Here is a 57,173-nt window from a genome sequence, read left to right on the forward strand (position 1 = left end):
TAAGTTATTAAGTTATTAAGTTATTAAGTTATTAAGTTATTAAGTTATTAAGTTACATAGCTTAGTGGTGCATCCTAGTGGTGTCGTTTAGTTTTAAGTCTATCTAGTACCGAGAGGTATTTTGATTTTACGGTATTATTGACAGTATTATTGTTGCACTCGCTTTGTAGTATTAGTTTTATGTCGTTGATTATATTTACATTAAAATATAGTTTTCTTTATCTCTTTATTTCAACCGTTTTTAGGCATTGCCATAAAGGTTATTAACATTAATGAATAAGTACCTAAGCATTATTATTTTTATATTCACTGGTTTAGTCAGCCTCCAAAGTCATGCTGCTTTAAACGTTGCAGTCGCTAGCAACTTTAAATTATTAGCATTAGATATTGGAAAACAATTTTCTGATAAATACGCTATCGACGTTAATATCTCTAGCGCTTCAACAGGCACGTTGTACCAACAAATATTACGTGGCGCTCCTTTTGATCTATTTTTATCGGCGGATCAAAAGCATGTCGATCTATTAAAAGCAGAAAACAAAACAACACAACCAGACTTTATCTATGCACAGGGGCACTTAGTATTTTGGCAACCCAATGCTTTAAGTAATCCTACAATAGATGATTTTATGGCTTACACAGGCCGGCTCGCCATCGCAAATCCTAAGTTTGCTCCTTATGGTATTGCCGCACAACAATCGCTTGAATTCACCAATAAGTGGCAATCCCTTGAATATATCCAAGGTAATAACATCAACCAAGCCTATCAATTTGTAGAGTCTAAAAATGTTACAGCAGGGTTAGTATCGTATGCCGCGGTACTGCAAAAAAATCAGCCGCATTATTTATTAATACCCACTGCATGGCACCAACCATTAATACAATCAGGTATTGTGCTTAATGATAAAAAGTTAAAAGAAGCAAATTTGTTTCGTGATTTTTTACTGTCAACTGAAGTACAACAACAGATTAAATCTCAAGGTTATAATTAATGCTAAGCGCTGGAGATTACCAGGCAATTTGGTTAACCCTTAAGTTAGCGAGTTTGACTACGTTATTGCTGATGATCATTGCACCTCCATTGGCATGGTGGTTAGCGCGTAGCCAAACAAAAATACGTCCGCTAATAGAATCGCTTGTCGCCTTACCTTTAGTACTACCTCCCACTGTTTTAGGCTTTTATTTATTAATCGCTTTTTCTCCAGAACATTTTTTAGGCGAATGGTGGTTGAGTTTTAACGACACTTCATTGGCATTTTCATTTACTGGTTTAGTGATTGCTTCAGTGATCTACTCATTACCCTTTGTTGTCCAACCTTTGCAAAGTGCTTTTGTGCATTTAGACAAAAGCTATTTAGAAGTCAGTGCGACACTTGGTTATGGAAAGTATGAACGGTTATACAAAATAATATTTCCAATGTTATTACCTAGTTTTATTATTGCTGGTGCATTAGGTTTTGCACATACCATTGGCGAGTTTGGCGTGGTGTTAATGATTGGTGGTAACATTCCTGGGGAGACGCAAGTGTTATCTATCCTCTTGTTTGATCATGTTGAATCTTTACAATACAGCGCTGCACATCAACTCTCTTTCATCTTATTAGCTTTTTCGACCTCTTTGCTAGTGGTGATATATGGGTTCCTACAAAAGCGTCAACAGAGAGTGTTAAATGCTTAAATTTAATATTCAAAAATCCTTTAAAGGGCAAGACAAGCACAGTAAAGATTTACACTTTAAAGGTGAAGTTGACTTATCCGGTGTGTGTACCATTTTTGGCGATTCTGGCGCAGGTAAAACCACGTTATTACGTTGTTTAATAGGGTTAGAAAGCTGTACGGGTAATATTACCTTTCAAGGACAACAGTGGTTGGGATCTAATGGTAACAACAAGATCCATAAGTTAGCAGTGGAAGATCGGAACATCGGCGTTGTCTTTCAAGAACCCAGATTATTCCCGCATTTGAATGTACAACAAAACTTGGAATTGGCAGTACGAAAAGCAAAAAACAGCACGTTTACCATTCACCATTTAGCAGAAAAATTAGGTTTTTCAGATCTTTTATCACACCAAACAACTCAGTTGTCTGGTGGGCAAAAGCAACGAATTGCCATTGCTCGCGCGTTATTAACTAATCCTGCATTATTAGTAATGGATGAACCTCTTTCGTCATTAGATGTGACCAGTAAACGACTACTATTACCTTTTTTAAAGCAGGTAAGTGAACAAATTCCCATTCTTTATATTACTCATTCAGAGCATGAGCTGTTTTATCTTAGTAAACAGATGTTATTGGTTAATGATGGGCAAGTTGAAGCGATTGGTGAGCCACAGAAGCTATTTTTAGATAGTCATCTATCGTTGATAAAGTTTGCGCAACAAGGCTTAATTTTAACGGTATTAGTGAAAGAATATGATCAACAAGAAGCGTTGATTAAAGGGTGCTTAGACGGTCAAACATTGTATGTTTCTGCAGAACAAGCACCTACCACATCGCAAATACAAGTGAAAATAAACAGTCGCGATGTGATTGTTGCGCTCCAGCCTATTGAAGGGAGTTCGTTATTAAACTGCTTATCAGCGCAAATAGTCGACTATTCACAGGACAACCAAAAAGCAGTGGTATTAACCTTAAAAGTACAATCACAATGTATTTATGCTTACATTACATTGCGTTCATTTAATAAACTTAAACTCTCTGTTGGAAGTTATGTTTATGCCCATGTTAAAACCATGAGCATTATTAACTAATTAATCGTCCTTACATTAAATTAAATCAAATCAAACCTAACCTTGCAAAGAAAGGCCTGCAATTTGATGCCAATAGCCATTACATTGTAAATTATTGTGCTTAACGTATTGCTCTGCACCTAATATACGTTGTTTGAATTGTTGTAATGTCGTTAAGCTGTCAATTGAACTTGGGCTAACACGCGCCACGTCAACTAAACCTCTCATACTTTCAATATCATTGAGTAAGTTATAACAATAACCAGATTGAGTTTGTATGCCATTAAGTACAAATACTTGTTGGCCTTCTTGAGTACTCGTCGCTCTTCCCTGTGGGTATTTGATACAACAGAGTTCACAATCATCTTTGGCTTTATTTTCAGACCTCGCGGTAAAGCAACGGGCGGAATAGGCTAAAGGCAAATGACCATGTGCAAAAACTTCTACTTCGAATTGACCTCGTATGCCCATTTTTTCTGCATCTGTTAATGCTTTTTGTAACCAGTCTCGAGAAAGTTCGACAGGCATTACCCAACGATGCATACCTTTATTCACAAATAACTTAAGCGTATGAGCGTTATAACAATTGATGGCAGGGCCGCAAACAAAAGGCACTTTCTTTTCTGATAACAATTGAATGCCGCCAATATCATTGGCTTCTACGGACATCTCTCCATTTTCACAAAGTTGTTTTAATACTTTGATTTCTGATGGGGCTTCTAATAACGCCATGCTCGATAAAACAATCTCTTTGCCTTGATGGTTGAGCTCTTTAGCTAAATTTATCCAATCACGCGCTTTTAATTCACGGCGTTTACTACAGACCGTTTCGCCTAAATAAATAATATCAGCATCGCTGCTCATGGCTTGTTGATAAAAGTCTTCGGTTGTTTGTTTTGGCCAATAATATAATAAAGGCCCTAATGATAATTTCATATTTAATCCTAACTTTGATGCGTTAAAATAGAGCGACTATTGCCAATCGCGATGATAAGCACCTAAGGTTGTTTGGCTACCTTCAGATACATTGGCTAAAACAGCATTCCAGTCAGCTTCTACTTTATAATCCGCTGGTGATTGTTTGTAGTTATCAATGGCCGCACGCCATACCTTAGTAATTTGCTCAACATAAGCAGGGCTGCGTTGACGACCTTCAATTTTGACTGATTTGACGTTCGCCATAAATAATTCAGGCAATATCGATAAGGTATTCAAACTGGTGGGTTCTTCAAGCGCGTGGTAAAGGATCTTCTCTTCATTATCAATGCTATCCACGGTAAATTTACCTTTACATAAAGTAGGGTAGCCAGCCTTTTCGTCTGCTTGATAACGATCGATTAAAATATCATTGAGACGAGACTCCAGGCCTTTCTCTGTTTCTTGCCAACGAACATATTTAGCAGGCGAACAAGCGCCAACCGTATTGGGTGACTCACCCGTAAAGTAAGAGGACAAATAACAACGGCCTTCAGCCATAATACATAGGCTACCAAAAGCGAAGACTTCTAAGTCGATAGACGTATTACGCGCTAATTGCTTTACCTGATGAAGCGACAAAACCCGAGGCAATACCACACGCTTTACATTAAAGTTTTGTTGATAAAAATCGATGGCAGCAGTGTTTGTTGCTGAAGCCTGAACCGATAAATGTAATTCTAAATCAGGGTACTTGTTAGCCGCATAATCAAGTGTCGCAATATCGGCAATAATGGCGGCATTCGCTCCTAAATCTACACATTTATCAACGGCATTAAACCAACGCTTTTCTTCGCCTGGGTGAGCGAATGTATTAATGGCTACGTGTAAATGTTTATTGTGATCACGTATATATTGAGCACCTTTTGCGAGTTTTTTATCGTTAAAGTTTAACCCTGCAAAATGGCGTGCGTTAGTATCATCTTTTAACCCCACGTAGACAGCGTCTGCACCACAATCAATGGCGGTCTTTAATGCGGGTAAACTGCCTGCTGGACATAATAATTCCATACAATAACTCCATTTTTATTAATATCGTTATTGTAAAAAGTTATTTTAATTGTTTATTGATGTAGGGCATGCAACTTACATTCATCATGATATTTTCAAAAAATAAGTGTCAATAATAGAGCGTATGTTGATTTAAACTAAGTTGTGGTTTTTACGAGCGTTTATAATTTGTTTCTTATTTTAAAAAATGATCATTGAAAGGAATATTATGCTGATGCCATTACGTAACAAACTATTACAAAAGCTGGTGGTCATTACACCTCAATTATTAGCGGTACCCAGTCAATTTATTCCATTTAGCGTGCAACAAAAATGTTTGCTCTCAATCATTAATCATATTTTTAAAGAAGCGATTGAAGACGATGATTTAGCTTTTTTAGAGGGGAAATGGTTGAAAGTGACGGTGACTGATTTGAAGTTAACATGGTTCATCAGTTTTGATGACAATATTATCGTTAAAGATAAAGCAGAACAGACCGATGTGTCATTCAGTGCGACGCTTAATGATCTTATTTTAGTTGCTGGCCGCAAAGAAGATCCCGATACGTTATTTTTTCAACGTCGTTTAAAAATACAAGGTGATACGGAACTAGGATTAGAAGTTAAAAACCTATTGGATAACATTGAATTTGAACAATTATCGCCATTCATTGAAAAAATGATCGTGACCTTGTCTGATTTGATTAAAACAGGAGTGTCGATACCAGCTTCGCCTAATACTAATCCAGATACTAATGTGCTTAACATTAAAATTTGAAAGTAAAAATAAACTGTTGATCACAACAAGGTATCTTTTAAAGGCATAGCGCTATAGGCTTAGCACTTTACATTTTAATAACTACATTGTGGATGAATGACTGACTCTAACCCTATAGCAATAAAAGAAGTAAATAGCCCTGATTTAACCTGTGCTAAATGTAATGCTGCGTGCTGCCAATTAGAGGTCATGCTAATCACAGATACCGGTGTGCCTGATCAATATATCGAACATGATCAGTGGGGCGGAGAAACGATGAAACGTTTAGATGATGGATGGTGTATCTGTGTTGACCGAGATACAAAGCTCTGCACTATCTATGAAAACAGACCTTGGGTATGCCGAATATTTGAAATGGGTTCTTACGAATGTAGCGTTGAATTTGTGGCGGCTAAATAAAGGTGTTTTAAAGAGACGTTTATTGAATGGCTGAAATAATAAATTCATCACTATCAAGTATTTGACTGCAGAATAAAGCTTTAATGCTGAATAGAAGAATAGAAGAATAGAAGAATAGAAGAATAGAAGAATAGAAGAATAGAAAGCATTGAGTGTTGAATAAGAGTTAAACGTGTATTAATAACACTATCAATTTATGCAGTTTAGGATTTTTGATTTATTAATCAACCCTAAGCTGCACCAACGTCATAACGATGAATCTGAAACTTACTGCTCTGATAATGTCTTTAAGTGTAAACAAGTATCTAATAAACGATTAGCAAAACCCCATTCATTATCACACCACACTAATAGTTTAACTAAGTTACCATCGCTCACACGTGTTTGAGTACCATCAATAATACAAGAGCGTGGGTCATGATTAAAATCCACTGACACTAATGGCGCTTCCGTGTAACCCAAAATACCTTTTAATTCACCTTCTGCCATCTGTTTTAAACATTGGTTTATATCAGCAATTGAAACACTTTTATCGACCGTAATACTCAAGTCCATCGCCGTGACATTAATGGTGGGAACACGTACGGCAATTGCTTCAAACTTATTAGCAAACTTAGGTAAAATTCGCTCTATACCTGCTGCTAATTTTGTATCAACAGGGATAATTGATTGGCTAGCTGCTCGCGTTCTACGTAAGTCATGGTGATAAGAGTCAATCACGGGTTGGTCATTCATTGCCGAATGAATAGTGGTAATAGTGCCGCACTTAATACTGAAAGCCTCATCTAAAATAGCAATCACAGGAACAATGCAATTAGTTGTGCAAGATGCCCCAGAAATATATTGCTCTTTACCCGTTAATTGTTGGTGGTTAACACCATAAACAACTGTGGCATCAACATCTTGATCAGCAGGGTGTGAAAAGATAACTTTCTTAGCACCCGCTAACAAATGTGCATCGGCATCCGCTTTTGAACCATAGATACCGGTACAATCAATAACGATATCAATATCTAATGCTTTCCAAGGTAATTCATTAATGTCTTTAAACGTTAATAATTGAATAGGGTGCTGTTCAATTATCAGTAAGTCATGGCTTTGTGTGACTTCGAAAGGAAAGCGCCCATGCGTTGAATCATATTGAGTTAGGTGACAAATCGCCTCGGGTGTCGCTAATTCATTGATCGCGATTATATCAATTTGTGTTTGATGATGACCTTCAAATAGTGCTCGTACCACACTACGTCCAATACGCCCATAACCATTTATTGCAATTCGAAGTGCCATTAACATTCCACATAAAAAAGGTAAAAAAGCATTGTAATGCCAAAACCATTAATTATCTATCATTTCCCTTAGTGTTGAGAAGGTTGTTTGTATTAATAAGGATGTCTAATTAAGCAACAAGAACAATGAGTTATCGTTATCTTTTTTAGTTACAAATTTTTTGATAAAACAGTTAAAGAAGCAGGCCTTGTTAGCAGGTTCAAGACGTTTTTTATGTGTAATCTTTAAAGTTGACATCACCGTATACAAGAGGTTAGACAAAAGAATGAATTAAGGATAGATGCTGGAATATAGATGACAATCTATTGTTATTTTTATTACCTTCTAATGGTCAGTTTTAGACCAATTTCAGAAAAATATGAGCTAATTGATAATGTACCACTGAAATGTAACATTGATTTTGCTATTATGTTTCACCGACATATGTTTGTTATTATGCATTCGGTCAAATGGATTAATAATGAAGAGCGGTATGCTCTAAATGAGGATTAATGAGTTTAAATAAAGATAAGTACAGTATAGATAACACCGATTACACTGTAGGTCAGGATAATGTTCAAAAATGGGGATTTGATGTTCACAATCCTGTTTTTGGATTTAGTGCAGGTTTCATTGCACTGTTTTTAATTGCAATCATGTTAGTTGATCCTGAAGTTTCAAAAGCAGCATTAGACGGGTTAAAGTGGCAAATTATTGGTATGTTTGATGGACTATTTATGTGGTCTGCTAATATATTTGTTATTTTCTGTTTAGCGTTAGTGGTGTCTCCATTTGGTAAAATTCGCCTTGGTGGTGATGATGCTAAAAGCGACTACTCAACCATGTCATGGATAGCAATGTTATTTGCTGCTGGTATGGGTATTGGTCTTATGTTTTGGGGGGTTGCAGAACCTGTTGCATATTTCACTGGTTGGTATGAAACACCATTGAACGTAACACCGAATACACCAGAAGCGGCTAAGCTAGCGTTAGGCGCAACCATGTTCCATTGGGGTTTACACCCTTGGGCAATTTACGGTGTTGTTGCATTATCATTAGCTTTCTTTGCTTATAACAAAGGTTTACCGCTTTCAATGCGTTCTGTGTTCTATCCTATTTTAGGCGATCGCACATGGGGTTGGCCTGGTCATGTTGTTGATATCTTTGCGGTTATTGCAACCTTGTTTGGGCTTGCAACGTCTTTAGGTTTAGGCGCTCAACAAGCTGCAAGTGGTTTCCATCATGTATTTGGCATTGACGATGGTTTATTAACACAAATTATCATTATTGTTGTTGTCACGCTATTAGCTGTTGTTTCTGTAGTACGTGGAATTGATGGTGGTGTTAAAGTCATCAGTAACATTAATATGTTATTAGCGATTGTATTGGTTGTTTTTGTTGCATTAGTGACAATGGCTGTTTCAATGGGCACTATTCCGACAACAGTGATGGGTTATATAGAGAATATTATCCCGTTAAGTAACCCAATTGGTCGTGAAGATGAAGCGTGGATGCACGGTTGGACTGTGTTCTATTGGGCTTGGTGGATTTCATGGTCTCCATTCGTAGGTATGTTCATTGCTCGCGTTTCACGTGGTCGTACGGTACGTGAATTCCTTATCGCTGTATTAATTATTCCAACGATTGTAACCATTCTTTGGATGTCAGTGTTCGGTGGTGTCGCGATTGATCAAATCATTAATAACGTTGGTGAGTTAGGTGCAAACGGTTTAACTGAAGTACCGCTTGCGATGTTCCAAATGTTTGATCAATTACCATTTGGTAACATTCTTTCACTATTGGCTGTGGTCTTAGTATTGGTATTCTTTATTACCTCTTCTGACTCTGGCTCACTCGTTATCGATAGTATTACTGCTGGTGGTAAAGTTGATGCACCAGTTCCACAACGTATTTTCTGGGCATTAATAGAAGGCGCTATCGCAATTGCATTGCTTTGGGTCGGCGGAACAAACGCGATTCAAGCATTACAAGCGGGTGCTATCTCAACGGCATTACCATTCACTATTATTCTGTTAATAATGTGTGTGAGCTTGCTGATGGGTATGCGTACTGAAAAACATAATAAAGGCTAGTTTGACTGCTACTAGTTTCACTATTATTAGTTTAATAGGTAGCTTTCATTATTAGTTTGCAACAATAGTTTGACTATTCGTTGTATTAAAGCGGAATCATTAAAAGTGATTCCGCTTTTTTTATGGGGTTTGTATTAGTAAGACTGAGTCAATGGGATGTATAGAACACCCCAATTCAGTATAAGCAAAACGATACAACACCACTATTTCCACAGATTTCTGCGTTAAATTACCTAACAATACTCAATAACCCGTTATTGATTCAATAATTCACCTCGAACTACGCAAAACTAACGGCACTGAGTAGTAAAAAATATAACGTTAGGATTTTAAATATAATGCCGCTTTCATTAACCAGAATTGAGGTTATACCGATTACATTAAATAAGTGATCTAAATTTTGCGCAGGAAAAATGAGTTAGTTCAAGGCGAAAATTGAGCTAAATGGTTGTTCCCTTTACGAAATTTACAACGAAGAAATAAGTTATTTTAACAAGTAAAATAGATAATTTAATTAGTGTGATTGGTATTAGATATTAAACTTAATGGATATATTAAAGCTAATGCGATTGAAAAAAGTATCATTTAAAAAGTGCGATTAAAATAGTTCGATTAATAAAAAGGAGGGGGGTAAATTCAATAGAGGGATTTAGTGCTGCAAAGACATGAGGCTAAACGCTGGTGCAACTGTGTGTCGTTTTATAGATGTGGTGTTTATATAAGTGGCATTTTATAGATATTGACTATGGCTACACTTCTTCCTATTTATCTTTGATTCATTTGCTTTAAAGTATGACCTCATCGTCGCTCACGATGAGGAAATACTCATTTCAATGTTGTTTAAAGCTTATAACCATAAGTTCTTAATGGGTGTTTCAGGGCTGTAATAGTAACTCACTTGCGCTTGTAATAACTCTGCTGTCGCAATAGCATCGGTTAATGCATCATGTGGTTGATACCCTGGTAAATTATAACGGAGACGACTATTTCCTAGACGAATGGAGCCAGGTTTCTTACCCTTTAACCAATTAAAAAAGCCTTGTATTTGTTTATTCTGAATTTCTGCTTCAATTTGCATTGTATCAACGACGGGGAAGATAATGCCTTCATTAATTAAAGCACGTAAATTTAAATCTAAAAAATCACGTTCGATATTACGATAATGTACCACCACAACCTTACCGGTTAATTCATCAAGTAATTGGTTTAAAATACGTCGTAAATCTGGTGCACCTTTCAAATCAGAATGAGTAATACCATGGATAATCACTGATTCTTCCTCAAGATTATCCTGTGGATTTACATACCATTTTTTGGCTCGACTGCAAAAAATTCTGTCTAAAGTAAAAGGCACTAAACCAATGCTAATAATACTATTTTGTTTAGGATCTAAACCTGTTGTTTCAAAATCTAAAGCAACAAATTCTACGTCTTTTAATAGAGTATCATCATGATAAGTACCTGCTTTATAAAAGGTCTTAAGTCGTGAATCTTTACAATGTTGTGCTTGTAATTGTAAATAAGCATGCCAATTTAAGATTTTTTTATTAGTGAAATTATGCATCTATAACCTTAAAACTTGTTTGCGGTGTAACGATATTTTAAAAAGTTTTGAGCATTGCTTAATACTAAAAATGCGTCCTTAAGATTACGTCGTTCAAGGTCAGACATACTTTCTGGTTCAATATTATTATCAGGCTCAATCTCTGATTCAACATCCAATGATTGGTGGCGTAAACGCACTAAAGAGATGAGCTCCATTGCATGCCTTAAATCTGCACCTTTAGACTTAGGTAATATGCCAGCTTCAATAATATCCTCTAATCGATCAAAGGAGTTTTGAGATTGAGAGCCAATCGCTAAAGCATGAACACGGATAAGATCCGCAAGTGGGGCGGTACCACGACGTTTTAGATTAATAGAATTGTTATGTCGACCATCATTCTCCATTACAAAATCTTTAAAGAAGCCTAATGGTGGTTTTCTATTTAGCGCGTTACGTGCCATACATGCTAAAAAGCGATTATTCTTTTTTGCACGACGTAATATAAAGGCATTAAGTTGTTCAGCCCATTTAACTCGGCCGTATACACCGGTTAAATCAAAGAATATATTACAATTTAACAATGCTTTAGGATTAGGGTTATCAATCCAATCGGTGAAGCAGGTTTCCCACTGTATTTGCGTTTTACGGTATTCTGGATTCGTCGCCATAATTTCGCCTGTACAATAAACATAACCACAGGCATCTAAACCATCACATACAAAATGAGAGAGCTTTTCAAAGTACTCACCATGTAACTTTTCATCATAACTATTATCTAAAATGAGCCCATTATCTTGGTCTGTTACTAATAGTTGCTCATCACGTGCCATTGAACCGAGTGCTAAAAAGCAATAAGGAATAGGCGGTGGGCCAAACTTCTCTTCTGCTAATTCTAATAAACGTTGTTTAAAGCTGCGTCCAATCTCAGACATCGCTCGTCCTACCATATGAGAGTTAGCATCTTCATTGACCATTCGTACAAAACAATCTTTTAATTGTATCGACAATTGGGCTAGGTCTTCTGTGCTTTGTTGTTGAAAAATACTGCTTACAAACAACAAGCTATTTTGAGATTCATAACGAATAATGTCAGAGACTTCAATTAAACCAATTGGTCGCTTATTTTTCATAATCGGTAAATGGTGTACGTTATGGCGTAACATCAACAACATCGCTTCAAAGATATAAGCATTATGATCTAATGACATTAACTCAGTAGACATCACTTCAGATACCGGTGTTTCAACACTTAAACCCGATGCAATCACTTTTGCACAAAGGTCATGTTCGGTAATTAAACCAACAAAGCTAAAGCCTTCTTCTTCATCAATACTCGTATCTTTAATCAACGCTGCTGAGTGGCTTTCTTCCGCCATGATTTTTGCAACAGATTGAATACTGCTGTCGCTAGGTAATATTAGTGGTTCCCTAGTCAATAATGTTTTAACTTTAGAGGTTGTTAGTGCGTTGGCATTATCACTTTTATTTTCTACTGCTTGTTTCAGTCGGGTGCTATCTTCTGCTTCTACAAAGTCAGCAAAATTTTCAAAGCGATCACATAAATCGTAAAATACCGATCCAGGAATACAATATAAGAGCGTATCTTTGGTAGTTTTTGCAGGGAAACGAACTTTATTACTGGTTAATAAGCCCATTTGTCCAAATAATTTACCTTGATCTAAACGATTATAAAGGCTGCCATTTCGTCTATAAATTTCAACTACACCACTACGAATCATATACAGCTCATTAATATCATCTTTAAAGTCAATAATATTAGTGTCAGAACGGTAATAAGATATTTCAACACTACGTACAACATCTATTAATGCTTCTTCAGGAAGTTCATCAAAAGGGGCGTATTGGCTGATAAAATCTTGGATTTCTAATAGTTCAATTTCCATGAGGAGCTCGATATATAGGTGGGTAGATAATGATCTGATATTACACAAATTCTATTGACTATGTTAGTCGAGAATTAATAAATGTAGTCATTTTATCAGCTGTTCAGTACATAATTTAATAGCAAAAATGTTATGTATAAAATCAATGTATTTGTTACTTGTATTTTACTCTCTAAATTTATAATCGTCTAAATAAAGCTGCTTTTTAATCTTTGAATTTAAATTTCCAATCATTTATTTAATGTCACTATTCATACTCATAACCAGCAATAAATGAACAATTAAAGTGCGCTTTTTAACCTCTTTGCCCTTTTGTAGTGCGTTACGCTGATGACAAAGCCAGTGAAACTGCGGGTATGAGGTTGGCATTGTTATTGCTAGCTATTAACCTGTAATTGCTAGCAATAGTTTGTTTTTAGCTAGCAATGTTGGTTTTGTCATTAGCAATGAAAGGGAAGAGGTAATTTATGAATTTATCAATCATTAATAAAGCGTTAAAAAAAGGATTTTATATCAGCATTTATAGTGTCTTCACTATGGGAGCCGTCACTGTTCAGGCTGTTGAGCCTATTAAAGTTGGTTTAGTGGCTGCTTTATCAGGCCAATCTGCTAAGTCAGGAGAAGCCATTACGCGTGGTCTTACTATTGCGATAGATGAAATTAATGAAGCTGGTGGAGTGCTGGGTCGTCCAATAGAGTTAGTACGACGTGATGATGAGAGTAATCCATCTAAAGGCTTGTTAGCATCAAGAGAATTGATTCAAAGGGAGAAAGTCTCGGTATTATTTGGCGGATTAGATACTCCCGTTTCATTGGCAATTGTACCGGTAATTAACCAATTAAAAATACCGTTCATGGGTGTGTGGGCTGCGGGTACTCCTATTACAAAAAATGGTGCAAAAGATAATTATGCCTTTCGTGTTTCTGCGGTAGATGAAGTTGTTGATGAGGCTTTAGTTCAATATGGCGTTGATAAGTATGCGATGAAAAAGCCAGGCATGATTTTAATTAATAATCCTTGGGGTGAGTCAAATGAAAAAGGGTTAAAACAAGCACTATCATCACGTGGTATTGAATACACAGGAATTGAAAGAATTGAGTCAAGCGATCTGGATGTTATTCCGCAATTAAGCCGATTAAAAGAAAAAGGGACAGATACATTATTTATGGTCGCTAATGTTGCCCCTTCTGCACAAGTTGTTAAATCACTTGCAAGAATGGACTGGGATGTTCCCGTTGTTTCACATTGGGGACCCGCTGGAGGCCGTTTTGGTGAATTAGCTGGGCCAACGGCAGATCGCGTGCATTTTATTCAAACCTTTACTTTTACTGATACACAAAGTGGTAAAAGTGGTGAAATATTTAAAAAATTACAAGTTAAGTTTCCTGAAATTAAATCTATAGCTGATGTAACGCCTGCGGTTGGTATCGCTAATGCTTATGATGCGATGCATTTAACGGCTTTAGCCATTGAAAAAGCTGGAAGTACTAAAGGTAAAGATATTCGTAACGGATATTATGCTATTGGCGAATATGACGGCTTGATTAAAAACTATAACAAACCTTTTGATAAATATCAGCATGACGCGATTGGTGCAAATGATTATCTATTTACACATTTTGTAGATAACCAAATAGTACCAGTTAAGTAATTTTATAAATCAGCAGGGACGCTATTTATATATTTAGGAGAAGTTATGTTATCAGCCGCTATTATCACAGGCTTAGGGCTAGGCAGCATGTATGCCCTGTTAGCTTTAGGTTTTCATATAACCTATATCGTTAGTAAAACCGTTAATTTTGCTCAAGGTAGTGCAATGATGGTTGGTGCTGTTGTGGCATACACTTTTTGTATTACATGGGGCTTCCCATACTGGGTTGCCTTTTTTATCACACTTATTATTTGCGCTATTTATGGACTCGCTATTGAACGATTTTTAGTTCGCCCTTTTGCGAGTAAAGGCTCTGAAGCTTGGTTAATGGCGACGGTAGCGGGTGGAATATTAGTGGATAATTTGGCATTGTTTTCATTTGGTAAAGAGCCTCGTCAATTTGTCAGTGAATTTGCCAGTTTAAATGTAGATATCTTCAACGGTAATATCTCTGCACTACAAATCATTATTCCACTAGTTGGTGTCGCTATTACGGTTTCTTTAGTGTTAGTCGGTAAATACACTCGTCTTGGTAAAGTGTTACAAGCATGTGTGCAAAATCCCCAGTCAGCACAATTAATGGGCATCAATGTGAGCCGTGTAGTGGCGATTAGCTTTGCCATTTCAACGGTATTTGCAGCGATTGCCGGTATCTTAATCGCGCCTTTATTCGCAGTACATTCAGACATGGGAACCTTGTTTGGATTAAAAGCATTTGCAGTTGCAATACTCGGTGGTATTGCTAGCGCATACGGTGTGTTTATGGCGGGATTAATATTTGGGTTACTTGAGGCAATTGTGACTATTTATTTTGGTTCAGCGTTTACTCAAATTATAACTTTTACATTGGTCATTGTCGCACTGGCAATAAAACCAAATGGATTATTTGGTAAGAATCAGGAGGTCAAAGTATGAATATGGCCAACAGCAGATCGCTAGCATTTCTTGGGCTACTCACTCTCATAAACTTTACGTTATGTTTTCTTTTAGATAGTTATTCATTACTTGTTTTTACTCTCTGTGTATTAACCGCGTTGGTTGGCATTGGGCTTAACATTCTAATGGGCTTGAGCGGACAAATCAGCTTTGGGCATATCGCTTTTTATGCCATTGGTGCCTATGTTAGCGCGTTATTATTGATGAATAGTGTGCCCTTTATATTAGCCATACTGATGGCTGCATTTTGCTGTGGTTTAGTCGGGGCTCTCCTGGCGATACCTGCTATGCGAGTTAGTGGCCCTTATTTAGCCATGATTACTATTGCGTTTGCCTTTGTTGTGCATCATGGACTGATTGAATGGCGTGATTTAACGGGTGGTGGTAATGGTTTAATGGGTATTCCAATGCCTATGCTCGGTGAAATGGATCCTAACCAATTATTAGCCATCATCGCTACCTTTGCATTGAGTATTTGTTTAGTTATTTATGCTTACCTTTATAACAGTGGGTGGGGTAAAGCAATGAGATCAGTGAAAGCAAGTCCTATTGCGGCAGGGTCGTTGGGTTTCAATCCTGTTCAAACTAAAACATTAGCATTTGCATTATCAGCTTGTTTCGCAGGGTTAGCGGGTTCAATTGTACCTCCACTGATGATGTTCATTAGCCCTAGTACGTTTCCATTCTCTCAATCAATTTTATTTGTATTGGTGGTTATTATTGGTGGAACCAGCACCTTATGGGGGCCAATTTTAGGGGCAATAATTGTTGTTCTACTTCCAGAGGTATTATCGCCGTTAGCTGAGTATCGATTATTGATCTTTGCTGTATTGTTATTAATTGTTTTATGGGGAGCTCCAAGAGGTATTTTGGGAGAAATAGAAAGGAAGTTCGCACGTTATAAAAAAGAATTACCGCCAAAATCAGTTAACAGACATTTAATCGGACAATTTTATGACCGAGCGGGTAACGGCCTAAAAGCCTTAAAAGTGGAAAACATTGGTATTCAGTTTGGTGGCGTTAAAGCGGCTCAAAATGTCAGTTTTGAAGCTGAACTCGGGAAAGTGACCAGCATTATTGGCCCTAATGGCGCAGGTAAAACCACAGTATTAAACATGATCAGTGGGTTTTATAAACCAAATCAAGGAAGTATCGAACTATTTGAACAATTGGCAGGTAAAAGTGCATATCAAGTCGCACGTTGTGGCGTTGCAAGAACATATCAAACAAGTCAATTATTTGATGATATGTCGGTATTAGAAAACTTATTATCGGCAATGCAAAAAGGTCAACTAGGACATCCATTCTTTTCAAGTAAACCTGGTCAGAAAGAACTGGCTTTGAACCTATTATCACTGGTGGGTTACAAAGGAGGGATACATACGCCGACTCAAGACTTACCCCACGTGGATCGTCGTATTGTTGAAATTGCAAGATCATTAGCAACGTGCCCTTGGGTTTTACTATTAGATGAACCAGCAGCAGGCTTAAGCCGTCAAGATACAGATAAATTGTCTACGTTATTAAAGACTATAGCTAGCTTTGGTATCGCCGTGATACTTGTGGAGCATGATATGCAATTAGTGATGAATGTGAGTGATAAAATTCTAGTGTTAGATGCAGGTAAATCCATTGCCATGGGAGAGCCTAGTGATATTCGACAAAATGAAAAAGTGATCGCAGCTTATTTAGGTGGAACAAGCTATCAAGCAAGCCCAAGACAGAAGGCTTGGAAAGCAAAAAGACAAGCAGTCTTATTTACTAAAAATTTAACCATAGATTATGGCGCTGCACCGGTTGTTGAAGGCGTGAACATTGAAGTTAATCCAGGTGAACTTGTTGCAATATTAGGCGCTAATGGGGCAGGTAAAAGTAGTATTTTACAAGCTTTAGCTGGCTTAAAACGACCTATTCAAGGAAGCATTGGATTACATGATGAATACATACAAGATCTTAATGCTAACGATATTGCTAAAAAAGGATTGGCATTAGTTCCTGAGGGGCGGCAGTTATTTGGTGAATTGTCGGTTAAAGATAACTTATTGATTGGTGCATATTCAAGGTCTGATCAAGTCGATGAAGAACAAGAATTAAACGATATCTTGACTCGTTTTCCTAGACTCAACGACCGAATTGATAGTCCCGCTGGTCTTCTTTCCGGTGGAGAGCAACAAATGGTGGCTGTAGGTCGAGCATTAATGGCAAAGCCAAGCATATTATTACTTGATGAACCTTCATTAGGATTATCGCCAGCGATGATTGGCGAATTATATGATGCCTTGGCAGACTTACGAGATGACGGTGTAACTATTCTATTAGTTGATCAAATGGCAAATTTAGCGTTACAAGTTGCAGACAGAGCTTACGTGTTAGAAACAGGTCAAGTAGTGAAATCGGGCACAGCAGAGCAGTTGTTATCCGATCCTAAGTTAGAAGAAGCTTATATGGGGGTGAATTAATGATTATCGATACTATCATTATTAATTGTTTGCTTGAGGGCAAAGAAGAATTAAGTTGTGTATTTATTGAAAAGGGTAAATTTGTAAAATTTTTAGACCAAAGCAGTTTATTATCGTCGCAATTAAACAATGTTAAAGTCATTGATGCCAAAGGGTTGTTGATGTTACCTCCTTTAGTAGAGACTCATGTACATTTAGATAAAGCCTGTATATTTTCTCGTTGTGAGTTACATCAAGGCACGTTATCTGAAGCCATCGAACAGACAACCAATGCAAAAGCCAATTTTAGTTATGACGACGTTTATAACCGAGGAAAGAAAGTCATAGAAAAAGCAATCAAACAAGGGACAAGTTACATGCGAACCCATGTAGAAATTGACCCTGTTATTGGTTTAACTGGTTTTCGAGCTATTCAGCAGTTAAAAAAAGATTATGCTTGGGGGATAACGTTATCATTATGCGTATTCCCTCAAGAAGGGTTACATAACAACGCGGGGACCTATGAGTTATTAGAACAGGCCTTGCAATTGGGGGCCGATTTGTTGGGAGGATGCCCTTATACTGACAGCTTGCCGGAAAAACAAATTGAAACACTTTTTGAACTCGCTGTTAAATATGACGTAGATTTAGACTTTCATTTAGATTTCGATCTCGATATTCGCCACATGTTATTACCCCATGTAATAGAAATGACGATAAAACATCATTATCAGCAACGAGTGACTGTGGGCCATGTTACAAAACTATCTACATTACCAATGGACCAATTAATAATTATTGCGGAAAGAATGTCTTCAGCTGGCGTTCATTTAACGGCTTTGCCAAGTACTGATTTGTTTCTTATGGGACGGGAATTTGACCATAATATTCCAAGAGGTGTCGCGCCATTAATGCCGTTAAGTAACGCAGGGGTAATTTGCTCTATTTCAAGTAATAATATCGAAAATCCATTTACCCCTTATGGTGATTGTTCACAAGTAAGGCAAGCTAATTTATTTGCAAACATTGCGCAGCTAGCGACTAAAAAAGAATTAGTACAATGCTTAGATTGGGTTTCTTCTGATTCTGCTAAATTAATGGGAATTGAGCATTATGGCATTGCGCTTAATATGTCTGCGGATGCTGTTTTTTTCCCCGTTAGTGATCGTGCTGAAATAATTGCGACCATTCAATCTCCGAGTTTAGGTATTAAAAATGGAAAGGTTACCTTTTCACGTAATGATGCAACTATTTATCCACCTTAAAAGGCCGTCATTTATTGCTAGTATCAGAATATGAACATGTTGTTACTTTTTATTGAATGTTGAAAACAGAGTTGTTTTATGAGCTAACGAACTTGGGGCAAAATGTGAAACAAACATATTAGTTGCTAGAAAGCGTCGATTTATCCTGTTACCAATCCATATAAATTTTTCAGTTGCTAATTCGGACATCAAGATAAGACGTGACACGATTATAATGGCTAGTTCTTATCAAATGTTACAACCCAGTAGTGGCAATATAGCCTTCGAATTAGCGACCGGCAGAGCAAGTTATGAGGCAACTTCCTTCATTGTTATAAAGTCTCGATTTAACCTGTTAGATATTTACCTTTATGTCTCGAATTTGTTTACCTCACGACTTGCTGATTTTCACATCTTGATAGGTGATGTGTATATATCTGACATAGAGGTAAATTACCTAAAATGATTGGAGTGACTTATTGGGCTAACTGTTTTTTGACTTTAAATTTACTATTCTATTTTTTGATGCTTAAACGTCCCAGTTATGATGTATTTGGCTAGCAAGGCGTAATCATTGTTGTTTATAATAGTGAATACTGTAATACCATGAAATATAATCATTTTAATCTCTATTTTAGTGATATTACTTTTGATTTCATTAACCACATTGCAGTATTATATTTTATAGCGCTAGCAATATAGCTAGGTATTGAGGATGTATTAATAAAATGACAAAAACAGCAACTAAAGCATCGACTAACAAACAGCAAGAAATACAACGAATTATTAGTAAGCTTTCTAAAGCAGTTGCTCAACATAAATTAAAACCAGGTCAACGTTTAGTGGAAGCTCAAATAGTTGAAGCTTTAAATGCTAACCGAAATCATGTTCAATCAGCACTACAGCGATTAGCACTTCAACATATTGTGACTATCGAACCTAACAGAGGGTCGTTTGTTGCTCAGCCAAGCGCACAAGAAGCTAGAGAAATATTTGCAGCAAGACGCGTTGTTGAACGTGGGATTATAGAAAATATTACTCAACAAACCATACAAGATAACTGGCCAAAAATTGAACTGCATATGGAAAGCGAGCAACAAGTTACTCAAGGGAATGATCGACGAGCGATTGTTAGCACCTTGAGCCATTACCATAAGTTATTAGCTGAAATGTGCGGTAATACTGTATTAAAAGAAATGTTTGAAAATCTAATGGTACGCAGTTCGCTTATTGTTGCCTTGTATCAACATAACGATGTTCCTTCTTGTCAACATAATGAACATCAAGATATTATTGATGCCCTAAAAGAAGGAAATCAAGCATTAGCAGCAAAAGTCATGCTAAAACATTTACAACATTTAGAGTCTGAATTAGTGCTAGACAATACACAAAGTACTGCGACTGACTTAGTCATGGCCTTAAAAGAGTTATAATACCAATCACAATAAACAGCTTAGCTATTTAACTGGTTAAAACAGCCCACTTGCTCGTTGTAAATATCGTAAAGGGAACAGCCAGTAAAGAATTAACCTCTTTTGGTTAATTCTTTGAAAGGATCAATTTACGCTTTGAATTGAACTGTTTTTCCAGCGCAAAATTTAGGTAACATATTTAATGTAATCGGTATAACGACTAACTAATCCAGCAACGATTGAATTTTTTTAAAAAAAAACAGACGCTTACGTTTATATTACTCGTTGAATGTAAGCGTAAGTTATCTAAATATTTTAATCGTTATAACCAACAATAACGATAGTTCATTGGCCATTTAATTTTCACTCAGCTTCTCGATTTATTGCTGGTGTTAGAATCCATTCAGCACTGTCATTAAGCACATCCATTTTTGTTATTTTACCCTGACGAACTTCAAAGCGATCAGTGTAACGATTACCATTAAATGGAGTACCATCTTGCCATTGACCATATAAAAAACCTATTGAATAAACCACACAATGATCTTCCTTTTGCATTGCATCATATTGTTTTATAGATTTTTTAACCCATTCATAACGACTTTTATTAAACGCTGTTATTTGTTGTGCATTAGCCATTTCACGGCGACCTGTAAAGATGATTTTTACATCATCGTCCATGTAGGTTGCAGCAAGTTCAGGGTTAGGTTCCATTGAAGCTTCAAGGAACTTACTTACAAGGTCGATTGCTTTCTCTAACTCAGTCATTTTAATTCCTTTTAAGGTTATTTGAATATTACTATGTCTTATACCAAAAGAATTAATAAGGAGATCATTCTTGCTGGTTAAAATTACCCCTAACTGCGTTGTGAGTTTTGAAGTGAGAACAACTATCTCCTGCAACTCACGCCTTATTAGTGTTAATTTTTCCTGCGCAATAACTGATCACTTATTTAATTCCATTGGTATTATCGGTCATCTAATATGGTACATAAAGAAGTGTTTTCAATTAATGTTAACAGGATTGCTAGCAATTGCAATCTGATAGCTAGCTATTTTTAAGTGAGGTAAAATTCAATTTTTTGTGTCGTATTTTTTCTTCTAATGTCTCAATAGTTAACCGTTTTTTTTATTAATCATTCAGTTTTTATCTACTTAACCTTAATTCTGGTTAATGAAATCGGAATGACATTTAAAATCATGAGGTACTATTTTTTACTAATCAGTGTCGTTAGTTTTGCGTAGCTCAAGGTGCTTTGTTCAGTCGTTAGCTTGGACTTCAAATCGAGACGCAATTGACGTCCTAGTCCTTATCGAAGGTTGCAACACACAGTTGCTTTTCAAGCTAACGGGTATATACAATTTAATGATGCTCTTATTGCTAAAATAAAAGTTTAAGTATTATCTACACTAAATTGGATTTACCTGAATTCAACTATTCAACTATTCAACTATTCAACTATTCAACTATTAAATAATGCACCAATAAAGCACATTTTTATGAAAAAGCACTAGCTTGGTTAGTTTTGAATTTGTTGATTTATATTAAAGCTATGATTTTATTGTATTTTTTATTTGGCATTTAAATTGCTCTTGTATACAACAGAACAGTTAATATTATTTACAAGGATGAGGCATCAAATGAAAAAGACATTTAAATTTACACTTACCACACTCGCTATTTCATTATCAGCATTAAGTTTTAATGCTTATTCAACAACGGTGATTAAAGTTCATAGCGATACTACTGAAGATAGTGCGCAACAGGAAGGTTTAGAGCGCTTTAAAGAGCTTGTTGAAACACGTTCTAATGGTGAATATGACGTTACAATTTATCCTAATAATGCATTAGGAAATGACGTTGAAGTTGCACAACAAATGCAATTTGGTGCCGTTCAAGCGGCACCAATTCCTACTGCTAAGCTTAGTGGTTTTAATAAAGATTTACAGTTAATCGATATGCCATTTCTTTTTCCAAATAGAGAGGTAGCTTACCAATTTTTAGATGGTGACATCGGTCAAGAGGTACTTTCTGGTTTACGTAAATCAGGATTTGAGGCAGCTATGTTTTGGGAGAGTGGTTTCAAACAATTGACATGTAATAGTCCAATCGATAATCCTAAAGATCTTCAAGGTAAAAAAGTAAGAGTAATGGAAAGCCCGTTGCTTATTTCTCAATATAAAGCACTTGGCTCAAATCCTGTCCCTATTGCATTTAGTGAAACATATACTGCATTACAACAAGGAGTTGTAGAGTGTCAAGAAAACCCATTAGTGTCTATATCACAAATGAAGTTTTATGAAGTACAAAAGAATCTAATGATGACTAACCATGGTTACTTAGGAACTGCATTTGTATTTAGTAAAATGTGGTTTGATAGCCAATCCGCTGAACATCAAGCACTTCTTCTACAAGCTGCTCGTGAAGCAGGTAAATATCAACGAGAGCGTTCAATCACAAGAGAAGATGTTTATTTAAGTGGTATTAAAGCCGCAGGAAGCACGAAGGTAACGACATTAAGCGAAGCACAATTAGATGAATTCCAAGCAGCTATGTCGCCTGTTTATAAAGAGTTTGGTAATAAGTTGAGTAAAGGTCTTTTAGAACGCTCGCAAGCTGAACTTAAGAAGTTATCAAGCCTGTAAATTAGTTTTAACATCCCGAGGAATACCTCGGGCGGAGTTTTCTATGTGGAATAAAATAAGTCAACTGTTAGCTTTTTTTGAGAATACGATTGTTGGTGTTCTTATTATGTATTCTGCGCTTATGCTTTTTACTCAGATTATAGCTAGAGCAGTCTTTAATTACTCATTTAGCTGGGCTGAAGAAAGTGTTCGTTATGCGATCATTTGGATGGTGTTCATGGCCAGCAGTATTGCCTTTCGACAAAACGCTCACATTAGTATTGATGTGCTCAAACAGATTTTGCCAAAATCAATGTTAAAACCATTTCAAGCTGCAATTTGCACTATATGTTTAATGACAACAATGTTATTGGCATGGTTTGGTTGGGAGCTAGCATCAAGAATGATGATGTTTGGACAAGTTTCTTCTGCTATGGAAGCTCCAATGTATATATTTTATTTATCAATACCTATTAGCTCTATATTTATGTCGATAAGAATTAGCGAGTCATTTGTTTCTTTATTCAGCAAAACCAATAAAGACACTAATATTGCTTTTGAGGAGGTTTCTTGATGGGAGCGGGTTTCTTTACTTTAACATCAGGTTTATTAATATTTGGCTTACCAATATTTGTAGTTTTATTATTAACAGTGTTTATCGGGCTTTATTCTGGGAGTTCTACTTCATTAATGCTTATTATCCAGAGAATGTTTTCTGGGTTAGATAGTTTCCCATTAATGGCTATTCCGTTGTTTATCTTAGCTGGGAATTTAATGAGTACAAGCGGGCTATCTGCAAGAATTTTAAAAGTTGCGATGTTATGTGTTGGGCCTTTTCGTGGTGGCTTAGCGATGACAACGGTTACTGGTTCAATGTTCTTTGGGGCAATATCCGGATCGAGCCCTGCGACTGTTGTCTCGGTAGGTCGCCTCATTTTACCTTCAATGATAAAAGAAGGATATGACAGGCAATTCAGTGTTGGGTTATTAATGGCTACAGGCTCACTTGGGATTATTATTCCACCCAGCATTTTTATGATTGTGTATGGCGCAATGGCTGGAGTATCTATTGGCGCACTATTCATGGCTGGTATTGGAGCAGGGGTTGTTTATGGTGCTGTATTTTTAACTTATTGTTATTATCGCGCTTGCCGTGCAGGTATGAAACCTCAACCTTTCCCGCCAGTTATAGAATTAGTTCAAGCGGTAAAAGACGCTATATGGGGTTTAGCTATTCCCGTTATTATTCTTGGCGGTATATATAGTGGATTATTTACACCTACTGAAGCTGCCGCAGTTTCTGTCATTTACTCTGCTTTTGTAGGGCTTTTCATTCATCGAGATCTAACGCTAAAAAGTATTTGGAAAGTGTGTATAGAAAGTTCGGTTATTACTGCACAAGTGATGGTCATTGTATCGGCTGCAGCAGCTTTCTCTTGGTATTTAACAACTTCTAACCTGACAGGCTCTTTATCTGAAATGCTATCGCAATTGAGTGATAATAAATTACTGCTATTACTCGTTATTAACGTAATAGTGCTGATTGCTGGTATGTTTTTAGATCCAAATTCAATTGTTATTATTTTGGTACCACTTATAATTTACGTCGCACAAGCTGCAGGTATCGACTTAATTCATCTTGGCGTTATTTTATGTGTAAACTGCGCAATTGGTATGTTTACTCCGCCGTTTGGTATGAATTTGTTTGTTGCAAGTAGTTTAGATAATGTGACTTATGGTGAAGCTGTTAGAGGAGCGCTCCCGCTTGTTTGGCTTGCTTTAATTGTATTAATAATAATCAATGTATTTCCAAGTATTAGCTTATGGCTACCAAGCGTTGCACTACCTAATATTTAAATTTGATACTTTATAATTGAAAGGAAATAGTATCTATGTCATCTACGGAAGAAAATGTACCATTAGCAGACACTATTCGTAGTACTCTTTCAGATGATATTTTATGTGGTTCAATTCCTGTTGGAACTCGCCTTGATGAAGTGTTACTTGCGACGCGTTTTAATGTCTCTAGAACGCCTGTTCGAGAAGCTATAAAACAATTAACTGTGAGTGGGCTTGTTGAGCACAGACATAGATGTGGGGTTTTTGTAAGTGAGATCCCCATTGATATGCTACCTAAAATGTTTGAATACGTTGCTGAAATGGAAGCGCTTTGTACTCGTTTAGCAACCATAAATATGAGTAAAGAGGAGAGGGATACACTGTTAGCAATACATCTAGATAGTCATAAACATGTTGTCTCTGGTGATATAGATGCTTATGACAAGTCAAATATTCAACTTCATACTGCATTGTTTCGAGGATGCCATAATCGTTATGTTGAAGAGGCCGTTATTAGTGCGAGAGCTAAAGTTGCACCTTATAGAAAAGTACAATTTAATATTCTTGATAGGGCTAAATCATCGTATGCTGAACACGATGAAATAATAAAAGCAGTCATTAAAGGATTATCGCATGAGGCTTCTGACATCATGCTATTCCACATTAACCAATCTTTGTTAGCGTCCTCAAGTTACATAGAAAAATAATAAACGATGTCTTTTACTATTTTCATTAATGTAAATAATAAATCCTACTCTAATTTACAGATATATACCCGTCGCCATTCAAGATGCAAAAACCAGCAAGTAGTGAGGTAATAAAATTCTAGGCATAAAGATAAAGATCTAACTGGTTAAGTCGAGCGAACACCATTATTTTGGTGTTTTCAGTATTAAATCATCTCCCAATAATTCGTTATTACTTTAATGACTTGTCTGAACGATATAAAACTAACTTAACGTATCGATATTTAAGAATATTACGCTTCCATTATCAAGGACAAAGGTTAATTAATCAGCTTGATTCAAGCTTAGTCTAATTAATTTGAGTTAGGTAAGTTTAGGTTTTTTGATAACGGACAACATCAGATCTTTTTAATCTAATCATTAATAATTGTAATTTACCCAATATTTAAACCTATCCCCAAAACCATAATGAATGCTGCCATTAAGGGTTAGTCACTTCTCAATAGAAAACCCATATTCACAATGATGAATTATTTCTATTCGTCGTAGTCTAATAAATTAGTCGCCAAATAAACTTGGTAACAATCTTAAATGCTGACTTAAATGCTGATTTAAGACAAGGCAGATTCAGGTTGAATCGTATCGTAATCAATGGATCTTAATTTGAAAGATCACCTATCTTCAATCGAAACTTAACCTCAAATTCCAATATTAATCATTAATACGACTTATAGATTTCAGGCTCGTATTTTTTGCATTGATTTGTTATCAAAAAGATAATTTATTGTCTTTAAGATAATGGATTAACTAATCATTATGATAATAGGGAAAATATCGATTTACTAACCTATTGATATACCTACCTATATTTCATGGCACGACTTGTGCAATCTATTTAATAGTTAGACTAGAAAGGAGAGGCACTATGCTCCAACCTTATATCGGATTCAATCAAGCAGTCGTTACAAAACGTATCGATTGGACAGAGAACTTGTTTTCCTTACGCGTAAAAGCACCATTGATAAATTATACGGCCGGACAGTTCGTTAAGCTGGCTCAGTACGATGAACATCAAGAACTTATTCGTCGTGCTTATTCGATTGTTAATCATCCAATCGATCATAAAGCGACAGGAGAGTTAGAATTTTTAATTGTCACGGATCCCGATGGTCTATTGACTCCAGGTTTACACATGTTAGTTGAAGGTGATGAGTTATTAGTAGGTCATGAACCTGCTGGCTTTATGACCCTAGATGAAGTGCCTGAATATACACGCATTTTGTGGCTATTGAGCACCGGAACGGCGATAGGTCCTTATTTAGCAATGTTAAATGATAAGTCTATTGCACAGAGATTCGACAAAGTTGTATTAGTGAATGCAGCTAGATTTGAGGCAGAGTTGAGTTATCAAAAAGAAATTGAACAACTTAAACAGCACTATCAAGAGAGGTTAGTTTATGTACGAATTGTTTCTAGAGAATCGGTCAGCGGAGCTTTGTCAGGAAGAATACCAATGCTGCTCAAAAGTGGATCTTTACAAAAAGCCGCTGGAGTTCCATTGGAAAGTAGTCATAGTTTTGTGTATTTATGCGGTAATCCCAATATGGTTCGGGATAGCAGCGATAGCTTGATTGAACTAGGTTTTAGTAAACATTTACGACGTAAACCAGGTCAGTTTAGCAGTGAAAATTATTGGTAAATATCAATAGTTAAACGTTATTTTATTAATGGTTATGAGTAGTTATTAGAAATAATGACTCATAACCAGAGGAGTATATTATGAGTCATTTAAGAATCCCCAAAGAGTGGACTATCCAACGTTCAACCCCTTTTTTTACTAAAGAGAACGTCCCAGCAGATCTACTCAGTCATCATTGCACCGCGAAAGACGTGTTTGGACAACTTTGTGTCATGGAAGGGACAGTTACTTATTATGGTTTTGCAGATGCTAAAGCAACAGAACCAGAGGTAAAAGTTATTATCAATGCAGGGGAGTTTGCAACCAGCCCATCTGAATATTGGCACCGTGTAGAACTCAGCGATGATGCACAATTCAACCTAAACTTCTGGTCAGATGCAGATAAACGCAACGACAAAATGTTTAAAACTAAGTAACCGTTTTTATTATCGTCTCGACATTTTTTATTATTAAATGAATACCTCACCCAGTGGGGTATTTTTAATATTGATTAACAATCCAACAATCCAACAATCCAACAATCATGTGAACATGCCTCAACTAACTGAAAGACCAATCTTTAAAATTGGTCATTACAGTGTTCAATTACCTTGGATGATGGCAGGGCAGCTAACCAGCGTGAATGTGATAAATACCTTACGTCGTTTTGCGAATAAAAGACCAGAGCTGCAAAGCGAGACAAGCAGAATAGAAACTCGCTTAGGTGCACAATTTAAGCAAAGAGGTTTTACTGTTATTGAAGGTTATGAGCCAAAGAGAACTGATAACTTTAACTCTGGTGAAATAGACTTGATTTGTGTACTAAATAACATAGTACTTGTTATTGAGGTGAAATCGGCTCATCGAAGAACGAGTAAAAGAGAAGCCATACGTTATAAGCACAACACCTTAAGAAAAGCGGGTCAGCAAATAAAAACAAAAATCGAAGCCGTGAATAGTTTGCTAGAAACGGATGAGAGCTTTCGGGCGTTACTCGGTATTAAAAGTCCAATGGATTGTAACGTAATAGGGTGGATAGCAGACACCAGCCTCGAATATGATCACGAGTATTTTAATGGGTATTTGAAAGTATCGGTTGAAGAGTTGCATATTGCCTTGAGGGATGAAGCTGAAATACTGGTGGACTTAGTTGAGGGAACAAGACAAAGCAAGCAACATGATAAAGCAAAAACAACATTATACCCGAATGGATTTAGTTGCAGAACGTTAGTTGATGTAATACAAAAATCCAAGATTTGGTCGATGTAGGAATATATGTTCATTAGAAAGAATAATTAGCAACTTTGAAGAACTAAGGTAGGCTAGAAATCGTTTACTCTACATACAGATAACTTATGTCAAATAGGCTATCCGTAATCGAGAAATTTAATTAACACCACAATACCTATTGGATTGACAGAGAAGTGTGACATTAGAAGGAGTAAGTTCTTATAAAATGTAATATTATTTTTGTCAAATTATAACCCCTAAAGGGTTGGTTATATACTGGTAACTTATATTATTAAGGTGGTTAGAAAACATGCAAAATATTAACACTTATATTAAAGAAAACATTAAGTCAGTCAGTGTAAAAAATGTGTTTGTTGCTCCTGAAATTCCCGAAAAGAAATTAAATAACGCTGCTAAATCATTTGACCTAACAGATAACTTTAACTCCATTATTGCGATCTTTGATAATACAGTCTTTGGAAGTGCAAAAGACGGTATCGTATTTACTGGAGAAAAGGCCGTTTACAAAACCTCTTTTTCAGACCCTATTGACCTTATTTATAGTGAATTTGAATCAGTCAATCATATTGAAAAAGTGATTGTTAATGATAATGGAAAAAATAAAACAGATGAATTTATCTCTATTAAATTGAAGTGTGGTAAAGAGATTAAAGTTGATGCTTTATTAGATTGTAAGTATAAAAAATTAGCAGAAGTGTTTAATACTGCATATTCTGACTTTGATGAATATGAAGAAGAAGACCAAATTATTTCACTTTCTGAAATGCCTGAAATTTTAAAGATAGCTTATGTAAAAGTAATAATAAATATGGCTTTTTCAGATGATGGAGAGGTCGATGAAAAAGAGTTTTCAGAAATACTGTTACTAATGACTCGTTTAGATTTTACAACCGAATCTCGTTATGAACTGAGAAATTATATTGCGACAGAAGAAAATCAAATTCCTTTATCTGAATTATTATCAAGTATCGATAATGAGTGTATTCCAAGTCATAACAAGGCCATTCGCATATCGTTAATTAAAGATCTAATAAGTACATATATGAGCGTCAATGGTGGCTCGTATGAAAATTTTGAATTTTTAGAGGAAAATAAATCTCTATTTGGCGTATCTAAGGAAGAGATTGAACTCGCTATTATGGCAATCAAAAATGATTTTAATATGCTTCGTGATGATTTTAGTGATGACGCCCTAAAAAAAGGAATGAAAGAACTAACTGCTAAAGCTGGTGCAGTAGGGGTGCCGTTAGCTGCTGTATATTTATCTGGCTCTGTTGTTGGCATGTCGGCTGCTGGTTTAACATCTGGTTTAGCTACTTTAGGTTTAGGCGGAGCACTTGGGTTTTCAAGTATGGCAACCGGCATTGGCGTTGCTGTTTTAGTTGGTCTTGGTGCGTATAAAGGTATTATGCACCTAACTGGCGCGAATGAACTTGATAAAATGAAACGCCGAGAACTAATGTTAAATGAAGTAATTAAGCAAACACAGTCAACTCTATCTTTGCTAATAGGTGATTTGAATTTTATTAGCGTCAAAATTAATGATGCAATGAAAAATCATTCTGTACAAGATGCAACTATCAAGAAGCTAATGCAACGAATGAGTGCATTAACAGCGGTTGCAACCGTACTAAATAAAAAATCAGGAACGATGCAAAATAGTTCGATTAAGCTTCGTTGCCCAACGTTCTTAGATACCGTGAAATTAAAATCATTAACCTCTGAGCCGGTTAAAAAACCTTTGTATGGGATCGTATTATCTTACTACCAGGAAGAAACTATTGAAAAAAGCAAAAATGGTACTTTGGTAAAAGAGAAGGTACTCAAGATAAAACAAGGCGTTCCAACGGTTGAACTTGAAAAACTAGCAAGTATCTTTGAAGCTGTAGGGTACTTTAAAGCAACGGATGTGATCAAAGGCAAGCTCACAGGGTTATTCTCATAATGAGCAAAGATGAACAAGTAGAGGCAATGCTGGTGCAAAAGCACCAGCTTAAAAGCAGTGAGCACAAGTTAAGTGAGCTTGATAATGCTTTAAACTTGTTAAGTAGTAGTCAGGATTCCAATCTAGATACGTTAGAATCGATGTTGAGTGATATGGATCGTTTATTGGGTCAGCATGGTTTTGAATTTGCTGATTCAGAAGAGAATTGCATATCCCTTGAGCTAGAAGAGTATTGTTCGGTATCGATTGATGATATTACCCCAATTACACCAGAAATATCTGCGCTTAGTGAAATTGATTTTAATCGAGGTATGGATTGGCAAGAGTACTCTAATGCAGTTAGAGGTTATGCCTCTTCAAATGATATTAACCTATCCGTGGATCCATTTAATGAACTGATGTCCCCCATACAGCGTATCAATTTTGAGAAGCGAATCAAATCAGAATTCTCTCTTAAAAATGCACAATGCGACAAATATGATTACATGATAGCAGGGACATGTGGGCTCATTGGAGGGTTAATAGATGTGTTTTTTGTTGGCCTGCCAGGAGAAGGGAAATTAACTAAATTTACCGATGATGCTGTTGATGGAGCTGTAGAAACCTTTGCTAAAGTCTGTGGATGGAAAGAGGGAAGAGAAGGTTCTGATCCAACGGCAAGTGCCATTGGCTTCTTAGAACGAAATTTTAAGGTTAATTATGACCACCGCCATGGTGTAGATGTTGATGGTTTATTTAATATGAGTACTAAGAATCACCATATTAAAAACCTTGGGCATTCACCTGACCTTATTGGTTTATTTTTTTCAATATTAGGACAGTTTACTAATACTGCTCATTTCGTTGATGGTGGTAAAGTCATTTCAGTTGATACAGAAAACTTTGAACTTAAAGGTGCTAACTTTGTAGCAAAAATATTTTCTGGTTTTGTAAACTGGTTAGGCCATCTATTCTCTGATGTTGCAGGTTCTTCCGGGGCAACAGGGAGAGGATCTGGTATCCCTATTCCATTCTTTTCATTGTTTCAGTTTATGGATTTTGGTGAATTTGGACAGCATAGACAAACTTTTGCGCAAGTAGCAGTTCAGGTTTTTGAAAAGGGCTATGATTTTAGGCATGGTTTAGCAATGGCAATTCCTGTAATGATTACCGAGCTACTTACTAGGTTGATGTGGGTTGTTAAGCAACGAGGTTATCATAATAAACCTTGGAAAGATTGTATCCCTACTGCGAGTAATCCCGAGCTTAGAAGAATGTTATTTGTTGCGCATGGCTCATTATGCTTGATAGATGGAAGTGATGCAGCACTGCGTTCTGGTGGGGATATGGTTCAGTTCCTCCTACGTACTAACTTAATTGGGTGGGTTAGATTTGGTCATCTTGGGTTAAAAGAGGTATATGTTTGGTATAATTCTGGGCATATCGATGCAGATGCTGTGGATGAGTTCCTTGATGCTGAATATGAAAAAATGTTGAAGCTATAAAAGATCGTCTCATATCATTTATCTCAATGTTACCTTCATCGTTACCATAAACAATAGATTTTGCAAGACGTTAATGGACGCTAAAAGGATGAAAAGTAGCCTAAGTACTGATAAATATGGTTTTTTTAAATGAAATGTAGACGTTAATAGATGTTATGAAACAAGAGAATGGTGCCGCTATTGGACTCTACTATGCTCTGTATCTAGTTGATAGTGTTGTTATTATTTTATCCTTTTTGTTTGTAGTACTACTAAAAATAAAAGTCATTAAGTTTTTTATGAATTCCAGCTGTATTCTAATGTTGACAGAATGAGGCTTTTTAGTTCACAAATACTATTAAATAGATTTAATCAGAGCAGCTATTAAGCTGTCTTAGTGAATCGAGTATATCTAAAAATTAAAAGTATTAGTTAAATAAGATTCAGGTAAAGCTCTCAACAGCTAAGCGCGCATGGAAAAACTTCAACTGTTATATATCACTTGTTTTTGAAACATTCCAATCAACTTAATCAAACCTAGATTATTGCTGGAAACATTAATACAATTAAGAGCTAAAGGTCGTGTTGAAGCAATTAAGCGTTTTTGTTGTATGGCAATGAAATTATGCGATTAGCTATTGTCGCCATAAAGGTTAATTATTTAACGGATAAACTAAAATAACCCTCAAATATCATAAATAATATTGTTTAAAGTTCGATAAACCCTATATCTCAAAAAATAAATACAATGAAGAATTCATTGATGATAAAAGTCTAAGTGGCTAAGGAAAAATAGGTTTAAGTAATTAGGGACGCTATAAGAATTAGACGTTGGAAGGGTAGTTTAGCACAGAAACCATTGGGATAAATTTAAAGAAAAAATATCAATGTTAAGTAATTGATATTTATTTGGTAACATGGCCTTATATTAAAAAAGCTCATTTATAAATAAGCTGATTAACCCTTACAGAAACCATAGATTTGTATATGATTTTATTTACAGTTGAATGTTTCTCTACATATTAAATAAGCAGGAAAGTTAAATTATGGCTAAAGAAGCTGCAACAGATATTTTTGTACATGGCCTTCTAACCGATGCGGGTATTGCGCATGAAGTTCAAGGAAGTGACATCAAGGAAATAAAGGAGGCGTTGAAAAGTGCATCAAAAAGACAAACAGGATTTAATGGTAGCCCTGAGTTTATAGCCGTAGTAAAAGACTTTCTTATAGTTATTGAAAATAAAAAGGATAAGAATAAGCATGTGAAATATACGGATTCAGGTGTTTTAGATAAAAAGGTAAAATCATTAACTGATTATGCTATGAACGGTGCTTGGAGTTATGGAAAGCATTTAGCAGATAATACCAGTTATAAAAAAGTTATTGCATTTGGCATTGCTGGTGATGAGAAAAGGCATGTCATACAGCCAATGTATATCGACGAAACTAATACCATTCGCATATTACCAGAAGTTGAAACATTCATTAATTTTAATGAGAAAAATATTGATGAATATTACACGACAGAAATTCTTAAAATCGAAACAAAAAAAGAAAAAAACACTAAGGAATTAATTAAGTTTGCAAAAAGCTTTCATGAAGATCTTAGAAACTATGGGAAACTAGGGGATAAGAATAAGCCATTAGTAGTGTCAGGGATTCTTTTGGCTTTAAAAGAGCAAGAATCAAAACAGTTCTCTATTGATATGTTAGGGCAAGAAATTGATTCTGATGACGAAGTTATAACTGACGGGCAAATAATTTATTCTGCAATTGAAAAAGCACTAAAAAGAAGTCGAGTTTCTCCTGAGGTAAAAAGAGATAAGCTATTAAATCAGTTTGATATAATTAGGGATAACACAACATTAAATTTGAAAGATACGACATTAGGTGAAACTCCATTAAAGTATTTTGCAAAGCAATTAAATGAACATTTGTATGAAGATATTAGATATAACAATTCGTCTGAAGATTACTTGGGGCGTTTCTATGGCGAGTTTATGTCTTACTCTGGAGGAGATGGACAATCACTGGGAATAATTTTAACTCCCAAGCATATAACTGAACTATTTTGCGACTTGATAGAGATTAAAGCTGATGATGTAATTCTTGACCCATGCTGTGGCACAGGAGGTTTTCTGATAGCTGCAATGCATGCTATGTTAAAACAAGCTAATGATTCAGAAAAAAGAAGTATAAAACAAAAGCAACTTCATGGTTATGAAATCGAAGATTATATGTTTTCTATTGCTACTACCAATATGATTCTTCGCGGTGATGGGAAAAGTAATTTAATTGATACGGATTTTTTAAAATTAAACACAGCTGAAGTGCAAGATGAAAAAATAGCGACTATTGGTATGATTAATCCTCCGTATTCTATGGGAAGTAGTGCTAATCCTGATTTATATGAAATTAACTTTATTAAACATCTACTCGATTCATTAGCCATAGACGGAAAGTGTATTGCTATTGTTCCCCAGTCTACAATGATGGGAAAATCAAATGATGAGTTTTCAATCAAACAAGAAATATTAAAAAAACATACTTTAGAGGGTGTTATAACCTTAAATACAAATACATTTTATGGAGTGGGTACGCTAACTTGCCTTGCTATCTTTACGGCTCACCAGTCGCATCCTGAAGGAAAAGAATCTAAATTTATCAGTTTTGAAGATGATGGTTATAAAGTTGCTAAACATATTGGCCTATTGCCCACTTCGAGTGTAATAGACAGAAAAAAACACCTCTTGGATGTATGGTTTGAGCGGAAAACAGATGAAACTAATTTTATAGTAAAAACTAATGTTGAGGCTGAGGATGAGTGGTTACATTCATTTTATTACTTCAATGATGAACTCCCTAATGATGACGACTTTAACCAGACCGTAGCCGATTATTTAACGTTTCAAACTGACATGCTTTTAAATGATAAGGGATACTTGTTTGATGAATGAATTAACTTTGAGTGAGGTAAGGTGGGAACAGTTTAATATTATTGACGTCTTTGAGATAAAAAATGGATTTTATAATAAAAAACCAATTTCAGATGAGATTAATCCAAGAGTTCCATTTTTAGGTGCTACAAAAGATAATAACGCAATAACTTCTTATTTAACTATTAAAGATATTGAAAATAATTCAAAAACCGGCAGCGGAAACAATGCTAAAATTGAAAGTAAATATTTTAAACCTCCTTGTTTGAGTGTTGCAAATAACGGTAGTTATGTTGGTGCAACATTTTATCAAGCACATCCTTTTACATGTAGCCATGATGTGAATCTTCTGTATTTAAAAGAACAAAAGTTGACTGAAAATATAGCTCTCTTTCTTATTCCTTGCATTGAAAAGCAAAGAGTTTGCTTTAAATATTCGAGGAAGTGGCGACCTAAGCGCATGGTTAAATCAAGTATTATGCTTCCAGTAACAGCAGAAGGAAGTGTTGATTTTAATTTTATGGAAAAGTATATACAAAATAAATTAAACTCCAAAAAAAAGGTAAAGCAAGAATTTATTGAAAAATATTATGGAGATTTGTCGTATAAGAAATTACCTGCTATAGATGAAAAACTTTGGAAGCCTTTCAAATTAGTTGAAATATTTGAAACCGTTCAAAGGGGTAAAAGACTTAAAAAGGCAGACCATGTGGATGGGGATATTCCTTATGTATCGTCATCAGGAATTAATAATGGAGTTAATAATTTTATCTGTAATGAAGATAAAGTAAGGATATTCGAAAACTGTATAAGTATCGCTAACAGCGGGAGCGTAGGGAGTGCCTTTTATCACTCTCATAAATTCGTAGCTAGCGACCATGTGACACACTTGAAAAACGAAACATTCACAAAATATATTTATATGTTTTTGTGCTCAGTGCTTAGCCAGTTAAACTCTAAATATAACTTTAATAGAGAAATTAATGACCATAGGATAGCTAGAGAGACATTACTTTTACCGATAGATCAAAAAGGTAGGCCTGACTATGAATATATGGATCAATATATGAAGAATAAATTTATTAACCAAACTAAAAACATCAAAAGCTGACCATTTATTGTAGATAAAATGGTTTAGATGTTAATCTAATTATGCAAATGGTATTTCGTAATTATAAATATGTTTCTGTACTTCTATATTCATGTCAATGCACATAAAAAATCAAGACCAACCAAAGCGGCTAGATGAATAATTAACCGCTTTTTTTATACCCGTTACTTAAGCACCGCACATTACCAGTCACTTCGATTGATAGATTCAAAAAAATACTTAGGGAGGATAAGAACAGAACCTTTGTTTATAGGGCTTCTATCAGAAGCAATAATATAATAAGGTGTTTTTTAGTTAACGTAAAAAACTGCTATTTCTGCTACTAGTAGCAGGGGTAGATAGGCTTATAAATGAGTGCTTCATTGAATATAAAGAAGAGGTTATATGGCGCGATTAGCAAATAAATGTGTATATAAACTGGCGATCTTGATAAAAAACTCCCTATATCTGTTAAGTTGCAGCGATGTATAGATTTAGATATACCTGTTTTAATCAAAGTTCCTACTGCTCTTAATGTGTGGGCTATTGATGTTCAATTACATAAATTAACAATCGATGACATCATTCAGAGTTAAATACACCCTGTCGATAGAGGAAGGTTTATTAGATATTTTTACGGAGAAGATGCTTGTTCTTCTATTCAACCAGTTATAACCGAACCAAGCTCGCTTTACGCCTCAACTACCGTGGATGATGTAGAGTATATAACCTCAATTCTGTTTAAGGAATTGAACTAAATGCCCACCTAGCGATCAGATCTTTCGACAAAGAACGATTTGAAAGCAACATAAGGTGAGCAGATGGATAACTTAGTGGAATTATTTTGTGCTGTCGATGATTTTTGTCATCAATTTATACTTCAATGGGAAACACAACTCATTACTGACGGGACTCGTAAGCGAAAACGCAGTTCGGCAATGTCTTTCGGTGAGAGAATGACCATTATGATCTCATTTCATCAATCAAATCATAGAGATTTCAAGAACTTCTACATCGGCTTAGTTCAACGATATTGGACAGAGTACTTTCCAACTCTCATCAGTTATACCCGTTTTATCAATACTATGTCTGAACTTATTGTCCCTATGTGTGCTTATTTCGAAACAGTTAAAGGTAAACCGACAGGGATTTCATTTGTCGATTCGACGAGTCTTAAGGTATGCCACAATATTCGAATTCCTAGAAATAAAGTATTTGCTAAAACAGGAAAACGTGGAAAAGGAACGATGGGGTGGTTTTTCGGTTTTAAACTTCACCTTTTAATTAATCATCAAGGTGAAATCCTTGCGTTAAACATCAGTCCAGGTAACACGAATGACCGTACACCAATACCTGATTTATGTAGAAATCTAACGGGTAAGTTATATGCAGATAAGGGATATATTGGCAATAAGTTAACAGAAAAACTAAAGAGATCTGATATTGATTTAGTCACTACTGTCCGTAAAAATATGAAAAGAAAAGTAATATCAGCTTTCGATAGAGCCATGTTATCAAAGAGATACATAATAGAAACAGTTAATGGCCAACTAAAAAACATATCTCAAATAGAGCATAGCCGCCACCGAAGTGAAGCAGGGTTCATGCTCAATGTCATTTCAGGAATAGTGGCCTATTGCGTAAAAAAACAAAAGCCACGTATTAAGATATCTAAAAGTGAATTAGAGACGATGGCTGTCTAATAAATGCTATTGCTTATCCAGAACTCAGATTAGCTAGTTCTCTTTGGTTCGAAAGTTGCTCTCTTTCTCTTTTGGTTTAGTTTGTTGTATTTGTGTCGCTGTAAGAGAGGGTTATAGTCATGAAGTAACCTTTTAAAAAGTATATTTTGAAATGATTACTTCAGAGGTTACTTCCATTGTTACCATAAGCAATAGATTCTATAAAACGTTAATAGAGACTGAAATAATTAGAAATAGACTAAAAGCTGATATAGAAAGTGTTTTAAATGAGATTTGGATATTAATCGAAAGGTTGAAGCTAAAAAGTGGTGCTCGCTACTGGACTTGAACCAGTGACCTACGCCATGTCATGGCGGCACTCTACCAACTGAGTTAAGCGAGCTTATATAGAAGCTGTTGAAAGCGAAGTGATTTTGCTGCATATCGGTGACGCTGTCAATAAAACTTTACTAACATTAGTTTGTTTGATGTATTTTTGTGCACTGTAGTGTTTGAATGCTTATTTATGCTCCGTTTTTTGTAATTTTGCCGCTTCTTGTTTGGTACGTTCAATTAGTTTTGGGACTTCAGAAACGAGTTGTTCGTAAAAACGGTTTAATTTTTTATAGAATACGGCCGTTAATAGTACACCAGCGATGAACGCTAAAATAAGCAACAGCCCTAAGATAGATAAACCACGTTCTTGATAATTTTGTATTAAGCTTAATATACGATCTTGCTCTAATGTCACTCGTATATAACCAATCTTATTCTCTTCAGCATATAATTCAGCAATATAAGGGATAACGCCTTCTGCATCATCACTTTCTTTATCGCCAAGTTTTAAGAGTACCGGTAAAGGTAAGGTTTCTTTTGATTGATACATGATTTTGCCGAATTGATCATAAATAGTGGCGTCTCTGACTATTGGATCACCACTTAGGTCGTCAATAAGTAACTGTAAGTCTTTTTCTTTTTTTTGAGAGAGGTAACGAGATGCTTCTGCGGCGGCTAAATTGGTTAAAGAGTAAGAGAATTTTTCGGTTTGTTGATACCGTACAGCGTTGGATTCATTTTCTAAACTAATGAATTGATAAGCAATAACAGCAAATAATACTAATATAGCTAATATTTGTAATGTACGTGTAAACCAAAAAAACTTATTACTCATATGCTTTACCTTCCAGTTATTCTATCTATGCTTGCATTATAAATTAGCAATCGTTATCTTGTGAGTCTTATTTTTATCACAGAATTTACAGCAATTAACCCATAGGTATATTACAGTGGAAACTACTATAGCACTTCAACTTCCTACAAACTCTCTTTCAATTATGCAATGGAATTCTGATTTACAATCAGAGTTTGAAAAAAGTGATGCATTATTTTTAATTAATGAAGAGTCTACTACTCCATTTTTATCTAAATCAGAATTAGTGGTGATGGCTAAAGGCCTGAATACAGATTTGTTGGTTGAATTAACCTCATTATTAGTTAAAAACGGCGTTACACAAGCGAAGTTAATCCATTTAGGTTGTATTGAAGGCGTTGATTTTATTCGATTATCTCTTAATGAGTCTGAAGTGGCGTTAAAAAATGACATTAAGTTATTTGCTAGTGAAAACGGTTGTGATATTGCATTAGTGGCTAAACTACCTGATTTTGATAAACCGGGTTTAGTCTTATTAGACATGGATTCGACGCTAATACAAATGGAATGCATTGATGAGATTGCGCGTTTATATGGGGTAGGGGAACAAGTTTCTGCTGTTACAGCGGCTGCCATGCGTGGTGAGTTAGACTTTAATGAAAGTTTACGTACTCGTGTTGGAAAATTAGCCGGTGCGCCTGAAAGCGTGATTAAAGAAGTGGCGGATAATATGCCATTAATGCCTGGTTTAGTTGAGCTGGTTAAAGGTTTAAAAGCGGCTCATTGGAAAGTGGCTATTGCGTCTGGTGGGTTTACGTATTTTGCTAATAGATTAAAAGACGATCATGGGTTTGATGCGGCTTATGCAAATACGCTAGAGATCGTTGATAATATGTTAACAGGCCAAGTAACGGGTGAGATTGTTAATGCGGATGTTAAAGCGCGTACATTAAAGGAATTAGCGACTCGTTATAATATTCCAATGTCACAAACGGTTGCGATTGGCGATGGTGCGAATGATTTGGTGATGATGGCGGCTTCTTCTTTAGGCATTGCTATTCATGCTAAGCCGATTGTGCAAGAGAAAGCATCTGTTGCATTAAATAACTTGGATTTAGATGGCGCGTTGTGTTTATTAAAGTCGGGTTCAGTTTCTAACTAAAAGCAGTTTAGTGAATGTTTTGATGTATGACTTTTAGGTATAACTTTTAGACATGGCTTTTAGGTATGACTTCTAGATATGGCTTCTAGATATGACTTTTAGCTATGCTTTTAACGATAACTTTTAGCTATTGCTTTTGACTATTGCTTTTGACTATGACTTTTAACTATAACTCTTAACGATAAATTTTAACCTATTAATTTTTTACATATTAATAAGGCTAACCGTTTGCAAGAGGTTAGCTTTATTCAATTCCTTAGTCGCTCGTTGATATTACACACCTAAGATTTGTTCGGTACGGTCAGTTATTTCAATGATCGCATTGATATTTAACATTTCATCTTCGATACGTTTACTTAAATGCATTGCATAACAAGAGATGACGTTTAGTTCCGAACTGATCACTTTTAGGCTAGGTGCTTCTATTGGCGTTAAACGGTAATGTAGTATTTGCAATTGATTGAGTTTTTTATGCTTTAAAATAAAATCTCTTTTACTTTTTTGAGATTCAAAGTCCTCATCTAAATAACTTTCAATTGACCACTTCTTATTGTCATCTTGTATTTTATTAACGTAAATAGTACGCTCAAAATTGAGTGGTTCTTGTTGCGTACAAGCCGCTCTGAGTGGCGCAATTAATAACCTTTCTAATAGTTTGTTATTAGAGAGTGCAATATGGTTGTTTTGGTTTTCATTGTTGGTTCCAAAACTAAATATTTGTTTTAGTGTTTTAGCATCTTCAGCTATCGATGAGAAACTAATCTTAGGTCGTCCACTTTGGGATGATACATAAAAGAATGCTTGGGATAGGGCTGGTTCAGCGACTTCGTGTAAACGTGTTGTTACTGGTTGTTTGTATGACTTTAGTGGGATTTCTTTAAAGTGCGTTGGGTTCTTCGCGACTAAGACTGAAAAGAACTGATACATCGCCATATAGCTTTCACGCGAAGCGACTTGTAAATGATAGACACTATTTGGACTTGATGAAATAACACGATATTCGATATTGGTTAATTCAAATTGAGTCGATATTTTTTGTAGATCAATAAAATCTATTTTGATTAAACTACGTCTTGATATTAGTTTAGCCGCATCAAGTTGGATTTTTAAACCTGAGCTAGAAAAATCAATAATTTTACCTGTTAAACTTGCATCATTCGTTTTTAAACTGATAGCACTGTTATAACTGTAACGTTCTTCTTTACGTAACTCTTCAGGAAATAAATCGTATACAGGCGTAAAACCTTCTTCATTTTGGCGGTGAACATATTTATTTAATAAGTTTGGATTGCCTTTTTCTGAGCGTGTATCTATTTTTATTATTTCTTTGGTTGCGATGGACGTTAACGTTGCTAGATGTGTAATCTCGCTAAATATCTGTGGTCGAATATCTGTTAGTTCATAGCTTTTTATGGCTTGATATTGATAGTTTTGCAACGTTAGATGGTAGCATCGCCAGTTTGATTTGCTTCTACCGTATTCAACAAATAAGTGTTTTAAATTATCTTGTTGTAACTCTTCTTCAGTTGCAGACAACAAGAATTCTTCACCTTCACTTATGTAGGTAAAACTATAAACCGTTGTAATTAATTTGGGTTTTGCAAATGTTAACAAGTTAGCAAGACGCTCTTTGCTAAATAAGAAAGGTAATTGATTGGAATTTTTGCAACGCCAATCATTTAATATTTCTTTGTTAACTGCATTTCTTAACATAAATAAAATAGGTTTATTATTATCGGCATTAAGATAAATGGGCAGACAATTCATGGCCATGAATGTACTGTCTTTTAAGCATTTCTCACGAGCAAGACGAAAGTAATATAGCACATCAAGTTTATATTTATGTTGGTTAGATCTGATAAAAGATCTAATGAAATTAACGAACAGTGGTTTGTCATCTTCAAGATTAAGGTAAAGATAAAAGCCTGTTTTTTCTTGTTGTTGTTTGACTAAACGATAATTTATTTTTTGATCGGATATCGCTTTATCTTTATATTCTTTACTCAGCGTTGTAAAACTTACTTTAATTAATTGACCGTCAAGGTGGCTGCGTTTTTCGAGTAATTTTATCTTTAAACCTGAAATAGAAATGTTAGATGTGGTTGCTTGATGTACCACACCGTCTTCAAATGTAATTTCAATTTTTGAAACATAAAACATACGTGCAGCTGCTTGCTTACGATGATTATTTAATTGTATATTTTCAGTTAAGGTTTCATTTATGGCTGTTTTGGCTACTTTAGTCGCTTGGTCACTTTGCTGTTGTTTTATTGTTTGTACATATTCTAAAACTTGCTCGTAAGCCCCAATTGTATACTCACCGTAGAGCTTAATCGCTGATGTTAGTGCTTTATCTGCACCCACAGTTAGGTAATGTGTTTGATCAAAGTAGGTATATTGCTTTGTTATATCGATTACTTTTTCACGCAGATCTATAATTCTTGTGCAAGGTTTTGTAATACGACTTATTTCCATTTTAATTAGAAATTTATCACTATTACTTTCACCAAAAAAAACCTTATCGAGCATACTATTAAAGTCAGCTGTATTATTAAATGGTATTAGCGTTTCGATTTGTGATTGGTAGTCCTTTACGTTCATAAATATAGACGTCTCTTATTATGGGTAGAATATTGCCAGACTGAAATACATGTCAGTAAAAGCTATTTTAGATCTTGCTGGCGATAAGTCACTTATTTATATAGATTTTTGTGCTTTACCACATTAAATCGTCAGGAATTGCGAATTCTGCATAAGGGTCATCTTCATCATTCTTAGATTCAACTTCAGCTTGATCGTGTAAAGCAACTAACACTGATTCATCTATAGCACGTAATTTTTCTGCCGCTTCTTTATTGATTAGATAAAACTCTTCATTTAATACACAAATTGCGAAAACACCTTTAATTAGGCCTTTTTGAATAATTGATTTAACGGCAATTCGTTTTACTTTGTTGTCATAAGTAAAGTGGTAGTCTAATTCACCTTGATAATCTTTTTCACAATGTTGGGCGATCATTTGTATTAATTTCCCATGAGCAGCACGTTTTGCCAATTCTTGTTGTGTTTGTTGATTATTTTCAAGGTCTTTTTGTTTTTGTTGTTCTGCTTTTGCTTGTACAGCAAGTTGTACGTCTGAGATGACAACAGTGCCTTTTTTCTTCTTTTGTTTTGCTTGGCGGCGTTTGTCTGTTTGTGCTTGTTTTGCTTTCTGTTTATTAACTAAACCTGAATTCATTAATTGGTCTTGTAATGAAGCCATATTGAAACCCTTCAGTGATGATATATAAAGGAATTAGTTTATCACACTATATTATTCGAAATATCGACTTTGTTATTAAAATGGTTTAGATTGAAATCATGTATAAAATATGCACAAAATAATAAAAGGAACTGAATATGTTAAAAAATCTACAAGTGAAACAATTCATGTCAGGCAAAAGTATTGCGTTTACTAAAGAGATGAATTTACAAACTGCAGTGGAAAAACTATTAAGTTCCAACTTAATTGGTGGCCCTGTCATTAATAGCGAAGGCCATGTTGTTGGGTGGTTATCAGAGCAAGATTGTTTAGCTAAAATCATTGAGGCTAGCTATTACAGTGACCATTCTGCATTAGTCGAAGATGTTATGTCTGACTCACCGTTGAGTATCCCATCGACACTTAGTATTGTGGATCTAGCGCAAAAAATGATACATGAGAAACCAAAGATGTACCCAGTCTTAGATGAAGATAATGTTTACGTTGGTTTAATCACGCGTAAAATGGTGTTAGGTGCGATGAAAACTCAGTTATAACTTCACTTATTATCTTTATTACCTGTGATTTATTGCTACTAGTTTTTATAACTGGTTATTTTTAATCATTCACCTTAAATAACGCAGTCCAAATAGGGTGGTCTATATTATCGAAGTATATAAATGTGCAATAGGTTGCACATTTATGTTTGTTCATTATATTGAATTTAACATTAATTCATTTATATATTTCTTCTGCTAATGTTAACAAAAAGCCCTTAAAGTAACGTGATTTTCTGTTTGTCCCAGCAGCTTTTAGCAGTAATGCTGTTTTTATATTGTGTTAACTGCTCAATAAAGTCGTCTCTTGTATTGGCGACGACCCCTAGACTTTCTAAATGTGGCGTCATCATTTGACAATCAATTATTTGACCTTGATAACGACTGAAATGTTGGCACAAGGCAATAAAAGCCAATTTTGATGCATTGGTTTGCTGGTGAAACATTGATTCTCCACAAAATACCGAGCCAATATTAACGCCATATAAACCACCGACTAATATCTCTTTATCCCACACTTCAACTGAGTGTGCTGCCCCTATTTTATGTAATTTTTTATAAGCATTTTTTATTGCAGGGCTTATCCATGTCTCTGCTTGTGTTTTACGTGGAATGGCGCAAGCATTGATAACCTCAGTGAAGGCATGATTAATGGTAACTGTTAACGAAGTGTGGCGAATAAACTTTGCCATGCTTTTACTAATACGCACTTGTGCTGGGTTTATTACTGCACGCTCAATAGGGCTCCACCATAATATAGGCTCACCTTCAGAAAACCACGGGAAGATGGCTTGCTGATAAGCTTGAAGTAAACGAGTGGTAGATAAATCGCCTCCAATAGCTAATAAACCTTCTGGGTCTTCCATTGAGTTGATTGGGTCAGGAAAATAAACATCGTCAGGGGACAATACAAACAGTTGTTTTGACATGGAATCTCTAAAGTTGTTTTGAAAACTTGCATACAGCGAGTTTATTAAATAAGTGTTTGTTAAACGTTACTATGTAGCGCCAATGTAAAGCAATCATATTTGTAATATGCATCACTTTATTGTTTAGCTATGTTGTTTAGATAAGTTACTTAACTGTATTGCTTAAGTATATTTCACAACTATACCTCACAATTATACTTCACAATTAGACCTCATAACTATGCTTCACAATTACACCTCATAACTATGCCTCATAACTATATATCATAACTATACCTTACAATTATACCGCTTAGTGGTGCCATAAAACTGTGTCGTATAATGGGGTTGTTGGTGGTGATGACTGCTTTTAAATATTAATATTTAATATCAGTAGTTTAAATGTTTTAAGGCGTTATTGTCATTATGTTTAATGTATCGTTAATTGGTAAAATACCTGAGTAGGTCTTCTTTTAAGTTGCTTTTTAAATGATAAATCAATAGTTAGTTTGCCTTTTAAATTTAATAAAAAAGACTGATTTTATAAAAATTTATCCATCGAATTCTCCTATATTTCTTTTAAGGATGTAGGTTGCAAATATATTTAATCGTTACTAAACGTATTTAACGTGTGTATTTGTTATCTTAAGTTGAATTAGTGTGTTTAAATTTCTTATATTGTAATAAAAAATTAAGTGAATATGTATGAGTGACGTAAATTATCAAAGTTTGTTTGAAGTGCTGAAACAAAAAGAAGAAGCGAATGGAAAAATTATTATTATTTTAACGCCAGATTTAAGTATTCCAACACATGATTTGATGATCAGACATCGAGTTAAGTTTGATACTGTTATTAATTTTAAAGCGCTTACAGAGTGTGGCAGTCATATAACCCAAACGATGGGCAGTTCGACACAGTTTTATACGTTAAATAATGAATACAAAGCTGCTGTATTTATTCAAAGCGAATTTATCCCGTATGGTTCAGATTGTAATGAAAATATAATGAACGAGGCTTATCGATACGTTTTTCTGATGCAAGAACTTGCACATATAAATGATGTTGAAAATGGGATTAATTTTGATAAAGAAACTGAAGGGGGAGATTTAATTAAAGCTGGTGTTTACGCTAAGGTTTGCACGCTGAAGCACCTTACCCTTAAAAAACAGACTTATGCACGAATGCTATACGCGAAGACATTACTAAAAGTAGATGATGTTAAAAATGAATATGCTTTGAAGGTTCAAAGAGAAGTAATGAAAAAATATCCGAAGAAAAAGTTAATTCAATGGTCAAAGCAGTCGAGTTAAAAAATATCAACCCTCACGAATTAGAGTGAGGGTTGATTCAGCGTTTTATGGCTATTTTTATTTCACTATTTACTTTTCTGGGTACGTTAAATCTACTTCACCAGTGTATAACTGACGAGGACGACCAATTTTTTGGCCTGGTTGATCTAACATTTCTTTCCAGTGTGAAATCCAACCTACAGTACGTGATACAGCAAAAATTACTGTAAACATGGTACGTGGGATGCCCATTGCACGTAAAACGATACCTGAGTAGAAATCTACATTAGGGTAAAGTTTTTTCTCGATGAAGTATGGGTCTTCAAGCGCAATACGCTCTAATTCCATTGCTACATCTAGAAGTGGATCGTCAATGTTTAATTCTTCAAGTACTTCATGACATGTTTTACGCATCACTGTTGCACGTGGATCGTGGTTTTTGTAAACGCGATGACCAAAGCCCATTAGACGGAATGGGTCATTTTTATCTTTCGCTCTTGCAACAAATTCAGGAATGCGATCAACAGAACCAATTTCTTCTAACATTTCTAAACATGCTTCATTAGCGCCGCCATGTGCAGGACCCCATAAAGAAGCAATACCCGCTGCAATACATGCAAATGGGTTAGCACCAGATGAACCAGCTAAACGTACAGTAGACGTTGATGCATTTTGTTCATGGTCAGCATGAAGGATTAAAATTTTATCCATCGCACTTTCTAAAACAGGGTTAACTACATATTCTTCACAAGGAATACCAAACATCATCTTCAAGAAGTTACCCGCATAAGACAATGTGTTATCTGGGTACATGAATGGTTGGCCTACAGAATATTTGTAACTCATTGCTGCAAGTGTTGGTACTTTTGAAATAAGACGAAATGCTGCTATTTCACGACAAGATTCGTTAGAGATGTCTAATGAATCGTGGTAGAAAGCAGATAGGGCACCAACAACACCAACCATGATTGCCATTGGGTGTGAATCACGACGGAATCCACGGTAAAAAGCAACTAGCTGTTCATGAAGCATTGTGTGGTGAAGTACAGTATGTTTGAATTTTGCAAATTCTTCTGTGCTAGGTAATTGACCGTTTAACAACAGATAACAAACTTCTAAATAATCTGATTTATCTGCTAATTCATCTATTGCGTAACCACGGTGTAATAAAATTCCTTTGTCACCATCGATGTAAGTAATTGCAGACTCACAAGAAGCTGTAGCAAGGAATCCAGGGTCGTAAGTGAAGTAACCAGTTTTACCTAAGCTACGAATATCAATTACATCATTACCAGCCGATCCTTGATGGATTGGTAGTTCTACAGGATCCTGACCTGGTAAATGAAGTATTGCGACTTTATCCGACATTATTCTCTCCCTTGACTTAAAATTATTATACTCTTTTTTTTGATGGCATATTTTTACAGTCTAACATTGACCTTGTCAAATTTAACATTTCAACTTTGAGAGCTGAAGTTGTTAACAATTAAAATTACTCCGAACAGAGAAAAAGTACAATCAATATTAAAAGAAAATTTTCTCAATTAGCACTACAAGTCTGGCGCTGTCTCTGGTAATCTGACACTTGAGTGAGCTGAAATTTTTTGTGTTTATTTTATGTCTAATAAGTCACAAACTTTATTTTTAATTGTGTTTGGTTCACAAAAGAAATATTTTACTTGTCACAAAGTGTTAACAATATGCTAACAATAGTGCCTGTGAAAACAACCCCTTACTTTTAGCCATTAATAAAGAGAAAAATTGTGCGCAAAGAGAGACCAAAAAATTTAGACCTATCCACGGTCCAATTTCCCATTACTGCTACAGCATCTATTCTGCATCGTATTTCTGGGATTATCGTTTTTATTGCCTTGGCAATATTCTTAACCCTCCTAAATTGTTCGCTAACCTCCGCTGAAGATTTTCAACGTGTACAAGGCTATTTTGACTTGTTCATCGTAGAATTTGTTTTTTGGGGTTCGTTAACGGGTCTTGCTTACCATGCTGTTTTTGGTATTAGACATATGATTCAAGACTTAGGGCATTGGGAAGAGTTAGAGAGTGCTTCATTAAGTGCAAAAGTAGGTTTTGCGATTACTGCTGTGCTATCAATTTTAGCGGGGATTTTAGTATGGTAAAGGTTGCAGGTACTTTTGGACGAAGTGGTGTGCATGATTATATTTTGTTGCGTGCCAGTGCTGTCATTCTTCTTGCTTACATTTTATATCTTGTAGGCTTCATTGCTTCGACTGATCTAACTTATCAGGTCTGGACAGGTTTTTTCTCTTTAACATTTACTAAAGTGCTGACGTTAATGGCGTTGGTTTCAATGCTTATTCATTCTTGGATTGGTATTTGGCAGGTGTTAACAGATTACGTTAAATGTACGTTATTACGTGGCACATTACAGTTTGTGTTAACGACAGTTGCATTCGCGTATGTTGTTTTTGGTTTTGTAATTTTGTGGGGTGTTTAAGGTGAGTTTACCTATTCGTGAATTTGATGCGATTGTTATTGGTGCTGGTGGTGCAGGTATGCGCGCGGCACTCTCTATTTCGCAGGAAGGAAAAAGCTGTGCGTTGATTACGAAAGTATTTCCAACGCGCTCACACACGGTATCAGCTCAAGGCGGTATTACTGTTGCATTGGGCAATGCACATGCCGATAACTGGCAATGGCACATGTACGATACGGTTAAAGGTTCTGATTTTATCGGTGACCAAGACGCTATCGAATATATGTGTAATGAAGGACCTGAAGCGGTTCGTGAATTAGAAAATATGGGATTGCCTTTTTCTCGTTTTGAAGACGGTTCTGTATATCAACGTCCTTTTGGTGGGCAATCTAAAGAGTTTGGTGGTGAACAAGCGGCACGTACTGCAGCAGCAGCAGACCGAACAGGTCATGCATTGTTACATACGCTTTACCAACAGAACATTAAAAACAAGACAACCATTTTCTCTGAATGGTATGCACTTGATTTAGTTAAAAATGACGATGGTGATGTTGTAGGTTGTACAGCTATTGAAATTGAGACGGGTGAAGTTTGCATGTTTAAAGCGCAAGCGACAGTACTCGCAACGGGTGGAGCAGGGCGTATTTATGCTTCAACAACCAATGCACACATTAATACTGGTGACGGTGTTGGTATGGCATTACGTGCTGGCGTGCCAGTACAAGATATGGAAATGTGGCAATTTCACCCAACCGGTATAGCGGGTGCGGGTACATTGGTTACAGAAGGTTGTCGTGGTGAAGGTGGTTACCTGCTTAATAAAGACGGCGAACGTTTCATGGAACGTTATGCACCGAATGCTAAAGATTTAGCTGGTCGTGATGTTGTTGCTCGTTCTATCATGATTGAAATTCGTGAAGGTCGTGGTTGTGAGGGGCCTTGGGGAACGCATATTAAATTGAAACTAGATCATCTTGGTAAAGATGTTTTAGAAAGTCGTTTACCAGGTGTTTGTGACTTATCTCGTACGTTTGCACATGTTGATCCTGTACATGAGCCAATTCCAATTATACCAACTTGTCATTATATGATGGGTGGCGTTCCAACAACGGTTAATGGTCAAGCATTAAAACTTGATAAAGACGGTAAAGATATTGAAGTGAAAGGGTTGTTTGCGGTAGGTGAAATCGCATGTGTATCGGTTCATGGTGCTAACCGTTTAGGTGGTAACTCTTTATTAGACTTAGTTGTTTTCGGTCGAGCTGCAGGTAAGCATCTTGGTAAAGTATTAAGTGAAGAAAATACGTCGAAAGCACCGACTGAAGCAAATATTGAAGCTGCATTAGAGCGTTATAATCGTTGGGAAAAAGGTGCTGGCACTGAATGTCCAAACGAAATTCGTAAAGACTTGAAAGAATGTATGCAGAATAACTTTGGTGTATTCCGTGACGGTCCAGCAATGGCTGAAGGTCTTGCTGAACTTGAAGTAATTCGTGAACGTCTTAAAAATGCAAAATTAAGCGATAAGAGCAGTGAGTTTAATACTGACCGAATCGAGTGTTTAGAATTAGATAACTTAATGGAAACAGCTTTAGCAACCGCTAAGTCTGCTAATTTCCGTACAGAAAGTCGTGGTGCGCATAGCCGATTCGATTTCCCTGATCGTGATGATGCTAACTGGTTACACCACAGTATGTACATTGCAGAAACAGAAAGTATGTGTAAACGTGACGTTAATATGGCGCCAGTACTACGTGAAGCTTTCCCACCTAAAGCGCGTGTTTACTAGAAGGTTTATAGATATGAATATTAATTTTTCAATTTACCGTTACAACCCTGATGTTGATAAGAAACCTTATATGCAGGACACGTCATTAGATGTGCCTGAAGGTTCAGATATGATGGTGCTTGATGCGCTTATTTTACTTAAAGAAAAAGATGCATCGCTTTCATTCCGTCGTTCATGCCGCGAAGGTGTTTGTGGTTCGGATGGCGTTAATATGAATGGTAAAAATGGACTTGCATGTATTACGCCATTGTCTGACGTGTTATCAACAGGCAAAAAAGTAATTATCCGTCCACTACCAGGCTTGCCAGTGATACGCGATTTAGTTATCGATATGACACAGTTTTATACTCAGTATGAAAAAGTGAAACCATTTTTAATTAATGACGATCGTACACCGCCTGCTGGGGAATTTAAACAATCTCCAGAAGAGCGTGAAAAACTTGATGGTTTATACGAATGTATTTTATGTGCATGTTGTTCAACGTCATGTCCTTCATTTTGGTGGAACCCAGATAAGTTTATTGGTCCAGCTGGTTTATTAGCTGCTTACCGTTTTCTTATTGATAGTCGAGATAGTGCAACTGAAGAACGCTTGTCGAATTTAGATGATGCTTTTAGTGTTTTTCGTTGTCACAGTATCATGAACTGCGTTAGTGTTTGTCCTAAGGGATTAAACCCTACCAAAGCGATTGGTAAAATTAAATCTATGTTATTACAGCGCGCTGTTTAATTTTTAACTAAGCATTACTAATTAAGCAATTAATAAAAGTATAAGGAATGTTAATGCCAACTAATGTTATGGAAACTTGGTTAGCCTCATCGCATCTTTCCGGGGCAAATTCTACTTATATCGAAGACATTTACGAATTGTATTTAGAGGATCCACTTGCTGTGGACGCTAATTGGCGTGAAGTTTTTGATGAGTTACCAAGCGTGACTGATGCTCCTGAGGAGCGTCATTCAATTATCCGTGAACAGATGAAGCTTGCGGCCAAAGGGCCAAAATGTTTCACACCACCAGATGGTGCTGTTCACAATGATGCAAAACAAGTCAAAGTTTTACAATTAATCGGTGCTTATCGTAACCGTGGACATGAAATTGCTAACTTAGATCCTCTTGGTTTAGTTAAAACAGAATCAGTTAAAGAGTTAGACCCTTTTTATCATGAACTAACAGGTTCTGATTTAGATGCTAACTTTAATGTCGGTTCATTTGCTGCTGGCAATGAAACAATGGTATTAAAGGATCTTATTGCATCGCTTAAACGAACTTATTGTGGCTCGTTAGGTGTGGAATACATGCACATCACTAATACTGATGAAAAGCGTTGGATCCAAAACCGTATTGAGTCATGTGAAAGCAGCCCATCGTTCAGTAACGAAGCTAAAAATCGATTTTTAGAAGAGTTAACAGCAGCAGAAGGGCTAGAACGTTATATCGGTTCTAAATTCCCTGGTGCAAAACGTTTCTCTCTAGAAGGTGGTGACTCTTTTGTTCCTATGCTTAAAGAAGTCATTAGACGTTCTGGTGAGCAAGGCGCACATGAAGTAGTTATCGGCATGGCTCACCGTGGACGTTTAAATGTTTTAGTAAACGTATTAGGTAAAAAACCAACTGACTTATTTAATGAGTTTGCTGGTAAACATGCCAATATCGATGGATCAAGTGATGTTAAATATCACCAAGGTTTCAGTAGTGACTTTAAAACGGCTAAAGGTAATGTTCATTTATCACTAGCGTTTAACCCATCACACTTAGAAATCGTTAACCCAGTTGTGTTAGGTTCGGTTCGTGCACGTCAAGAACGTTTGAACAGTATTGGTGAAAGTGTTTTACCTATCACTATTCATGGTGACTCAGCAATTGCTGGTCAAGGTGTTGTGCAAGAGACATTCAATATGTCGCAAGCTCGTGCCTTTAAAGTAAGTGGTACTATTCGTATCGTCATCAACAACCAAGTTGGTTTTACTACTTCAGATCCTCAAGATACGCGTTCAACTCGTTACTGTACTGACATTGCTAAAATGGTCCAAGCGCCTATTTTCCATGTTAACGGTGATGATCCTGAAGCCGTCATGCAGGCAGCACATATTGCTATTGATTTCCGTAATAAATTCAAGCGAGATGTGGTTATTGATTTAGTTTGTTATCGTCGTCATGGCCATAATGAAGCTGATGAGCCGAGTGCAACACAGCCAGTGATGTACCAAAAAATTAAAAAACATCCAACGCCTCGTGAAATCTACAGCAAGCAATTAGAAAGCGAAGGTGTTATTGCAGATGGTTTTGCTAAGCAGCTAGTCTCTGATTACCGTGATGCCTTAGATAATGGCGAATGCGTTGTTAAAGAATGGCAAGCGATGCAAGGCAATTCAATTGATTGGTCTCCTTATCTAAAACATGATTGGGATTTACCATACGAAGCGGGTTTCCAAAAACAACGCTTAGTTGAATTAGCTGAATCTATTAGTCATTACCCAGAAGATCAGAAACAACACTCTCGTATTGCTAAGATCTATAACGATCGTGTAGCAATGGCACGTGGTGAGAAACTGTTAGATTGGGGTTTCGCTGAAAACTTAGCTTACGCAACGTTATTAGACTCTAAGTATAATATTCGTTTAGTGGGTCAAGATTCTGCACGTGGTACCTTCTTCCATCGTCATGCTGTTCTACATGAGCAAACTGAAGCTAAACGTTATACTCCTCTTCAAAATATCTCTGATGACCAAGGTCATTTCGATGTTTATGATTCAGTGTTATCTGAAGAAGCGGTGTTAGCATTTGAATACGGTTATTCAACTGGTGCACCTAAAGGTTTATGTATTTGGGAAGCGCAGTTTGGTGACTTTGCAAATGGTGCTCAAGTTGTATTTGACCAATTCTTATCATCAGGTGAGCAGAAGTGGGGCCGTATGTGTGGTTTGACTGTTTTATTACCGCATGGTTATGAAGGTCAAGGTCCAGAGCATTCATCAGCTCGTTTAGAACGTTTTTTACAATTATGTGCTGAGCATAATATGCAGGTATGTGTTCCTTCAACACCTGCTCAGGTTTACCACATGTTACGTCGCCAAGTAATTCGTTCAATGCGTCGTCCATTAATTGTTATGTCACCTAAATCATTGTTACGTCATCCATTAGCCGTTTCTAGCTTAGATGAATTAGCATCAGGTACATTCTTAAATGCAATTGGTGAAGTGGATGAGTTAGACCCAGAAGCTGTGACTCGTATTATTCTATGTAGTGGTAAAGTTTATTACGAACTACTAGAAAAACGTCGTGCTGAAGGTTTAAACCATGTCGCTATTATACGTATCGAACAACTTTACCCATTCCCAACGGATGAAGTAAATGATTTGCTTGAGCAGTATGCACATGTAACTGAGTTTATTTGGTGTCAAGAAGAGCCTCAAAACCAGGGTGCTTGGTACTGCAGTCAACATAATTTCCGTACTGTAATGCCCGAAGGCGCTACGCTGCAATACGCAGGTCGTGCTGCATCAGCATCAACGGCGGTAGGTTATATGTCTCTACATGTTAAGCAACAAAAAGCATTAGTGAACGAAGCACTTGGTTTTGATGAACAGTAATCAAAATTAAATCGAATTTATTGAATAAAAATTATTATTGTAGGAAGCGTTAATTATGATTGAAGTATTAGTTCCAGAACTTCCAGAATCAGTTGCAGATGCAACTGTAGCAACTTGGCACAAACAACCTGGCGACTTCGTTGAGCGTGATGAAGTATTAGTTGAAATCGAAACCGATAAAGTTGTTTTAGAAGTACCTGCTACTGCATCAGGTATTTTAAAAGAAATCATTGAAGATGAAGGTGCAACTGTACTTTCTAAGCAATTATTAGCTAAATTAGAAGAAGCAGATGCACCTGCTGCAGCTAAAGAAGAAGCTGCTCCAGCTGAAGCGCCTGCAGCAACTGCTGATGCAAGCCCATCTGTACGTCGTTTAATGCTTGAAGAAGGCATTGATGCACGTGATATCAAAGGGTCTGGTAAAGGTGGTGTTATCACTCGTGAAGATGTAGATAACTTCCGTACGTCTAAAAACAAAAGTGAAACTGCACCTAAAGTTGATATCGTTGCTGCTGTTGCTGCTCGTAGCGACAAACGCGTACCAATGACACGTTTACGTAAACGTGTTGCTGAGCGTCTATTAGAAGCTAAAAACTCAACAGCAATGTTAACGACTTTTAACGAAGTAAACATGAAACCAATCATGGATCTTCGTAAGCAGTATCAAGAAGTGTTTGAGAAAAAACATGGTATCCGTTTAGGTTTCATGTCTTTCTACATTAAAGCGGTGACTGAAGCGCTTAAACGTTACCCAGAAGTAAATGCAGCAATTGACGGTACAGATATTGTTTACCACAACTTCTTTGACATCAGCATTGCAGTATCAACACCACGTGGTCTTGTAACACCCGTTTTACGTGATACAGATACATTAAGTGTTGCTGACATTGAAAAAGGTATTCGTGAGCTTGCCATTAAAGGTCGTGACGGAAAATTAACCGTTGATGAAATGATGGGCGGTAACTTTACGGTTACTAACGGTGGTGTATTTGGTTCACTACTTTCAACACCAATTATTAACCCACCACAAGCGGCTATCTTAGGTATGCACAAAATCCAAGACCGCCCAATGGCCATTAATGGTGAAGTGAAAATTTTACCTATGATGTACCTAGCACTTTCATACGATCATCGTTTAATTGATGGCAAAGAATCAGTAGGATTCTTAGTAACAATCAAAGAACTGCTTGAAGATCCAACACGTCTATTACTAGACGTTTAATATTTGTTTTTTAATATTGATTTTTAAGTATTAATCGATTGGCTGTTTGTTTTATTAAACAGCCACAAAAAAATTGTTTTTACACTCACGGCCTTCGGGCTATTAAGTTTAACTAAACAGATGGAAATAAATCATGAATTTGCATGAATATCAGGCAAAACAATTATTTAAAGAATACGGTTTACCGGTTCCTAATGGTGTCGCTTGTGATACCGCTGAAGATGCTGTAAATGCTGCATCTAAATTAGGTGGCGAGCGTTGGGTTATTAAATGTCAGGTACATGCGGGCGGTCGTGGTAAAGCGGGTGGCGTTGAATTAGTTGATTCAGATGAAAAAATCCGTGGATTTGCTAACAAATGGTTAGGTCAAAATTTAGTGACTTACCAAACAGATGCAAATGGCCAACCAGTTAATAAATTATTATTAGAAGAATGTAGTGACATTGCTAATGAGCTTTATTTAGGTGCGGTTATTGACCGTGCTTCACAACGTGTTACGTTCATGGCCTCTACTGAAGGCGGTGTTGAAATTGAGAAAGTTGCTGAAGAAACACCTGAGCTTATTCATACTGCTATGATTGACCCATTGGTTGGCGCACAAGCGTACCAAGGTCGTGAATTAGCATTTAAATTAGGTCTTTCTGGTAAGCAAGTAGGTCAATTTACTAAAATTTTCCTAGGCTTAGCGACTATTTTTGAACAGAAAGATTTATCATTATTAGAAATCAATCCATTAGTTGTTACTGGTGCTGATGACCTAATTTGTCTTGACGGTAAAATTTCTATCGATTCAAATGCAATGTACCGTCAAAAAGAGCTTCTAGCGATTAACGATACAACGCAAGATGACGAACGTGAAATGCATGCTGCACAGTGGGAATTAAACTACGTAGCACTAGACGGAAACATTGGCTGTATGGTTAATGGTGCTGGTCTTGCTATGGGTACGATGGACATGGTTAACTTACATGGCGGCAACCCGGCTAACTTCCTAGATGTTGGCGGCGGCGCAACTAAAGAACGTGTTACTGAAGCATTTAAAATTATCCTTTCTGACGATAAAGTTAAAGCTGTTTTAGTTAACATCTTCGGCGGTATCGTACGTTGTGATTTAATCGCAGACGGCGTTATCGGTGCAGTTGCAGAAGTAGGTGTATCTGTTCCTGTTATCGTTCGTTTAGAAGGTAATAATGCTGAGTTAGGTCGTAAGATTCTAGCTGAGTCAGGTCTTAATATTATTGCAGCAACATCATTAACAGATGCTGCGCAGCAGTCTGTTAAAGCGGTAGGTGGAAAATAATGAGCATTTTAATTAATAAAGATACTAAAGTAATTTGTCAGGGTTTCACTGGTGGTCAAGGTACTTTCCACTCTGAGCAAGCACTTGAGTACGGTACACAAATGGTTGGTGGTGTTTCTCCTGGTAAAGGCGGTCAAACACATTTAGGTCTTCCTGTATTTAATACAGTACGTGAAGCAGTAGAAAAAACTGGCGCAACAGCTTCAGTTATCTACGTACCAGCACCATTTTGTAAAGATGCTATTTTAGAAGCGATTGATGCAGGTATTAAATTAATCGTTACTATTACTGAAGGTATCCCAACACTAGATTTAGTTGCAGTTAAAATCAAACTAGATCAAGAAGGCGTTGTGATGATCGGTCCTAACTGTCCTGGTGTTATTACACCTGATGAATGTAAAATCGGCATCATGCCTGGTCACATTCATAAGAAAGGTAAAGTAGGTATCGTATCGCGTTCAGGTACATTAACTTATGAAGCAGTTAAACAAACTACTGATGAAGGTTTCGGCCAATCAACTTGTGTTGGTATCGGTGGCGACCCAATCCCAGGTTCAAGCTTCATTGATATCTTAAAATTATTCCAAGAAGATCCTGAAACTGAAGCAATCGTAATGATTGGTGAAATCGGTGGTACTGCGGAAGAAGAAGCGGCTGCTTATATCAAAGTAAACGTAACTAAACCTGTTGTTTCTTACATTGCCGGTGTTACTGCACCTGCTGGTAAGCGTATGGGTCATGCTGGCGCAATTATCGCTGGCGGTAAAGGTACTGCTGAAGATAAATTTAAAGCACTTGAAGATGCAGGCGTGAAAACGACTAAATCTCTAGCTGAAATCGGTAGCGCATTGCGCGAAATCACTGGTTGGTAATCTCTTAACAGAGTGCTAATCACCAAGCCTCGCTTTTAGCGGGGCTTTTTTATGCCTGCTATTTATGTTGTGGTTA

Annotated in this window: 45 protein-coding genes and 1 tRNA gene; 34 read left to right on the plus strand and 12 right to left on the minus strand. The window is 36.2% G+C overall.

Translation table 11 applies throughout. The features are described 5' to 3' along the window. Nucleotides 1-272: 272 nt before the first annotated feature. The 3 genes from modA to modC are packed head-to-tail and all read left to right on the plus strand — an operon-like array spanning nt 273 to nt 2,750. Entirely contained in the window at nt 273-992 is a 720-nt protein-coding gene (gene modA, locus V6255_RS11870) for a molybdate ABC transporter substrate-binding protein (protein ID WP_341628355.1), read from the plus strand. Next, a complete protein-coding gene (gene modB, locus V6255_RS11875) occupies nt 992-1,678 on the plus strand; it encodes a molybdate ABC transporter permease subunit (RefSeq protein ID WP_298939965.1) in 687 nt (228 codons plus the stop codon). Before modA ends, modB begins: the two co-directional genes overlap by 1 nt. After that, nucleotides 1,671-2,750 carry a molybdenum ABC transporter ATP-binding protein gene (gene modC, locus V6255_RS11880; protein ID WP_341628356.1) on the plus strand — a complete coding sequence of 360 codons (1,080 nt, stop codon included), beginning with the start codon at nt 1,671-1,673 and terminating at the stop codon, nt 2,748-2,750. Before modB ends, modC begins: the two co-directional genes overlap by 8 nt. A gap of 36 nt (nt 2,751-2,786) precedes the next feature. Here the strand turns inward: modC and V6255_RS11885 are convergent, their stop codons facing one another. Next, nucleotides 2,787-3,665, minus strand: a complete 879-nt coding sequence (locus V6255_RS11885; RefSeq protein ID WP_341628357.1) for a U32 family peptidase — start codon at nt 3,663-3,665, stop codon at nt 2,787-2,789. 36 nt (nt 3,666-3,701) lie between these two features. Beyond that, nucleotides 3,702-4,715, minus strand: a complete 1,014-nt coding sequence (gene ubiU / locus V6255_RS11890; protein ID WP_341628358.1) for a ubiquinone anaerobic biosynthesis protein UbiU — start codon at nt 4,713-4,715, stop codon at nt 3,702-3,704. Between the two features lie 214 nt (nt 4,716-4,929). Here ubiU and ubiT point away from each other — a divergent pair, with 214 nt between their 5' ends. Together ubiT and V6255_RS11900 are read left to right on the plus strand one after the other, a co-directional pair. After that, nucleotides 4,930-5,472 (plus strand): ubiquinone anaerobic biosynthesis accessory factor UbiT, encoded by a 543-nt coding sequence (ubiT, locus tag V6255_RS11895; RefSeq protein WP_341628359.1) that lies wholly within the window; start codon nt 4,930-4,932, stop codon nt 5,470-5,472. A gap of 96 nt (nt 5,473-5,568) precedes the next feature. Then, entirely contained in the window at nt 5,569-5,871 is a 303-nt protein-coding gene (locus V6255_RS11900; RefSeq protein ID WP_037048107.1) for a YkgJ family cysteine cluster protein, read from the plus strand. Between the two features lie 267 nt (nt 5,872-6,138). On the opposite strand, the gene epd is transcribed toward V6255_RS11900, so the two are convergent. Further along, a complete protein-coding gene (epd, locus tag V6255_RS11905) occupies nt 6,139-7,158 on the minus strand; it encodes an erythrose-4-phosphate dehydrogenase (RefSeq protein ID WP_341628360.1) in 1,020 nt (339 codons plus the stop codon). 491 nt (nt 7,159-7,649) lie between these two features. On the opposite strand from epd, the gene V6255_RS11910 reads away from it, so the two are divergent. Further along, nucleotides 7,650-9,230 (plus strand): BCCT family transporter, encoded by a 1,581-nt coding sequence (locus V6255_RS11910; protein WP_341628361.1) that lies wholly within the window; start codon nt 7,650-7,652, stop codon nt 9,228-9,230. A gap of 847 nt (nt 9,231-10,077) precedes the next feature. Here the strand turns inward: V6255_RS11910 and V6255_RS11915 are convergent. Together V6255_RS11915 and V6255_RS11920 are read right to left on the minus strand one after the other, a co-directional pair. After that, entirely contained in the window at nt 10,078-10,794 is a 717-nt protein-coding gene (locus V6255_RS11915; RefSeq protein ID WP_341628362.1) for a 3'-5' exonuclease, read from the minus strand. A gap of 8 nt (nt 10,795-10,802) precedes the next feature. Next, complete coding sequence (locus V6255_RS11920; protein ID WP_341628363.1) at nt 10,803-12,680, minus strand: DUF294 nucleotidyltransferase-like domain-containing protein; 1,878 nt, start codon at nt 12,678-12,680, stop codon at nt 10,803-10,805. Nucleotides 12,681-13,147: 467 nt separating this feature from the next. Here V6255_RS11920 and V6255_RS11925 point away from each other — a divergent pair, with 467 nt between their 5' ends. From V6255_RS11925 to V6255_RS11950, 5 genes are all read left to right on the plus strand, one after another. After that, nucleotides 13,148-14,332 carry an ABC transporter substrate-binding protein gene (locus tag V6255_RS11925; protein ID WP_341628364.1) on the plus strand — a complete coding sequence of 395 codons (1,185 nt, stop codon included), beginning with the start codon at nt 13,148-13,150 and terminating at the stop codon, nt 14,330-14,332. Nucleotides 14,333-14,377: 45 nt separating this feature from the next. Next, nucleotides 14,378-15,247 carry a branched-chain amino acid ABC transporter permease gene (locus tag V6255_RS11930; protein WP_341628365.1) on the plus strand — a complete coding sequence of 290 codons (870 nt, stop codon included), beginning with the start codon at nt 14,378-14,380 and terminating at the stop codon, nt 15,245-15,247. 2 nt (nt 15,248-15,249) lie between these two features. Then, entirely contained in the window at nt 15,250-17,727 is a 2,478-nt protein-coding gene (locus V6255_RS11935; RefSeq protein WP_425355926.1) for an ATP-binding cassette domain-containing protein, read from the plus strand. Further along, nucleotides 17,727-18,971: an amidohydrolase family protein gene (locus tag V6255_RS11945; protein WP_341628366.1), complete on the plus strand. Its 1,245-nt coding sequence runs from the start codon at nt 17,727-17,729 to the stop codon at nt 18,969-18,971. The genes V6255_RS11935 and V6255_RS11945 overlap by 1 nt, the downstream gene beginning before the upstream one ends. A gap of 707 nt (nt 18,972-19,678) precedes the next feature. Then, complete coding sequence (locus V6255_RS11950) at nt 19,679-20,383, plus strand: GntR family transcriptional regulator (RefSeq protein ID WP_341628367.1); 705 nt, start codon at nt 19,679-19,681, stop codon at nt 20,381-20,383. Between the two features lie 342 nt (nt 20,384-20,725). Here V6255_RS11950 and V6255_RS11955 read toward each other — a convergent pair whose 3' ends face one another. Then, nucleotides 20,726-21,130: a hypothetical protein gene (locus V6255_RS11955; RefSeq protein ID WP_341628368.1), complete on the minus strand. Its 405-nt coding sequence runs from the start codon at nt 21,128-21,130 to the stop codon at nt 20,726-20,728. Nucleotides 21,131-22,003: 873 nt separating this feature from the next. On the opposite strand from V6255_RS11955, the gene V6255_RS11960 reads away from it, so the two are divergent. The 12 genes from V6255_RS11960 to V6255_RS12015 all read left to right on the plus strand — a co-directional run bounded on the left by V6255_RS11960 (nt 22,004) and on the right by V6255_RS12015 (nt 37,578). Next, a complete protein-coding gene (locus V6255_RS11960) occupies nt 22,004-23,008 on the plus strand; it encodes a TRAP transporter substrate-binding protein (RefSeq protein WP_341628369.1) in 1,005 nt (334 codons plus the stop codon). 43 nt (nt 23,009-23,051) lie between these two features. Beyond that, entirely contained in the window at nt 23,052-23,561 is a 510-nt protein-coding gene (locus V6255_RS11965) for a TRAP transporter small permease (protein WP_341628370.1), read from the plus strand. Then, nucleotides 23,561-24,844: a TRAP transporter large permease subunit gene (locus tag V6255_RS11970; RefSeq protein ID WP_341628391.1), complete on the plus strand. Its 1,284-nt coding sequence runs from the start codon at nt 23,561-23,563 to the stop codon at nt 24,842-24,844. Before V6255_RS11965 ends, V6255_RS11970 begins: the two co-directional genes overlap by 1 nt. A 35-nt stretch (nt 24,845-24,879) precedes the next feature. After that, nucleotides 24,880-25,533: a GntR family transcriptional regulator gene (locus V6255_RS11975; RefSeq protein WP_341628371.1), complete on the plus strand. Its 654-nt coding sequence runs from the start codon at nt 24,880-24,882 to the stop codon at nt 25,531-25,533. Nucleotides 25,534-26,437: 904 nt separating this feature from the next. Next, on the plus strand, nt 26,438-27,211 hold the full coding sequence (locus V6255_RS11980; RefSeq protein WP_341628372.1) for a ferredoxin--NADP reductase: 774 nt from the start codon (nt 26,438-26,440) through the stop codon (nt 27,209-27,211). 80 nt (nt 27,212-27,291) lie between these two features. Then, nucleotides 27,292-27,627 (plus strand): DUF1971 domain-containing protein, encoded by a 336-nt coding sequence (locus V6255_RS11985; protein ID WP_025565535.1) that lies wholly within the window; start codon nt 27,292-27,294, stop codon nt 27,625-27,627. 115 nt (nt 27,628-27,742) lie between these two features. Then, nucleotides 27,743-28,459 (plus strand): NERD domain-containing protein, encoded by a 717-nt coding sequence (locus V6255_RS11990; protein WP_341628373.1) that lies wholly within the window; start codon nt 27,743-27,745, stop codon nt 28,457-28,459. Nucleotides 28,460-28,730: 271 nt separating this feature from the next. Then, on the plus strand, nt 28,731-30,386 hold the full coding sequence (locus tag V6255_RS11995; protein ID WP_341628374.1) for a hypothetical protein: 1,656 nt from the start codon (nt 28,731-28,733) through the stop codon (nt 30,384-30,386). Then, nucleotides 30,386-31,870 (plus strand): hypothetical protein, encoded by a 1,485-nt coding sequence (locus V6255_RS12000; RefSeq protein ID WP_341628375.1) that lies wholly within the window; start codon nt 30,386-30,388, stop codon nt 31,868-31,870. Before V6255_RS11995 ends, V6255_RS12000 begins: the two co-directional genes overlap by 1 nt. 1,025 nt (nt 31,871-32,895) lie before the next feature. Then, nucleotides 32,896-34,806, plus strand: coding sequence for an HsdM family class I SAM-dependent methyltransferase (locus V6255_RS12005; protein ID WP_341628376.1), 1,911 nt, complete (start codon nt 32,896-32,898; stop codon nt 34,804-34,806). Then, on the plus strand, nt 34,799-35,896 hold the full coding sequence (locus V6255_RS12010; RefSeq protein ID WP_341628377.1) for a restriction endonuclease subunit S: 1,098 nt from the start codon (nt 34,799-34,801) through the stop codon (nt 35,894-35,896). Before V6255_RS12005 ends, V6255_RS12010 begins: the two co-directional genes overlap by 8 nt. 800 nt (nt 35,897-36,696) lie before the next feature. Then, on the plus strand, nt 36,697-37,578 hold the full coding sequence (locus V6255_RS12015; protein WP_341628378.1) for an IS982 family transposase: 882 nt from the start codon (nt 36,697-36,699) through the stop codon (nt 37,576-37,578). A gap of 306 nt (nt 37,579-37,884) precedes the next feature. On the opposite strand, the gene V6255_RS12020 is transcribed toward V6255_RS12015, so the two are convergent. Both V6255_RS12020 and V6255_RS12025 read right to left on the minus strand, forming a co-directional pair. Then, nucleotides 37,885-37,960, minus strand: a tRNA-Val gene (locus V6255_RS12020). 117 nt (nt 37,961-38,077) lie between these two features. Then, the gene (locus V6255_RS12025; RefSeq protein ID WP_341628379.1) at nt 38,078-38,728 is read right to left on the minus strand and encodes an AhpA/YtjB family protein; all 651 of its coding nucleotides are present in this window, start codon (nt 38,726-38,728) and stop codon (nt 38,078-38,080) included. A gap of 115 nt (nt 38,729-38,843) precedes the next feature. On the opposite strand from V6255_RS12025, the gene serB reads away from it, so the two are divergent. Next, complete coding sequence (serB, locus tag V6255_RS12030; protein ID WP_341628380.1) at nt 38,844-39,869, plus strand: phosphoserine phosphatase SerB; 1,026 nt, start codon at nt 38,844-38,846, stop codon at nt 39,867-39,869. Nucleotides 39,870-40,142: 273 nt separating this feature from the next. On the opposite strand, the gene V6255_RS12035 is transcribed toward serB, so the two are convergent. Both V6255_RS12035 and V6255_RS12040 read right to left on the minus strand, forming a co-directional pair. Beyond that, nucleotides 40,143-42,470, minus strand: coding sequence for a PilZ domain-containing protein (locus V6255_RS12035; protein ID WP_341628381.1), 2,328 nt, complete (start codon nt 42,468-42,470; stop codon nt 40,143-40,145). Between the two features lie 115 nt (nt 42,471-42,585). Continuing rightward, nucleotides 42,586-43,131 (minus strand): DUF2058 domain-containing protein, encoded by a 546-nt coding sequence (locus V6255_RS12040; RefSeq protein ID WP_341628382.1) that lies wholly within the window; start codon nt 43,129-43,131, stop codon nt 42,586-42,588. A 137-nt stretch (nt 43,132-43,268) separates the two neighbouring features. Here V6255_RS12040 and V6255_RS12045 point away from each other — a divergent pair, with 137 nt between their 5' ends. Then, nucleotides 43,269-43,667: a CBS domain-containing protein gene (locus tag V6255_RS12045; protein WP_341628383.1), complete on the plus strand. Its 399-nt coding sequence runs from the start codon at nt 43,269-43,271 to the stop codon at nt 43,665-43,667. 218 nt (nt 43,668-43,885) lie between these two features. Here V6255_RS12045 and aat read toward each other — a convergent pair whose 3' ends face one another. Further along, a complete protein-coding gene (aat, locus tag V6255_RS12050; RefSeq protein WP_341628384.1) occupies nt 43,886-44,596 on the minus strand; it encodes a leucyl/phenylalanyl-tRNA--protein transferase in 711 nt (236 codons plus the stop codon). 684 nt (nt 44,597-45,280) lie between these two features. Here aat and V6255_RS12055 point away from each other — a divergent pair. Continuing rightward, nucleotides 45,281-45,886, plus strand: a complete 606-nt coding sequence (locus tag V6255_RS12055) for a hypothetical protein (protein ID WP_341628385.1) — start codon at nt 45,281-45,283, stop codon at nt 45,884-45,886. A 69-nt stretch (nt 45,887-45,955) separates the two neighbouring features. Here V6255_RS12055 and gltA read toward each other — a convergent pair whose 3' ends face one another. After that, a complete protein-coding gene (gltA, locus tag V6255_RS12060; RefSeq protein ID WP_160061417.1) occupies nt 45,956-47,233 on the minus strand; it encodes a citrate synthase in 1,278 nt (425 codons plus the stop codon). Nucleotides 47,234-47,628: 395 nt separating this feature from the next. Here gltA and sdhC point away from each other — a divergent pair, with 395 nt between their 5' ends. From sdhC to sucD, 8 genes are all read left to right on the plus strand, one after another. Beyond that, nucleotides 47,629-48,003 (plus strand): succinate dehydrogenase, cytochrome b556 subunit, encoded by a 375-nt coding sequence (gene sdhC / locus V6255_RS12065; protein ID WP_425355927.1) that lies wholly within the window; start codon nt 47,629-47,631, stop codon nt 48,001-48,003. Beyond that, entirely contained in the window at nt 47,997-48,341 is a 345-nt protein-coding gene (gene sdhD, locus V6255_RS12070; protein WP_341628386.1) for a succinate dehydrogenase, hydrophobic membrane anchor protein, read from the plus strand. The genes sdhC and sdhD overlap by 7 nt, the downstream gene beginning before the upstream one ends. Before the next feature lies 1 nt (nt 48,342). Then, nucleotides 48,343-50,109, plus strand: a complete 1,767-nt coding sequence (sdhA, locus tag V6255_RS12075; protein WP_341628387.1) for a succinate dehydrogenase flavoprotein subunit — start codon at nt 48,343-48,345, stop codon at nt 50,107-50,109. Between the two features lie 13 nt (nt 50,110-50,122). Further along, a complete protein-coding gene (locus tag V6255_RS12080; RefSeq protein ID WP_160061421.1) occupies nt 50,123-50,839 on the plus strand; it encodes a succinate dehydrogenase iron-sulfur subunit in 717 nt (238 codons plus the stop codon). 53 nt (nt 50,840-50,892) lie between these two features. Then, complete coding sequence (gene sucA / locus V6255_RS12085; protein WP_160061422.1) at nt 50,893-53,703, plus strand: 2-oxoglutarate dehydrogenase E1 component; 2,811 nt, start codon at nt 50,893-50,895, stop codon at nt 53,701-53,703. 55 nt (nt 53,704-53,758) lie between these two features. Next, entirely contained in the window at nt 53,759-54,925 is a 1,167-nt protein-coding gene (gene odhB, locus V6255_RS12090; protein ID WP_211235595.1) for a 2-oxoglutarate dehydrogenase complex dihydrolipoyllysine-residue succinyltransferase, read from the plus strand. A 133-nt stretch (nt 54,926-55,058) separates the two neighbouring features. Beyond that, a complete protein-coding gene (gene sucC / locus V6255_RS12095) occupies nt 55,059-56,225 on the plus strand; it encodes an ADP-forming succinate--CoA ligase subunit beta (RefSeq protein WP_341628388.1) in 1,167 nt (388 codons plus the stop codon). Continuing rightward, complete coding sequence (gene sucD, locus V6255_RS12100) at nt 56,225-57,097, plus strand: succinate--CoA ligase subunit alpha (RefSeq protein ID WP_341628389.1); 873 nt, start codon at nt 56,225-56,227, stop codon at nt 57,095-57,097. The genes sucC and sucD overlap by 1 nt, the downstream gene beginning before the upstream one ends. The last annotated feature ends 76 nt before the right edge of the window (nt 57,098-57,173 follow it).

This window comes from Psychromonas arctica (assembly GCF_038155225.1).
GTDB lineage: Bacteria > Pseudomonadota > Gammaproteobacteria > Enterobacterales > Psychromonadaceae > Psychromonas > Psychromonas arctica_B.

Excerpts from the sequence above, each read along its gene's own strand:
- V6255_RS12000 (WP_341628375.1), top strand. The coding sequence starts at position 30,386 with ATGAGCAAAGATGAACAAGTAGAGGCAATGCTGGTGCAAAAGCACCAG.
- V6255_RS11910 (WP_341628361.1), top strand. The coding sequence starts at position 7,650 with ATGAGTTTAAATAAAGATAAGTACAGTATAGATAACACCGATTACACT.
- V6255_RS11900 (WP_037048107.1), top strand. The coding sequence starts at position 5,569 with ATGACTGACTCTAACCCTATAGCAATAAAAGAAGTAAATAGCCCTGAT.
- V6255_RS12055 (WP_341628385.1), top strand. The coding sequence starts at position 45,281 with ATGAGTGACGTAAATTATCAAAGTTTGTTTGAAGTGCTGAAACAAAAA.
- V6255_RS12005 (WP_341628376.1), top strand. The coding sequence starts at position 32,896 with ATGGCTAAAGAAGCTGCAACAGATATTTTTGTACATGGCCTTCTAACC.
- sucD (WP_341628389.1), top strand. The coding sequence starts at position 56,225 with ATGAGCATTTTAATTAATAAAGATACTAAAGTAATTTGTCAGGGTTTC.
- sucC (WP_341628388.1), top strand. The coding sequence starts at position 55,059 with ATGAATTTGCATGAATATCAGGCAAAACAATTATTTAAAGAATACGGT.
- V6255_RS11885 (WP_341628357.1), bottom strand. The coding sequence starts at position 3,665 with ATGAAATTATCATTAGGGCCTTTATTATATTATTGGCCAAAACAAACA.
- V6255_RS12025 (WP_341628379.1), bottom strand. The coding sequence starts at position 38,728 with ATGAGTAATAAGTTTTTTTGGTTTACACGTACATTACAAATATTAGCT.
- V6255_RS12045 (WP_341628383.1), top strand. The coding sequence starts at position 43,269 with ATGTTAAAAAATCTACAAGTGAAACAATTCATGTCAGGCAAAAGTATT.
- modA (WP_341628355.1), top strand. The coding sequence starts at position 273 with ATGAATAAGTACCTAAGCATTATTATTTTTATATTCACTGGTTTAGTC.
- V6255_RS11915 (WP_341628362.1), bottom strand. The coding sequence starts at position 10,794 with ATGCATAATTTCACTAATAAAAAAATCTTAAATTGGCATGCTTATTTA.
- sdhD (WP_341628386.1), top strand. The coding sequence starts at position 47,997 with ATGGTAAAGGTTGCAGGTACTTTTGGACGAAGTGGTGTGCATGATTAT.
- V6255_RS11955 (WP_341628368.1), bottom strand. The coding sequence starts at position 21,130 with ATGACTGAGTTAGAGAAAGCAATCGACCTTGTAAGTAAGTTCCTTGAA.
- V6255_RS11975 (WP_341628371.1), top strand. The coding sequence starts at position 24,880 with ATGTCATCTACGGAAGAAAATGTACCATTAGCAGACACTATTCGTAGT.
- V6255_RS11980 (WP_341628372.1), top strand. The coding sequence starts at position 26,438 with ATGCTCCAACCTTATATCGGATTCAATCAAGCAGTCGTTACAAAACGT.
- modC (WP_341628356.1), top strand. The coding sequence starts at position 1,671 with ATGCTTAAATTTAATATTCAAAAATCCTTTAAAGGGCAAGACAAGCAC.
- V6255_RS11950 (WP_341628367.1), top strand. The coding sequence starts at position 19,679 with ATGACAAAAACAGCAACTAAAGCATCGACTAACAAACAGCAAGAAATA.
- V6255_RS11990 (WP_341628373.1), top strand. The coding sequence starts at position 27,743 with ATGCCTCAACTAACTGAAAGACCAATCTTTAAAATTGGTCATTACAGT.
- V6255_RS11920 (WP_341628363.1), bottom strand. The coding sequence starts at position 12,680 with ATGGAAATTGAACTATTAGAAATCCAAGATTTTATCAGCCAATACGCC.
- V6255_RS11925 (WP_341628364.1), top strand. The coding sequence starts at position 13,148 with ATGAATTTATCAATCATTAATAAAGCGTTAAAAAAAGGATTTTATATC.
- aat (WP_341628384.1), bottom strand. The coding sequence starts at position 44,596 with ATGTCAAAACAACTGTTTGTATTGTCCCCTGACGATGTTTATTTTCCT.
- epd (WP_341628360.1), bottom strand. The coding sequence starts at position 7,158 with ATGGCACTTCGAATTGCAATAAATGGTTATGGGCGTATTGGACGTAGT.
- gltA (WP_160061417.1), bottom strand. The coding sequence starts at position 47,233 with ATGTCGGATAAAGTCGCAATACTTCATTTACCAGGTCAGGATCCTGTA.
- V6255_RS11985 (WP_025565535.1), top strand. The coding sequence starts at position 27,292 with ATGAGTCATTTAAGAATCCCCAAAGAGTGGACTATCCAACGTTCAACC.
- V6255_RS12015 (WP_341628378.1), top strand. The coding sequence starts at position 36,697 with ATGGATAACTTAGTGGAATTATTTTGTGCTGTCGATGATTTTTGTCAT.
- V6255_RS11945 (WP_341628366.1), top strand. The coding sequence starts at position 17,727 with ATGATTATCGATACTATCATTATTAATTGTTTGCTTGAGGGCAAAGAA.
- V6255_RS11965 (WP_341628370.1), top strand. The coding sequence starts at position 23,052 with ATGTGGAATAAAATAAGTCAACTGTTAGCTTTTTTTGAGAATACGATT.
- V6255_RS11970 (WP_341628391.1), top strand. The coding sequence starts at position 23,561 with ATGGGAGCGGGTTTCTTTACTTTAACATCAGGTTTATTAATATTTGGC.
- V6255_RS12040 (WP_341628382.1), bottom strand. The coding sequence starts at position 43,131 with ATGGCTTCATTACAAGACCAATTAATGAATTCAGGTTTAGTTAATAAA.
- sucA (WP_160061422.1), top strand. The coding sequence starts at position 50,893 with ATGCCAACTAATGTTATGGAAACTTGGTTAGCCTCATCGCATCTTTCC.
- modB (WP_298939965.1), top strand. The coding sequence starts at position 992 with ATGCTAAGCGCTGGAGATTACCAGGCAATTTGGTTAACCCTTAAGTTA.
- V6255_RS11930 (WP_341628365.1), top strand. The coding sequence starts at position 14,378 with ATGTTATCAGCCGCTATTATCACAGGCTTAGGGCTAGGCAGCATGTAT.
- V6255_RS12010 (WP_341628377.1), top strand. The coding sequence starts at position 34,799 with ATGAATGAATTAACTTTGAGTGAGGTAAGGTGGGAACAGTTTAATATT.
- V6255_RS12080 (WP_160061421.1), top strand. The coding sequence starts at position 50,123 with ATGAATATTAATTTTTCAATTTACCGTTACAACCCTGATGTTGATAAG.
- V6255_RS11960 (WP_341628369.1), top strand. The coding sequence starts at position 22,004 with ATGAAAAAGACATTTAAATTTACACTTACCACACTCGCTATTTCATTA.
- V6255_RS12035 (WP_341628381.1), bottom strand. The coding sequence starts at position 42,470 with ATGAACGTAAAGGACTACCAATCACAAATCGAAACGCTAATACCATTT.
- V6255_RS11935 (WP_425355926.1), top strand. The coding sequence starts at position 15,250 with ATGGCCAACAGCAGATCGCTAGCATTTCTTGGGCTACTCACTCTCATA.
- ubiT (WP_341628359.1), top strand. The coding sequence starts at position 4,930 with ATGCCATTACGTAACAAACTATTACAAAAGCTGGTGGTCATTACACCT.
- odhB (WP_211235595.1), top strand. The coding sequence starts at position 53,759 with ATGATTGAAGTATTAGTTCCAGAACTTCCAGAATCAGTTGCAGATGCA.
- V6255_RS11995 (WP_341628374.1), top strand. The coding sequence starts at position 28,731 with ATGCAAAATATTAACACTTATATTAAAGAAAACATTAAGTCAGTCAGT.
- ubiU (WP_341628358.1), bottom strand. The coding sequence starts at position 4,715 with ATGGAATTATTATGTCCAGCAGGCAGTTTACCCGCATTAAAGACCGCC.